The 46,205-nt window shown below is 36.7% G+C and carries 37 protein-coding genes (1 of these 37 cut by a window edge); 16 read left to right on the top strand and 21 right to left on the bottom strand.

From position 1 onward, the window contains the following. Positions 1–282 precede the first annotated feature (282 nt). On the bottom strand, positions 283–1,449 hold the full coding sequence (locus OM074_RS04345; protein WP_301198066.1) for a tetratricopeptide repeat protein: 1,167 nt from the start codon (positions 1,447–1,449) through the stop codon (positions 283–285). Positions 1,450–1,480: 31 nt separating this feature from the next. Next, positions 1,481–4,018: a DNA gyrase subunit A gene (gene gyrA / locus OM074_RS04340; RefSeq protein ID WP_301198065.1), complete on the bottom strand. Its 2,538-nt coding sequence runs from the start codon at positions 4,016–4,018 to the stop codon at positions 1,481–1,483. Between the two features lie 238 nt (positions 4,019–4,256). On the opposite strand from gyrA, the gene OM074_RS04335 reads away from it, so the two are divergent. Beyond that, positions 4,257–6,791, top strand: a complete 2,535-nt coding sequence (locus OM074_RS04335) for an ATP-dependent Clp protease ATP-binding subunit (protein WP_301198064.1) — start codon at positions 4,257–4,259, stop codon at positions 6,789–6,791. 207 nt (positions 6,792–6,998) lie between these two features. Here OM074_RS04335 and OM074_RS04330 read toward each other — a convergent pair whose 3' ends face one another. The 7 genes from OM074_RS04330 to OM074_RS04300 form a co-directional block, all read right to left on the bottom strand. Next, positions 6,999–7,640 carry a tetratricopeptide repeat protein gene (locus tag OM074_RS04330; protein WP_301198063.1) on the bottom strand — a complete coding sequence of 214 codons (642 nt, stop codon included), beginning with the start codon at positions 7,638–7,640 and terminating at the stop codon, positions 6,999–7,001. Positions 7,641–7,763: 123 nt separating this feature from the next. Further along, positions 7,764–9,059: a threonine synthase gene (gene thrC / locus OM074_RS04325; protein ID WP_301198062.1), complete on the bottom strand. Its 1,296-nt coding sequence runs from the start codon at positions 9,057–9,059 to the stop codon at positions 7,764–7,766. 14 nt (positions 9,060–9,073) lie between these two features. Further along, a complete protein-coding gene (locus tag OM074_RS04320; RefSeq protein ID WP_301198061.1) occupies positions 9,074–10,279 on the bottom strand; it encodes a cofactor-independent phosphoglycerate mutase in 1,206 nt (401 codons plus the stop codon). A 38-nt stretch (positions 10,280–10,317) separates the two neighbouring features. Next, entirely contained in the window at positions 10,318–12,750 is a 2,433-nt protein-coding gene (thrA, locus tag OM074_RS04315; RefSeq protein ID WP_301198060.1) for a bifunctional aspartate kinase/homoserine dehydrogenase I, read from the bottom strand. A gap of 634 nt (positions 12,751–13,384) precedes the next feature. After that, on the bottom strand, positions 13,385–14,236 hold the full coding sequence (locus tag OM074_RS04310; protein ID WP_301198059.1) for a hypothetical protein: 852 nt from the start codon (positions 14,234–14,236) through the stop codon (positions 13,385–13,387). An 81-nt stretch (positions 14,237–14,317) separates the two neighbouring features. After that, positions 14,318–15,433 carry a universal stress protein gene (locus OM074_RS04305; RefSeq protein ID WP_301198058.1) on the bottom strand — a complete coding sequence of 372 codons (1,116 nt, stop codon included), beginning with the start codon at positions 15,431–15,433 and terminating at the stop codon, positions 14,318–14,320. 136 nt (positions 15,434–15,569) lie between these two features. Continuing rightward, positions 15,570–16,721: a carboxypeptidase-like regulatory domain-containing protein gene (locus OM074_RS04300; RefSeq protein WP_301198057.1), complete on the bottom strand. Its 1,152-nt coding sequence runs from the start codon at positions 16,719–16,721 to the stop codon at positions 15,570–15,572. 372 nt (positions 16,722–17,093) lie between these two features. On the opposite strand from OM074_RS04300, the gene OM074_RS04295 reads away from it, so the two are divergent. After that, positions 17,094–17,813 carry a hypothetical protein gene (locus tag OM074_RS04295; RefSeq protein ID WP_301198056.1) on the top strand — a complete coding sequence of 240 codons (720 nt, stop codon included), beginning with the start codon at positions 17,094–17,096 and terminating at the stop codon, positions 17,811–17,813. Between the two features lie 120 nt (positions 17,814–17,933). Here the strand turns inward: OM074_RS04295 and OM074_RS04290 are convergent, their stop codons facing one another. Together OM074_RS04290 and OM074_RS04285 are read right to left on the bottom strand one after the other, a co-directional pair. After that, positions 17,934–18,728, bottom strand: a complete 795-nt coding sequence (locus tag OM074_RS04290; protein ID WP_301198055.1) for an FKBP-type peptidyl-prolyl cis-trans isomerase — start codon at positions 18,726–18,728, stop codon at positions 17,934–17,936. Continuing rightward, positions 18,725–19,693, bottom strand: a complete 969-nt coding sequence (locus tag OM074_RS04285) for a PhoH family protein (protein ID WP_301198054.1) — start codon at positions 19,691–19,693, stop codon at positions 18,725–18,727. Before OM074_RS04285 ends, OM074_RS04290 begins: the two co-directional genes overlap by 4 nt. Before the next feature lie 156 nt (positions 19,694–19,849). Between OM074_RS04285 and mazG the strand changes: the two genes are divergently transcribed. Beyond that, complete coding sequence (gene mazG, locus OM074_RS04280; RefSeq protein WP_301198053.1) at positions 19,850–20,626, top strand: nucleoside triphosphate pyrophosphohydrolase; 777 nt, start codon at positions 19,850–19,852, stop codon at positions 20,624–20,626. Positions 20,627–21,070: 444 nt separating this feature from the next. Here the strand turns inward: mazG and OM074_RS04275 are convergent, their stop codons facing one another. Further along, positions 21,071–23,056, bottom strand: a complete 1,986-nt coding sequence (locus OM074_RS04275) for an OmpA family protein (RefSeq protein WP_301198052.1) — start codon at positions 23,054–23,056, stop codon at positions 21,071–21,073. Positions 23,057–23,316: 260 nt separating this feature from the next. Between OM074_RS04275 and OM074_RS04270 the strand changes: the two genes are divergently transcribed. Beyond that, positions 23,317–23,751, top strand: coding sequence for a nuclear transport factor 2 family protein (locus OM074_RS04270; protein WP_301198051.1), 435 nt, complete (start codon positions 23,317–23,319; stop codon positions 23,749–23,751). A gap of 209 nt (positions 23,752–23,960) precedes the next feature. Next, entirely contained in the window at positions 23,961–24,506 is a 546-nt protein-coding gene (locus OM074_RS04265) for a HEAT-like fold family protein (RefSeq protein WP_301198050.1), read from the top strand. A 51-nt stretch (positions 24,507–24,557) separates the two neighbouring features. Here the strand turns inward: OM074_RS04265 and msrA are convergent, their stop codons facing one another. Next, the gene (msrA, locus tag OM074_RS04260) at positions 24,558–25,154 is read right to left on the bottom strand and encodes a peptide-methionine (S)-S-oxide reductase MsrA (protein ID WP_301198049.1); all 597 of its coding nucleotides are present in this window, start codon (positions 25,152–25,154) and stop codon (positions 24,558–24,560) included. Between the two features lie 269 nt (positions 25,155–25,423). On the opposite strand from msrA, the gene OM074_RS04255 reads away from it, so the two are divergent. After that, positions 25,424–26,701 carry a replication-associated recombination protein A gene (locus tag OM074_RS04255; RefSeq protein WP_301198048.1) on the top strand — a complete coding sequence of 426 codons (1,278 nt, stop codon included), beginning with the start codon at positions 25,424–25,426 and terminating at the stop codon, positions 26,699–26,701. 226 nt (positions 26,702–26,927) lie between these two features. On the opposite strand, the gene OM074_RS04250 is transcribed toward OM074_RS04255, so the two are convergent. Next, positions 26,928–27,548 carry an IMPACT family protein gene (locus tag OM074_RS04250; RefSeq protein WP_301198047.1) on the bottom strand — a complete coding sequence of 207 codons (621 nt, stop codon included), beginning with the start codon at positions 27,546–27,548 and terminating at the stop codon, positions 26,928–26,930. Positions 27,549–27,658: 110 nt separating this feature from the next. Here OM074_RS04250 and OM074_RS04245 point away from each other — a divergent pair, with 110 nt between their 5' ends. After that, positions 27,659–28,468 carry an aminotransferase class IV gene (locus OM074_RS04245; RefSeq protein WP_301198046.1) on the top strand — a complete coding sequence of 270 codons (810 nt, stop codon included), beginning with the start codon at positions 27,659–27,661 and terminating at the stop codon, positions 28,466–28,468. A 53-nt stretch (positions 28,469–28,521) separates the two neighbouring features. Here OM074_RS04245 and OM074_RS04240 read toward each other — a convergent pair whose 3' ends face one another. Further along, positions 28,522–30,993: an AMP-binding protein gene (locus OM074_RS04240; RefSeq protein ID WP_301198045.1), complete on the bottom strand. Its 2,472-nt coding sequence runs from the start codon at positions 30,991–30,993 to the stop codon at positions 28,522–28,524. 186 nt (positions 30,994–31,179) lie between these two features. Here OM074_RS04240 and OM074_RS04235 point away from each other — a divergent pair, with 186 nt between their 5' ends. From OM074_RS04235 to mnmA, 8 genes are all read left to right on the top strand, one after another. Next, a complete protein-coding gene (locus OM074_RS04235) occupies positions 31,180–31,728 on the top strand; it encodes a DJ-1 family glyoxalase III (protein WP_301198044.1) in 549 nt (182 codons plus the stop codon). A gap of 38 nt (positions 31,729–31,766) precedes the next feature. Beyond that, positions 31,767–31,961 (top strand): hypothetical protein, encoded by a 195-nt coding sequence (locus tag OM074_RS04230; RefSeq protein ID WP_301198043.1) that lies wholly within the window; start codon positions 31,767–31,769, stop codon positions 31,959–31,961. Between the two features lie 123 nt (positions 31,962–32,084). Further along, complete coding sequence (locus OM074_RS04225; RefSeq protein ID WP_301198042.1) at positions 32,085–33,950, top strand: ABC-F family ATP-binding cassette domain-containing protein; 1,866 nt, start codon at positions 32,085–32,087, stop codon at positions 33,948–33,950. Between the two features lie 342 nt (positions 33,951–34,292). Further along, positions 34,293–35,198 (top strand): prephenate dehydratase, encoded by a 906-nt coding sequence (locus tag OM074_RS04220; RefSeq protein WP_301198041.1) that lies wholly within the window; start codon positions 34,293–34,295, stop codon positions 35,196–35,198. A gap of 1 nt (position 35,199) precedes the next feature. Further along, positions 35,200–36,357, top strand: a complete 1,158-nt coding sequence (locus OM074_RS04215; RefSeq protein WP_301198040.1) for a pyridoxal phosphate-dependent aminotransferase — start codon at positions 35,200–35,202, stop codon at positions 36,355–36,357. Between the two features lie 13 nt (positions 36,358–36,370). After that, on the top strand, positions 36,371–37,450 hold the full coding sequence (locus OM074_RS04210; protein ID WP_301198039.1) for a bifunctional 3-deoxy-7-phosphoheptulonate synthase/chorismate mutase type II: 1,080 nt from the start codon (positions 36,371–36,373) through the stop codon (positions 37,448–37,450). A gap of 109 nt (positions 37,451–37,559) precedes the next feature. Next, a complete protein-coding gene (locus OM074_RS04205; RefSeq protein WP_301198038.1) occupies positions 37,560–38,336 on the top strand; it encodes a prephenate dehydrogenase/arogenate dehydrogenase family protein in 777 nt (258 codons plus the stop codon). A 33-nt stretch (positions 38,337–38,369) separates the two neighbouring features. Continuing rightward, on the top strand, positions 38,370–39,458 hold the full coding sequence (gene mnmA, locus OM074_RS04200) for a tRNA 2-thiouridine(34) synthase MnmA (RefSeq protein ID WP_301198037.1): 1,089 nt from the start codon (positions 38,370–38,372) through the stop codon (positions 39,456–39,458). Between the two features lie 17 nt (positions 39,459–39,475). Here the strand turns inward: mnmA and tilS are convergent, their stop codons facing one another. The 3 genes from tilS to OM074_RS04185 form a co-directional block, all read right to left on the bottom strand. Further along, complete coding sequence (gene tilS, locus OM074_RS04195) at positions 39,476–40,837, bottom strand: tRNA lysidine(34) synthetase TilS (protein ID WP_301198036.1); 1,362 nt, start codon at positions 40,835–40,837, stop codon at positions 39,476–39,478. Between the two features lie 26 nt (positions 40,838–40,863). Beyond that, a complete protein-coding gene (locus OM074_RS04190) occupies positions 40,864–42,180 on the bottom strand; it encodes an anthranilate synthase component I family protein (RefSeq protein WP_301198035.1) in 1,317 nt (438 codons plus the stop codon). A 103-nt stretch (positions 42,181–42,283) separates the two neighbouring features. Next, a complete protein-coding gene (locus OM074_RS04185) occupies positions 42,284–42,919 on the bottom strand; it encodes a peroxiredoxin (protein WP_301198034.1) in 636 nt (211 codons plus the stop codon). 72 nt (positions 42,920–42,991) lie between these two features. Between OM074_RS04185 and OM074_RS04180 the strand changes: the two genes are divergently transcribed. Further along, positions 42,992–43,591 (top strand): LytR/AlgR family response regulator transcription factor, encoded by a 600-nt coding sequence (locus tag OM074_RS04180; RefSeq protein ID WP_301198033.1) that lies wholly within the window; start codon positions 42,992–42,994, stop codon positions 43,589–43,591. A gap of 90 nt (positions 43,592–43,681) precedes the next feature. Here OM074_RS04180 and OM074_RS04175 read toward each other — a convergent pair whose 3' ends face one another. From OM074_RS04175 to OM074_RS04165, 3 genes are all read right to left on the bottom strand, one after another. After that, on the bottom strand, positions 43,682–44,377 hold the full coding sequence (locus OM074_RS04175; protein ID WP_301198032.1) for an ABC transporter ATP-binding protein: 696 nt from the start codon (positions 44,375–44,377) through the stop codon (positions 43,682–43,684). Beyond that, complete coding sequence (locus OM074_RS04170; protein WP_301198031.1) at positions 44,364–45,308, bottom strand: hypothetical protein; 945 nt, start codon at positions 45,306–45,308, stop codon at positions 44,364–44,366. The genes OM074_RS04175 and OM074_RS04170 overlap by 14 nt, the downstream gene beginning before the upstream one ends. Positions 45,309–45,532: 224 nt before the next feature. After that, positions 45,533–46,205: the 3' portion of a Fic family protein gene (locus OM074_RS04165; protein ID WP_301198030.1), read on the bottom strand. 89 nt of this gene lie beyond the right edge of the window; 673 of the gene's 762 nt are visible here — the last part of the coding sequence; its start codon lies beyond the right edge, outside the window — the gene reads right to left on this strand; the stop codon is at positions 45,533–45,535.

The raw sequence follows: 46,205 nt of genomic DNA, 5'->3' as shown, positions 1-46,205 counted from the left end.
GATACGGCTTCGGGAATTGTTCGGGTAGCGCTCGGGTTTGTTCGGGTGCTGTTCGGGTTGTGTTCGGATAGGGTTCGGTTATGGTATCCGAATATAGGCCGAAACCACACTTAAATATATCCCAAGTCTTAACGAAATGGTCTCGGGACAGTAATTAAGTTTATATATGGATACCAATAACCAACAAATCCATATTATCAAATACCTCCCCTATAGCACAAAAAAATCCGGATCACTTCTGACCCGGATTCTTCCTTATATTTTATAGATCTTAATACCCTACTACAAAGCCTTCAATTTAGCCTCTGTCTCATTGTACTTATCCATCATTTCAAATCTATAATAAAGAGTCTTTAAACTTTCCAAAACAGCAGCATCTTCCGGTTTAATAGTATGCGCTCTTTCGAAGAAAGGAAGAGCCTCTTTAAAAGTACCTTCAGCTATTGCTTTTTTGGCCTCATACTTTTTCATATCAGTCTCATCATTGGCAACATTCACCTCTTCAACTCCTTTATTGAAATACATTACTCCCATATTAAATAAGGCATTAAAATATTCCGAATCAAGCTCAAGGCATTTCTTATAATCCGCAATTGCAGCATCAAAGTTTTTGCTATTATCATTCAATACTCCGCGAGCATAGTAAAAAGATGGATTTGATTGATCAGACTCGATAGCCTTATTCAAATAGTCAAGAGCCCTTTCATTTTGCTGTGTTGTTAAATAAAAATTAATCAACTCAGTTAAAATCCTATCATCTTCAGGATAAGTCTCAAAACCTTTAATCAAGTTAGCTCCCATTTTTGTAGAGTCTTTAGCCGACCCAAAAACCTGGTGTAACAACAACACTGCATCTCCACCACCATATTTCAAATCAATAGATTGATTGAAATATTTTTCTGCAGCAGTCCAGTCCTTTGCATTATAAGCAGCTAAAGCGGCATTGAAAATAATAGCCGTATCAACTTTTTCACCCTGAATAGCTACAGCATATTCGTTTGTATTTATTTCCAACAAGTTTTCGAACGCCTTTACTGCATTAGCAAAGTCTTCTTTATTAAATGCCTGTACCCCTGCATTTGTTAACTCATTGCTAAAAAACAACAACTCCTGGCCAATTTCATTTTTATAACGACCAATTTTCTTACCCTTCTCATCACCTTTTTTATCAAACTCAATTGCTTTTGAATAAAATTCAGATGCTTTAATGATACCCTGATCATCCTGTCCATCTTTAGCAAGTTTTGTATATACTTTTGCGGCAACAATATATGTTTTTGGCCAAGTATTACTTTTTTCACTAGCCAAAGCAGCGTCAATAGCCTCCTTGGCTTTTGTCACATCACCCTGATCAAGTAAAGTTGTTGCGGTTGTAACCTTTCCTTTTTGGGCAAAAATCCCGGAAACGGCTATTACACTAATTAATAGTAAAATAATCTTCTTCATCATATAACATTTTATTGTGTGGATTCTTTAATATCTATTCCTGAGTTTCTGTATTTTCATCTGAAACTACATCTTCATTTCCTTGGGTAGTTGACTCATCAACCTCCTCCTTTAGTTCATCCTCTTCCTTATAAGCAGAAACTTTGGCAACCGAGGCAATTTCATCTCCATTCCTAAGGTTTATCACCCTAACCCCCTGGGTTGCCCTTCCCGTTGTCCTTAAATCAGCAAGAGCCAGACGAATTGTAATTCCGGACTTATTAATGATCATCAAATCATTTTCATCATTAACATTTTTAATAGTAATCAATGCTCCGGTTTTATCCGTGATCTTCATTGTTTTTACCCCTTTACCACCTCTGTTGGTAATACGATAATCTTCAATCTTCGACCTCTTTCCAAAACCTTTTTCTGATACTACAAGAACATCTTCCTTTTCAATATCTTTAACACATATCATGCCAACAACCTCGTCAACCTCTGTATCCAAGGCTATACCACGAACTCCGGAACCGGTTCTACCAATACTTCTGACCTTTGTTTCATTAAACCTAATAGCCCTACCTGATCTGGTAGCCATAAGAATTTCATTCTCACCATTAGTCAACCTGGCCTGAATCAACTCATCATTCTCCTTAATTGTTATAGCATTTACACCATTAACCCTCGGACGGGAATAATCAACAAGCAACGACTTTTTGATAATACCCCTTTTGGTACCCATTATAATATAATGGCTGTTTACATAATCCGCATCGTTCAACTTTTTCACCTTAATAAAGGCTTTCACCTGATCATCAGCTTCAATATTCAGAAGGTTTTGAATGGCCCTTCCTTTAGTATTTTTAGCTCCTTCCGGAATTTCATATACTTTCAACCAGAAACACCTACCTTTTTTTGTAAAGAACAACATGGTATTGTGCATTGTGGCCGGATAAAGGTGTTCGATAAAGTCCTCATCCCTGGTAGTACTTCCTTTTGAACCAACCCCTCCTCTGTTTTGTGTTTTAAATTCTGCCAGCGGAGTTCTTTTTATGTATCCCATATGCGAAATAGTTATTACCATTTCATCATCTGCATAAAAATCTTCAGGATTAAATTCTTCTGATGCATAAACAATATCTGTCTTACGCTCATCACCATACTTGTCACGTATTTCAAGAAGCTCATTTACAATAATCTCCATTCTTCGCGACTCGTTGGCTAAGATATCTTTTAAATCAGCTATTTCTTTCAATAATTCATCGTACTCTGCACGCAGTTTATCTTGTTCCAGTCCTGTCAACTGTCTCAATCGCATATCCACAATGGCCCGGGCCTGAATCTCTGTCAGTTCAAATCTCTTAATCAGATTTTCCCTTGCCTCATCCGGGCTTGCTGCAGCACGTATAATCTTAATTACTTCATCAATATTGTCACTGGCAATAATTAACCCTTCCAGAATATGGGCACGCTTCTCTGCTTGCTCTAACTCATATTGAGTTCTTCTTGTAACCACATCATGACGGTGCTCAACAAAATTACTGATCAGTCCTTTTAGGTTTAACAACTGGGGACGACCTTTAACCAATGCAATATTATTTACACTAAATGATGTTTGCAGAGCAGTAAGCTTATACAAGTTGTTTAAAACAACATTTGCTATTGAATCTCTTTTAAGGTCAACAACAATACGCATACCTTGCCTATCCGATTCATCGTTAACATTTGAGATTCCTTCAATTCTTTTTTCGTTAACAAGATCAGCAATCTTCATAATCAACTCTGCCTTGTTAACCATATATGGTATCTCAGAGATAATAATTTTATCCCTGCCATTTTTATCTGTCTCCACTTCGGCTTTGGCTCTCACTACCACTCTTCCACGACCGGTTTCAAAAGCCTCCTTAACACCCTTATAACCATAAATAATACCACCTGTTGGGAAATCCGGAGCCTTTACATATTCCAACAGACCTTCTACTTCAATATCATTATTTTCTATGTAAGCAATCGTGGCATTAATAATCTCTGTCAGGTTATGAGGCGGCATATTAGTTGCCATACCTACAGCAATACCCGAAGCTCCATTAACCAATAAATTTGGTATTCTGGTTGGCAACACCGTAGGTTCTTTGATAGAATCATCAAAGTTTAATTGAAAATCAACTGTACGCTTCTCAATATCCACTAATGTTTCCTCTGCAATTTTATTTAACCTTGCCTCAGTATAACGCATAGCAGCCGGACTGTCACCATCTACCGATCCAAAGTTACCCTGGCCATCAACTAAAGGATAGCGCAACGACCATTCCTGTGCCATCCGCACCATGGCAAAATATACAGAAGAATCCCCGTGCGGGTGATATTTACCAAGAACCTCTCCTACGATCCTTGCTGATTTTTTATATGGCTTTGAGGCAGTAACACCAAGTTCACTCATCCCGTACAATACGCGTCTATGAACAGGTTTAAACCCGTCCCTCACGTCAGGAAGTGCCCTTGATACAATCACCGACATTGAATAATCAATGTAGGCCGATTTCATCTCTTCCTCAATGTTTATTTTAATTATTTTCTCTCCTTCAGCCATTTAATTATTAAATTTTGAATTAGAATTTACAAACGAAAACAGGCCTTTACAAGCCTGTTTTTTGAACGGCCTAATTTAGTTATTTATAAGCTAATTTTAAAGGCTTTTATAACACATTTTATCAACAACCCACAAACTTTCTTTATTGCGCATATTTATTGCTATTTTTAAGGTTTCAAATAGATAAGAAATTAAAATAAATTGTATTTTTAAATTTAGTATTGTAATACGTTATTATATGAATCTAAATTTTTCACAAAGAATTAATGATGTGATAAGTTTTGCCAAGGAAGAAGCAGAAAGATTAGGGAACCCTTTCATCAGTCCGGAACACCTGCTATTGGGAATTTTAAGGGAAGGTGAAGGCACTGCCATCGAGCTTTTGATCCAGCTTAACGTGGACCTTGGGAATATTAAGAGCAGCATTGAATCAAAACTAAAAACAAATGTAACCTTAGAACATACAGACCACATTCCTCTTTTAAAATCCTCCGAAAGAATTTTAAGGTTGATTTATCTGGAGGCCAGGTCAATTAAAAGCAAAGACATAAACACAGGACATTTGTTATTAGCATTATTAAAAGATAACAGAGGTTTTATATCCGAACTTATGGCAGAAGAAAAGATTAATTACGAAAAAGTAAAAGGCATTATTACCAACAACGAACCATTGGCTAAGGCTGATCTACCGGAAGACGACGATCAGGATAGCCCTTTTTCTTCAGGAGGAAGCGGTGGATCTGATGCACCCAGGTCTTCGGGCACTTCAAAAGGCTCTGACACTCCCGTGCTTGACAATTTTGGTATTGATATGACTCAGGCAGCTGAGGAAGGAAAACTTGACCCCATCGTTGGCAGGGAGAATGAGATTGAAAGGCTGGCTCAGATTTTAAGTCGAAGAAAGAAAAACAACCCCATATTAATTGGAGAACCTGGCGTTGGTAAATCTGCCATCGCTGAAGGACTGGCAATACGCATCCATGAAAAAAAGGTTTCCAGAGTTCTTTTCGACAAAAGGGTAGTAACACTGGACCTTGCTTCTATTGTGGCAGGTACTAAATACCGCGGACAATTTGAAGAAAGAATGAAAGCCATTTTAAACGAGCTTTCGAAAAACCCCAATATCATTTTATTTATCGATGAAATCCACACCATAGTTGGAGCAGGGGGAGCAACCGGTTCGCTAGATGCGGCAAACATGTTGAAGCCGGCCTTGGCCAGAGGTGAAATTCAGTGCATTGGTGCTACAACATTGGATGAATACCGTCAGCATATTGAAAAAGACGGAGCTCTGGAAAGACGTTTCCAAAAAGTAATGGTTGAACCAACTTCTATTGAAGAAACGGTAGAAATACTGAACAACATCAAGGAAAAATATGAAGACCACCACAATGTAGAGTTTACTCCCGAGGCTGTTGAAGCCTGTGTTAAACTTACAGAAAGGTACATTACCGATCGCCATCTTCCCGACAAAGCCATTGATGCTTTAGACGAAGCAGGATCGAGGGTACATATTTCAAATATTGTTGTTCCTGAAACCATCCTGAAACTTGAAGAACAGATAGAAGAAACCAAAGAAAATAAAATAAAGGCTGTAAAAGCTCAAAATTTTGAACTGGCAGCCAGCTTCAGAGATAAGGAAAAAACCTACATGGAAGAACTCAATGAAGCAAAAGACAAATGGGAACAGGAATTACAACAACAAAGAGAAACCGTAGACGTTGAAAAGGTTGCTGAAGTTGTTGCTATGATGACCGGCATTCCGGTTCAAAGAGTTGCCCAGGCCGAAGGTTTCAGGTTATTAAAAATGGGCGACCAACTTAAAGGCAGTGTCATTGGCCAGGAAGAAGCCATTCAAAAAATTGTGAAAGCAATACAAAGGAACCGTGCAGGGCTAAAAGATCCTAACCGCCCAATCGGATCTTTCGTGTTTCTTGGCCCTACTGGTGTGGGAAAAACCCACTTGGCAAAGATCCTTGCTAAATACCTGTTTGATTCAACTGATGCATTGATTAGAATTGATATGAGTGAATACATGGAGAAATTCTCCATATCAAGACTTGTTGGTGCACCTCCGGGATATATAGGATACGAAGAAGGTGGACAGCTAACCGAAAAAGTTCGCCGTCGACCATATTCAGTAGTGCTTTTAGATGAAATTGAAAAAGCCCACCCTGATGTATTTAATCTATTACTTCAAGTACTGGACGAAGGAAGGTTAACCGACAGCCTGGGGAGAAAAGTGGACTTTAAGAACACAATTATTATTATGACCTCAAACATCGGGTCTCGTGAACTTAAAGATTTTGGCCGTGGAGTTGGTTTCCAATCCGCAAGCAGGGAATCTGATTCAGACCACGCACGCCATGTAATTCAAAAAGCATTGAAAAAGGCCTTTGCTCCAGAGTTCATCAACCGTATTGACGATGTGATTGTGTTCAACACACTTGAAAAAGAAGATATTCACAAGATTATCGACATTGAACTCAAAGGACTTTACTCAAGGGTGGAAAGCTTAGGCTACAAACTTGAACTTACTGAAAATGCAAAAGACTTTATCGCATCAAAAGGATTTGACTCTCAATTTGGGGCACGACCTTTAAAAAGAGCTATACAAAAATACCTTGAAGATGAAATGGCAGAAGTAATAATCCAGGCATCTGTTTCAGAAGGAGACATGATACAGGTTGATTATGACGAAAAAGAAAGTAAAATTTTCACTTCGATATTAAAAGACAATAAAGCTCTCAACGAGCCTGAAGACAAGGAATAATTTCCATATGGACACAAAAAAAAAGGATGAACAATTGTTCATCCTTTTTTTTTAACAGATCGTTAGATTTTAGATAAGAGATAAGAGACTCATTTGCAAGATACTTAAAATAAGATTTTTACCTAACTTAAGTTGATTTTATTAAATATCTCATAATCTTACACTTATAAAAAACTAACGAACTATTGTTTATATCATTACTATTAATTACTTCAACAACTCTGCTGATTTAGTAACAATTGTTTGAGCTGCCTGATTTGAAGCCTGGTAACCAATAGCCTTATTTGCCAACTCAGTCGCCTTATCCAATTCAGTCTTAGCATTACCTTTGATGGCATCCCACTGGTCTCTATTTGTATCAGTACGGGTATTTAACAAAGAAACCCCTTTAGTAAAAAACTCATTAGCTTGTTTCACATAGTAGGTTGCTAATTCTTTTTTCATATGGGCAACATACTTACTGGAAGCAAATTCTTCAATTCCTGCCAACAAGGTTTTTTCCATCTCCTCTTCTTTTTCCAGGTTCTTATAGGCTTTTGCCTTATAATAAGTTGCAATATCGGCTTTATAACCCAATTCCTTAACCTGGTCAAAGTACTTAATTGAAAGTTCATCCTTTTTTAACTTCCTTGCACATGTTGCAGTATTGTAAATCATAGCTGCATCCATTTCTTCCTCACCCCAGGCTGCAATTGCAGCCTCATAAGAAGCTAATGCGGTTTTATAATCTTTCGTTTTTAATGCCGCATTCCCATCATTCTTCAACTCTGCAGCGCTCTTCTCCTCCTGGGCAAAAGTTGTTGCAACTAAAGCAAACAATAACACCCCTAATGTTAAAATGTTCTTCATAATCTTTGTTTTGAATTATTTCTAATTAATACTTTTCTATATTAAGAATCGTAAAAATAATTATTTTTTGAAAAAATCTTAATAATTGTAAAGTATTTCCTTAAAATGATCCAAAAACCATACCTATTTTAATAAAAAATCCTTTAAATTTTCAAGTGTTGTATCCATTTGCACACTCTTCCTCTCTCCTTTCATAAATGCCTGCAATCTTTCCGGCACCTCAAGACTTCTCCCAATTTCGGGCTCTACTACCTCCGGAAATTTAGTTGGATGGGCTGTTTCCAGAAACACACCAGACTCTCCTTCTTTCAACCCTTCCTCCAATGCCATATATCCAGTTGCACCATGTGGATCCAAAACATAAGCCTCGTCCGAATCAACTCTTTTTAATGTGGCCCTGATTTGCTCATCTGTGTACGAATAACCTTCCATTTTTTCAGTTACCACTTTGTGCTCAGCATCATACAAGTCCAAAATACGCACAAAATTACTCGGATCACCAACATCCATAGCATTGGCAATTGTTGCTTTTGATGGAGCCGGATTGTACTGACCAGACTCTAAATACTTTGGCACTATATCATTGATGTTTGTGGCAGCGATAAACCTTTTAACAGGCAATCCCATCAGCTGAGCAATTAATCCGGCTGTAATGTTACCAAAATTACCACTTGGTACACACATTACCACATCATCCTTAATTCCATTTTTGCGCATCTGGGCATAAGCATGGTGATAATAAATGGATTGAGGCAACAACCTGGCTAAATTGATCGAATTTGCAGAAGTCAACACCATTTTTTCATTCAATTCTTTATCAAGAAAGGCTTGTTTAACCATCCGCTGACAATCATCAAAGGTACCATCTACCTCTATGGCAGTTATATTTTCACCTAATGTAGTAAATTGCTTTTCCTGAACCTCACTTACCAATCCCTTAGGATAAAGTACAAAAACATTAATCCCCGGAACTTTATAAAAACCATTTGCTACCGCACTACCTGTATCACCGGAAGTAGCCACCAAAATATTAATATCCTTTTCCTGTCCGCAAACGAATGAAGAAAGGATACGAGCCATAAACCGTGCTCCCACATCTTTAAATGCCAGGGTTGGCCCATGGAACAACTCCAAAGCATATTTCTTATCACTGACTTTTACTACCGGAATCTCAAAATCAAGGGCATCATCAACCAACTCCTTAAACTTATCCTCTGGTATATCAGGAGTAAAAAAAGGCTTAAGAACTTCATACCCTATTTCCTGAAGCGATTTATTTGCGATATCATTAAAAAAAGACTCTGGTAATACCGGAATCTGCTCCGGCATATACAAACCATTATCCTCTGCCAATCCTTTAAGAACAGCTTCTTTAAGGCCAACTTTTATATTTTGTGAATTTGTACTATAAAACTGCATTTTGTCTGATTTTACTATTTTAATAGTGTTTGCATGAATTCTGTACCATAAATACGACCAAAACCTCCCTTTTGGGCTGCATCTTCATTATACTCTGTAACCTCATCAGGCTTCATACCCGGCTTTACAATAAAAAACGGGACTGCATCACGTGTATGGGTACGCAAGTGACATGGCGTAGGGTGATCCGGCAATAAAGCAATAGTTACCGGCTCGTCCATTTTTGCCACTTCATCAATTATATATTTTACAACACGCTCATCCAGATACTCAATAGTTTTTGTTTTCAACTCATAATCACCTTCATGTCCAGCTTCATCACTGGCTTCAATATGAAGATATACATATTGATTATCTTTTAAAGCCTTTATGGCAGCTTCTGCTTTTCCTTCGTAATTGGTATCATGCAATCCTGTTGAACCATCAACATGCACACCTTTTAACCCGGCATAAGCACCTAACCCATAAATTAAATCTACTGCCGAAATTACAACTCCGGATTCGACGCCATACAACTCTTTTAGTGTTGGCATATCAGGAGTATTACCCGGTGACCATGGCCAAATCATATCAGCTGTTGCTTTCCCGGCTTCTCTTCGTTTAATATTTACAGGATGATCTTTCAGCAACTCTTTTGATTTCATCATCAAATCAGAAATCACCTTAATGGTTTCAAGAGCACTATCTGCTTTAGCGGTAGGCATCACATCCACAACAGGTATACCAGGAACATCATGGGGAGGCGTACAGTTAATCTGGTCACTTCCACCATCAACAACCAACAAATGACGATAACTAACCCCAGCATAAAAGTTCACTTTGTCAGATCCCAGTTTTTCCTGGAGAAATTCAATAATTTCTTTCGCTTCCTCCGTTGTAATGTGTCCTGCCGAGTGGTTCAGGATTTTCTCATCCTGAACTGAAATCAGGTTGCATCGAAAAACAAGATCTGTTAATGATGTTTTTACACCCATGGAAGCCGCTTCTAAAACACCCCTGCCTTTATAGTATTTTTCAGCATCATACCCCATTACCATCATATTGGCAACTTCGCTACCCGGATGTAAAGATGCTGGCACAGTATCAAGCAATCCACTTACTCCCTGCTTGCACAACTGATCAATATAAGGAGTTTTTGCCGCCATCAGGGGAGTCTTCCCCCCCAAGGCCTCAACAGGCTCATCTGAAGCCCCATCTGCTAGTATTACTAAATATTTCATTTCAAATCTTCTTTCTTCAAATTACTAATCCCAAATAATTACTTGTTTGCAACTTTTATAATATCTGCAAACACCCCGGCTGCTGTAACATCTGCTCCAGCACCATACCCTTTAATTTGCATTGGGTGTTCTTTATAGTGTTCCGAATTGATCAGGATAATATTATTACTTCCTTCTAAATCAAAGAACGGGTGTGTTTTGTCAATCTCGATAAAACCAACCGTAGCTTTCCCATTCTCAAGTTTAGCACCATAGCGCAACTTTTTCCCCTGGTTGGCCAGTTCTTTTCTTTTCTCCTCAAATGTACCGTTATATTCCTTAATCTCTTCCATAAATTGATCCAGAGAATCGCAGTCCATATACTTTTGTGGCACAAATGGAACCACCTCAATATCGCTCTGCTCCATTTCATAACCTGCTTCACGGGCCAGGATCAATATTTTCCTAACCACATCGGTTCCGCTCAAATCTATTCTTGGATCCGGCTCACTATAACCTTTTTCTTTAGCTTCCTGAATGACATCAGATAGAGGTTTATTCTCATCAACCGTATTAACTATATAGTTCAATGTACCTGACAGAACAGCCTCCAGACCCAAAATCTTATCTCCACTCATAACCAAATCGTTCAATGGTGCAATAATAGGCAAACCTGCCCCCACATTGGTTTCAAACAAAAATTTAACCCCTTTGTTCAAGGCTGTTTCCTTTAGTTTTTGATATGAGGCATAATCTGATGATGTTGCAATTTTATTGGCCGTAACCACAGAAACATTTGATTCCAGCAAGCCCTGGTATATTTCTGAAATAATCGCATTTGCAGTACAGTCTACCACCACACTATTTGCCAGGTTATACTCTTTAACCTTTTCGGTGTACACACTAAGATTAGCGTTGTCACCTTTCTCCATCAGATCATTCAAAATACCACTTGTATCCAATCCCTGCGGATCTAATAGCATTTTACGGCTATTGGTAATACCGGCAACCCTGATTTTTAGTTTATTTTCTGCAAACAACTTATCTGACTGGCTATTGATTTTTTCAATCAACATTTTACCAACTGTCCCTGTTCCAATAACAAAAAGGTTTACCACATTGAAATGCGACAAGAAAAACGCTTCATGCACTGTATTCAATCCTTTTCTCAGATCCTTTTCTTTAACTACAAAAGAGATGTTCAGTTCTGAAGCTCCCTGAGCAATAGCATATATATTTACGCCATTTCGCCCCATACTATTGAAGAGCTTTCCTGAAATCCCTGTTGTATGTTTCATGTTTTCACCAACAATAGCAATAACTGCCATATCACTTTCTACAGTAATATTATTGACCTGATTTAATGCAATCTCTGTCTTAAACTCCTTTTCTACCAGTTTTACTGCTTTATCAGCTGCTTTTGATTCTATAACAATACTTATAGAATTTTCGGAAGATGCCTGTGAGATTAAAATTACATTGATATTCTTTTGCGCCAATGATTTAAACAACCTCATGGCAATACCGGTTACTCCGATCATACCAATGCCCTGAATCGTTAACAAAGCAACCTCTTTGATTGATGAGATACCCTTAATTTTTTTGTCTTTTAAAGGTTCTCTTTCATCATTTATCAATGTTCCCTGGGCTTCAGGATTAAAAGTATTTTTAATAAGGATTGGAATTTTTTTCTTGTACACAGGTAAGATTGTAGGAGGATAAATTACTTTTGCTCCAAAATGGGATAGCTCCATAGCTTCCTGATAGCTCAGTTTATCTATACAATAAGCCCTGCTGATAATACGCGGATCTGCAGTCATAAAACCATTTACATCCGTCCATATTTCCAATACTGATGCATCAAGAGTTGCTGCGATTATAGCTGCAGTATAGTCAGAACCTCCACGACCTAATGTGGTAATTTCCTCATTTTTATTACATGCAATAAATCCGGGGAAAACATTGATGGCAACCAATTCATCTTTTACCGACAACAAATTTCTTTCTGTTTCTTCAAAATCAACAGTATCCTTGCCAAAAACCTTATCAGTTTTAATATATTTTTGAGACTCAAAAAGTTTTCCACCTTCAAAAAGCTGTGCAATCATAAATGAAGAAACCCTTTCTCCAAAACTTGATATAATAGCTTCACTCTTAACGGTGATCTCTTTAAGCATATATACACCTTTAATTATAGTGCTCACCTCGTCAAACAATTGATCCACCCTAAACTTAATGGTCTGCGCTATATCTAAAGGGAACAACTCGCTGATTATTCCATAGTGTTTTTCCTTAACTTCGCTTAAAATATCAAAACACTCATGGTCTCCCTTTTTTGCGAGGTTAGCAGCCTTTATTAATTGATCTGTTACGCCGCCAACTGCTGAAACTACAACAACAACGTCATCATCCTGACTTTTAACAATATCCCTGACTTTTAAGATGCTATCTGCTGACCCAACCGAAGTTCCGCCAAATTTCAATACTTTCATAAATTTATTTTGAAATGCCAATCTCTATTTATGAGAAAAACAAAGTGATTATAATAACAATGATTTATTATTTTTTAGAAATCTATCGGCATCTTATAAATCCTTTATACGATACCTTTCTTTTAAAGGAATAACAAATTAGACCCCCCAAGGGGTGAATGTTGAAGTTGTTGTGGTAGTAATTGTATGGAATAAGTTATAAACCATTAGTTCTTTTGTGTTTTTCCTTATAAATTGTTATGCAAATGTAATGCTTTTAATCTATTGACCAAAAGAAAAACATGACATTTAACAGGCATTAACAAGAAAACCTTGTTTTTATACTCACCAGACGAGGTCAATGGTGAAACAAGTATGCGAAGCTATAAAAATGGTTAGACACTAAAAGAAAGTCCTACAACCCAAACTAGGCTGGAATTTCAGAAGATAAGCTCTCAGGGAGTGAGCGATTGTGATTTTATTTATTATTGGAGTCTTCTTGCCCATTAGTTCGTTAAAATTTTATAATATACTGATTCTAAATACATTGAATAATTTATGGCAAAGTTATTATCTCATTGATTTTAAGCGAATTGTAAATCAGTCTAATGTCTATTATCTAAAATCTAACGATCTATTGCTTGCCTACACTATATTAATCTTTTGTGGATTTATCGAAGTTATACCTGGAGATGCTCCTGATATAGGTTGGTGATTCTTGAACAAAGAAATAATGCCCTCCCCAGTTATGCTTTACCTCAAAATACACTTTTTGATATTCCTTAATTTTAATGATTACGCGCTTCACCGTTTTTGTTTTCATCTGATAAACTTCAACAGTTTTTCCTTCCTTATATTGAGCTTTTAACGGCGGCAAACCAAAAGGATCTTCATACCTTTTAGCAGGGGGGCTGGGTTTTAAAATAGTTTTTTGTGGCTCTGCCATAGCAAGACTGGAGCTTTCAGCTGTTTTCTGATAATGAACAACCTCCTTTTTTTGGATCCTGTCTATTTCCTTTTTTGTTAAAACCGGAATATTATTCTTTCTTTCCAACCAGCTATAATAATCCTTTTTGGTTTGGTCTATTTTGTACTGAACCTTTAACTGATAATCCAGATCATAATCAAAATCATTTATCTTTTTTGAATAACCGATTTTTGCTACCGGTTTTTTAAAAAAAACAGTATCCACATCTGGAAACTGCGGAAACAACTCCACTAAAATTTCATAGGGATAAATACCTCCTTTCAACACGTTATCCGGAACTATTGTCGAAAATTCCACACATTTGGTAACATAACCCATTTTACCAAAATACAGTTTATAGTTGGTATCCCAATTTAAATAAGTGGTGAAATTTCCGTTTAGGTCAACCGGCACTTTAATCTCTTTTGAATTTGTTTCAATCAGCAATGAAGTTTTTGTTGATTTCCCATCGCGAATATATACAGTTCCTTTTACAAGATATTGCCCGTAGCCATATCCTGTAAAACAAACCAAAAACATAAATGACAAATAAAAAGTTAAAACAAACCGGTTAATCCCCATTAAGGCAAATCATTATATAACAACGCTAAAAATATAAAATTATGCATGAAATACCAACAAAGGGGTTGTTGAATGAAATAGCATTTTTTTAGCAACCGAAGCATTTAGTAACCGGGTGATCAAATTTCGCTTGTATGTAGTAAACGATAATATATCTATATTTTTAGATTGCACAAGGCTTTCAATCCCAACTAAAAAATCTTCATTTGATATAATTTCAAATTCAATATTATCGTCAATTTTCCTTTTGCGGCAATGGTCGCGCAGCCCTTCCATTTTCACAGTATCCTTCTCCAGATCACCATTTGTTGAAATATGGCAACACACTATTTTAACTCCCAAAGGATCCACAATTTGCTTCAACTTTTCTAATGCAGTAAAATCAGCATCGCTAAAAATAGACAAATACCCTATGGTTTTTATATTATCAATTCCTGAATAACTAAAACTCTCAGGTACAGCCAGAACAGGACATTTTGCCAATTCAATAATTTCGGCGGTAACGCTGCCAATCAGGTCTACTGCCTTTTTATCGGCACCCCGGGTACCCATAACTATAACAGAGGGCTCATGAACTTTACTGTATCCCAATATTTCATGCTCAGCTATCCCCCTCCTGATGACCGAATCAACAACCACTCCTTCAATATTCTTTTCTTTCAAACGGTTCTTGAGTTCATCTTCAATCTCTTTGATCCTGCTTTCACTCTCCTCCTTTAGATCATGGCTCAATTCATCCAGGTTAACATCATAAACATAGGAATCACTGAATGGCAAACCTGAACTTACCGGTGAATAAAATGAATTGAAGATTGTCAGCCGCCCTTTCAACCTGCTAACCCAGTCAAAAGCCATCTCTACAGCCTTTTTTGAATATTCTGAGAAATCGACCGGAACCAAAATATTAATATTCTTATCCAACTCAAATTCCTTATGTGTTGATTCAAAATCCATTTCGCGGATAGAATCAAATACAATCATAGCTTGTTCAAAATCAATCTCGCTGATTTTTACTTTTACTCCTGAAGATACAGCTCCCTGGATAAGATTAATATGTTCCAAGAAGCAGTCGATGCCTTCATTCTCCAATAAAGTCTTTACTAAATGGGCCTTTTCGTAGGTTAATGTAGCCAGTGTTATTATCTTATCTTTCATAGCCAAAGAATTTAAATGTTTCCTGACTATAATTTAATAAATAATTTACACAAAATCCAATTTGGAGAATGAACTAAACCAAAAATGATTTTTACAGACAAAACCACTTTCAATCATCACTTTAACTCAATTAGAATTATTGTTTTACCGGCTTTTTAAAGTTTTGCCAAAAAGAGGTATTGTATTTCTCGTTATTAAAATACTGACGCCCCTGAATGGATCCATCAAATGGCAATACATCAACAACTTTTAAAAACAACTTTTGAACACTGCTGTTTACAGAATATCTATAATCAACGGCATCCAACACATAATTACCTCCATCTTTTCTATAAGTTGTTTCAACTTGGTAAGTCACCTCCTTTGCAGGAACATCTGCAGGAACACTAAAATCATTTCCATGTACAAAATTATGCTTCCGCTTTAGTACACTTGTGTTTTTTAGAACCACATTATCTTTAATGGTTATCCAAAGCTTGCCTGAATAATAATATGCATCCGGGTCACCACAATTTTGCATATTTGGCTTTTTACAGTCATAACTTATTACCCAAACGGAATCCTGGTTTATCACTTCTGCCCCCAACACCTCAATCTCAAAATCATTTACACTTTCAACCGACAATACATTTCCTGCACAACGGGCTATATCTGAATTAATTACCTGATCAATCATCGTCAATCCCTGCGAAAAAGATTGAGGCTCTTTATCACTAGAGTTTTCTATAATCTTATAGTTTCTGTTTTGAAAAGCATCAGTAAACGACCTGGTTTTATAACCAGTTTTATCAGTCAACAAAAAAACCTGCGATACCGAAGAACTATTTGTTCCGGCTGTATTGATATAACATTTATAGGTATGCGACTTAACCATATAATTTTCAGCAATGAGGTTTGATGCTGCTTTAACAATTCCATACCCCACCTTTGATTTGGCCTTAATATCAATCTCTGACAAACCATATTTAATTGGAACCAACTGTATCTTTACATAGCTAATATCAGCCCAATCTTTAACAAAAAATGATTTTGCCCTGTATCCTACCGCCGATATTCTAACAATTTTATCTTCAAGCGCATGTGATAATTGAATTTCAAATTTCCCATCAATGTCTGATGCTGTACCCAAATAAGTGTCTTCTATACCAATATTTGCAAATTCAACAGCCTGGTTTGTTTCTGCATTTACCACATCGCCCTTTACTGTGAAATTCTGGGCCGCAATAGAATTTGCAAATACAAATAAAACAGCCAGCAGCAGGTTTATATTTTTTATCAGTGTCATCATACCAAAATATTATTTTGAGTGGCTAATTTATAAATAATATTACAATAAGGAAGAATGATTTATCTGCTTTGCTTCGCACCAAATAGGAACCAACTACTGAAAGTACTTGCAATTTCAACACTATTTCTCCACTATTCCTTCACTATTTCTTCACTACTGCTTCACTGATTGGTATTTTATTGTGGAGAAATAGTGGAGGATATCTGAAGAATGTATGTGCCAATGTTGTATCAGTCCCCTATCAGGTGCATATTTGACCCATACAATTCTATTAAAAAGAGTTTTGTGTGAGAAGAGCTGTACTACAGAAACTATTTTAAAAAACTTTGTTACTTTTGATAACGAATTTCAAACTGAATTAATTCTGTTGCAATGCAAAAAATATTTATCTCTACAATTATTCTATCGTTAACTTTAAGTAGCTGTGTGGTTTCCAAAAAGAAATATGATGCTGCGATGCTCCGCAATTCTAAACTAAGCAAAGAACTTTCAACAACAAAACAGGAAAACCGCTCCTTAAACGACAAGGTGAACTCAATGATTTCAGAGTTTGAAAAAATGAAAAACGAGCTCCATCTGAGCAATGCTGTTAAATCTGATGAAATGAGCAATTTATTGGTAAAGGTTACGCAATTGTCTGATTTAAACGATCAATTAAAAAATGAACTAAAAGAAACTTTAAGTAAATATAAATCACAGAAACAAACCTCATTATCTGTTACTTCCGAATTAGAAGCCTTAAAAGCCGATAAATACAGGTTAGCCAAAGACACGGCCAGTATTCGGTACGCGCTGAAACTATCGAAAGAAAGGTTTTTAAAACTTGAAAATGAGCTTAAAGCCCAAAAAGAAAAGTATGCAAACCTAAGCTCTTCTAATGTATCATTAAGAAAAGAGTACGACACAAATAAACAAAAGCTGATTTCGTTTGAACAACAGCTTGTTGAAAACAAAAATAAAATAGAGTCTATTTCGAAATATTTTATTGAATTAAGAAAAGAATTGCTTTCGGCTAATGCTTCAAATAAAGCCATTGACCCAAACAAAAACAAAAACGTTGATAAAATTGCCAAAGAACTGGGACATTACTAACCAATTTATATATTTCTATTACGGTAATTCGTAAATAAATCAGAACTAGACATATAGATAAAAAAAAGAGGGATAAATCAACTTGACTTATCCCTCTTTTTTTATCTGCCTTAACCGGCATTATTCTTTTAGGGTAAAATCTTCCAGGGTAATTTCAAAAATCCTTTCCTGACCATCGTCATAACCCAATTCTGATGGGATAAACAGCTGCGCTTTACCACCTTTTTTCATGTACGGGATACCTATCTGCCAACCTTCAATTAATTTATCCAATGTAAAAGTCACCGCCGAGGCCGACTGATCAAATACAACCCCATTACTCATAAAACTGCCCACATAAGTAACGGTTACCTGATCTATTGATGCTCCGGCCACTTCTCCGGTTCCTTCTTCTAAATGTTTAATATACACCCCGCTCGGATCAGCTATAGTATCTGTAATATCATTCAACTTAAAATAGTACTGAATTTTATCATCGCTGGTAAGATAATCCTCCGACAAACCAAGTAAATCAACCTCCATCCTTATATTACCTGTATTCATAGCATATTCTGAAGGTATATAAAATTCAGACACCCCTCCTGCTTTCATGTATAAAATGGCTAGCTGTATCCCATATGATATTTCATCCAGGTTATAGTTTACCGGCACATCACTACTTCCCAACAACTCATCCGTGTACAAATCATAAATTTTATACGTAAAAGTGGCGCTTTGAGCAGGTAAATCAAAGCCCGTTTCTCCTTCTCCTTCCTGAATATGTTTATAAAAAATCCCGTAAGGGCTTTCTGTAACTCCACTGATATTACTGGCACTTAAATATTCACGTATTTCATCAAGGCTCGACTTCTCATCATCATTACTACAAGCAAAAAATGTAAGCAGGATACTTACATAAAGCATTAACTTCTTCATATACTTTGTTTTTCGTTATTTTCCTTTTTTTTATCATGCTTATCATATGCATCCACAATCCTCTGAACCAATGGATGGCGAACTATATCATTAACATTAAAGTTGATTACTTTGATCCCCTTTACATTTTTAAGGATTTTCATGGCCTGCACCAATCCTGACATATTTGCTCTGGGCAGATCAATTTGTGTTACATCACCGGTAACCACATATTTTGTACTTTGTCCCATACGGGTAAGGAACATCTTAATCTGATTGGTAGTAGTATTTTGAGCCTCATCCAATATAACAAAGGCCTCATTTAGGGTACGGCCACGCATATAGGCTAAAGGAGCAATCTGAATGGTTCCATTCTCCATATAATCCTTTAACCTGGCTGCAGGTATCATATCCTGAAGGGCATCATATAATGGCTGCAGGTACGGGTCTATTTTCTCTTTCATATCGCCGGGTAAAAAACCAAGCTTCTCCCCTGCTTCCACTGCAGGCCGGCTCAAAATAATACGCCGCACTTCTCGTCGCTTTAACGCTCTGACAGCAAGAGCTATTGCAGTATAGGTTTTACCCGATCCGGCGGGGCCTATGGCCAATATCAAATCATTACGGTCATATTCCTGAACAAATAACTGCTGGTTGGGGGTACGTCCTTTAATGGGCTTTCCATTTACACCATATAAAATAACATCATCTATCTCCCTCTTTCTGCCAGGCATTCCGCTATCTATGATTTCAACAATCGAATGCTCGCTTAATACATTGTATTCATTATAATGATCGAGCAACAAATGCACTTTTTCTTCAAAGTGAGCCACCTCTTCTTCATCGCCCATGGCCTTGAGCCAATCACCCCTTGCTATGATACGAAGTTTAGGAAACTTATTTTTTATAATATCAAGCTTTACATTTTTTACTCCAAGGAATTCTATTAAATCGACCGATTCAAGATAAATTAGTTTTTCAATCATATATTTTGTCCGTATTGGTGCTGCAAATTAAAACAAATTTGCATGATTCCGAGTGAGTTTACCTGTTTATTTTTACTTTTGATTTTCTTTTTAACAGATCATTAGTTTTATAAGGAACAGCCCTTAATCTGATCTATAATAAAAACAAAATTCACCATGCAAAATACACTTGAATCATTTAAAAAATTACTCCATATCATGGATGAACTCAGGGAAAAATGTCCCTGGGACAAAAAGCAAACCAATGAATCATTAAGAACCCTGACTATTGAAGAAACATACGAACTGGCCGATGCCATTATTAAAAATGACCAACAATCTTTAAAAAAGGAACTGGGCGACTTATTGCTCCATATTGTTTTTTATGCAAAAATTGGAGATGAAAAAGGGAATTTTAACATGAAAGATGTTATTGATTCGTTAAACGAAAAGCTAATATACAGACACCCTCATATTTTCAGCGACACAAAAGTCAGCAATTCCAGGGAGGTTGAAGAAAACTGGGAAAAACTAAAACTCAAAGAAAAAGGAGGTAATAAATCTGTTCTGGAGGGTGTTCCGGAGAGTTTACCTGCCCTTGTAAAAGCCAACCGGATTCAGGATAAAGCCAGGGGAGTTGGCTTTGATTGGGAACATAAAGAACAGGTTTGGGAAAAGGTTCAGGAAGAGATTAATGAGGTTAAAGAAGAAATTCAACACGCAGATCAGGATAAAATTGAAGCTGAATTTGGAGATTTATTGTTTTCTATCATCAATACAGCCAGGCTTTATGGGGTAAACCCGGAAAATGCACTGGAACGTACCAACCGGAAATTTATCAGTCGCTTTAATTACCTGGAAAAGCAAACCATTAAGAAAGGCCTTGATTTAAAAAATATGTCGCTTGAAGAAATGGATGCTATTTGGGATGAGGCAAAGAAGTTTGATGAGTAGGGAGAAAGGTGAAAGGGTGAAAGGTGAAAGGTGAGTAGGGAAAAATTTTGCCACTATCAAAAGTATTATGCATAATAATTATGACTTATTGAGTAAGCTAATTAGCACTTGCAAGAAAACTCAATTTTATCCCAACCCGCACAGTGCTAGAGGCTTCCCCTTTAGGGGACGAGGGGTGAGCGATTGGGTTTCACCACAAAACAGATGTTTTCTTACAGATACTACTTACAATAGTTCGTTAGTTTTTTATAAGTGTAAGATTATGAGATATTTAATAAAATCAACTTAAGTTAGGTAAAAATCTGATTTTAAGCATCTTGTAAATGAGTCTCTTATCTCTAATCTAAAATCTAACGATCTGTTAACTTAGAAAAATATTAACTTTTGAAACAGCCCCAACACGCAACAAACAAAGGTGTTGGGGTATTATTTAAATATTCATCTTTACTCCACAATTTTTAGTTCTGTCCTTCGGTTTTTGGCACGCCCTTCTTCTGTATCGTTTGACTCAATCGGATCACTCATACCCTTTCCTTTAAAGGATAAACGGTTTGCTGAGATACCAGCATCAATAAAATATTGATAAACCTGTTGAGCCCTTTTATTACTCAATTCAAGATTATAACCTTCAGAACCTACATTATCCGTATACCCCAATACCTGCACTTTAACCGTACTGTTTTGACTTAAGAATTTAACAATCTTATCAAGTTCTACTTCTGATTGCGAACGGAGCACATAGGAATCTGTTTCGAAAAACACATTGTTCAAAACCACATGCTCTCCAACCTGAATTCGCTTCAGATAAATATCCATCACCAACGGATCATTCACCGAATTCTCGTCCTCCATATCAAAATGACCTGAATAAAACAGATACCCCTCCTTAACCACATTTAAAGCATAGGAATTTCCGGCTGGCAAGCAGATCAGGAATTCTCCGGAAAAATCAGTTGAAGAGGCCTGAACCACCATTTTCTTTGTATCCACATCCTTTAACTCAAAAGCAGCCTGCAAACGCTTTCCTGTTTTTTTATCAAACACTCTTCCTTGTACATACGAAACCGGCTGGGGACGAATATCCTCAGGCATATTAAAACTATATATATCCTTTCCCCCATAGGATTTACCCAGCCTTTCTGAAGAAAAATAAGCCTTAGTCCCATCAGCTGTAACCACCAAGCCAACATCATCACCAGTTGAATTTATCGGATACCCCAGGTTTACAGTCTCAACAAATTGATCTGCCTTATTTTTTCGAGATAAGAAAATATCCTTTTTCCCCATTCCCGACCATCCATTGGATGAAAAATATAAGGTTTGATTATCAGGATGAATAAATGGGGAGTCCTCTTCAAAAGGGGTATTAACCTTTTCGCCAAGGTTTTCTGGTTTACCAAAAAAAGGCGTACCATCTGATTTATATCCTAACAGCTTTGCCCTCCATATATCACTTTTACCTTTTCCTCCTCCCCTGTTGCTGGCAAAAAACAAGGTACGGCCATCTGATGAAAACGAAGGCTGGGATTCCCAATATGGAGTATTTACCGGAGGTCCGATATTTACAGGTGTACTCCAGCCATTCCGGGTTCTTTTACTAAAATATATATCGCATGACCCCCTGGAATCCCTTCTCCCACACGCTGTAAAAAACATCCAGTTACCATCAGAAGACAAGCTCTGAGCGCCCTCATTGCTTATTGTATTGATTGGAGAACCCAGTGCGATTCCTTGCCCCCATTCCCCTGAATTATCTTTAACCGCGCGGTAAAAATCCTCATGAAAATGATTAGCCATTGAAGGCCCCACAACATTTTTAACCAAGGCCGAATCGCGGGGTACCAACACCGTATATACCAGGGTCTGGTCATCAGCAGTTATGCTTGGCCAGTATTCGTTATTTTCGCTATTAACACCTGGCCCAAGATTTACAGCATGTATCTCTCTAGGGTTTTCTTTGGCCAATTTGGCAAAGAGTGTTTTGCTGATCCAATCCTCTGCCTTCTGCTTTGATTTTTCACTCCTGGTTTTTCTATAATAGGTTTCAAACCATTTTACCGCCTCATCAAATTCATCCATATGAAAACAGGCTATACCCAAACTGTAATAGCTATATACATAAAAGGACGAATCCTTGCTCAATACTGTCTTCAGCATCTCTGCCTGATTTTTGTAATCCTCTTGTTCAAAGTAAACTTCCGAAAGCAACAGGTAAGCCTCTAAAAAGTCAGCATCCTTACCAATAGCCTGCTGCAATGGCTCTATGGCCTTATCAAACTGGTCACTTCCAAAATAATCACTGGCTTTTTTATATAATGAGACTGCCTTTTTTGACTTGGTATTTAGTTTTTGAGCCTGTACTTCATTTACAAAAAATAATAGGGCAAATAAACACAACAGACAATTGATTGTTTTAAATGTAGTTTTCACAGAATGATTATGTTTTAAATGTAGCGTAAGACAAATGTAATATTTAAACCAATAATAAAAATCTATTTGTAAAAATATTGACATAGTGTATGAACTATTGTAACTTTAAATAAGACGGTTACATTTTTTAGTTGTTGCAAGAAACTGACACACCCCACAACCCTATATTATTTAAAAGGGAGCAAGTGCAGGTAAACCAACACACTATTTTTTCTTGCTGCCACTATTAACAACCTAATAACCTTTAAAAACCGGAGATCATGGAAAACACAGCAGTTATACCTGATGTAGAAATCAAAGAAACCCATATCTTGTTGCAAAACATGCTCGAAGCTCAAGAATCCGGCGATATTGAATTGTTTGCATCTTGCTTTGTTCATGATAACAAAGCCGTAAACATTGGAACAGATGTGGATGAATTCTGGATTGGATGGAAACCTTTTTTCAATTATATGAAAAAAATGATTCAGCTCAGAAAAGGAATGAAAATAACAGCTAAAAACACCAATATTAGCATCGAAAGCAAGTGCGGATTGGCTTGGTACTCTCAACTTATTGACACTTGTTTGGAAACTAAGGGAGAGCCATTTAGGATTGAAGGCTTTAGGCATACCGGGGTAATGAAGCGAATTGATAATCACTGGAAGATAGTGCAATCCCATATGTCTATTGCCTTTGAACCAGAAGAGACTTAATATTATTTTTAGCGCTCATTAAAAATTAAAGCATGGAATAGCAGGCAAACAGGCCTCCTGTTCCACCTGTAATAAAGAAACAATTTTCAGAACCACATTATTACTACTGACAAGCAAAACTCCTTAAAATCAGCAAAAGCCGGGATTCAATTTATTGGACCCGGTTTTTATTTTATATTTGATGCTGTAAATAAAAATTGCAGGACTCAATGAATTCAAATCCCATTAATAATTTAACCAACCTGAAAGAAGAGCTCAATACGATTCCGGGAAAACAAAGGGCTGTAGAACTGGCTAAGTCCTTTACTCAAAACCCGGATTCAATAGAATCATTATACCACCTCATTTACGATGTAAAACCAAAGCTACAATGGAGAGCTGCCTGGATTTTTGAGCATATTTTTCACGAAGACCCTACCCTTATTAAGCCCTACTTAAAAGACATAATCAACCAACTCCCCTCCATAAAATCAGATGGAGTGAAACGCCATTTTACTAAAATATTATCTTTTTCGGATATTGAAGGGCTGATAACCGGTGAAACGATTAACACCTGTACAGACTGGATAATTTCAGAAAAAATTGCAGTTGCCGTAAAGGCCCACTGCATGCAAATACTATATAATGCCACGCAAACCTATCCGGAATTAAAAACCGAACTAAAACTGATACTTGAAGAACAAATCATAAATAACACAGCCGGCTTTAAAAGCAGGGCAAAAAAGATACTGAAAAAAATGGAAGGTAGAAGATAGAGGTCAGGGGTACACCCATACAACTCACCTCTTCCAACTCCCCACTCCACATTACTTCTTCAATTGATCTTTAAAAAGCTTCTGAAACTTCTCAACCTTGGGCCCCACTACCATCCTGCAATAAGGTTGGTTGGGATTATTACTAAAATACTCCTGGTGATAACCTTCGGCAGGATAAAAAACTGTAAAAGCAGTTATTTCTGTAACAATAGGATCAGGATATAGTTTCTGCTCCGAAATCAGCGCTATTTGCTTTTCAGCAGTTTCTTTTTGCTCCCGGGAATGATAAAACACCACCGAGCGGTACTGGGTTCCAATATCGCCCCCTTGTTGATTAAGCGTTGTTGGGTTGTGTATACTCCAAAATACGGTTAAAATATCACCAAACGATATCACTTCCGGATCAAATGTAATATGGCAAACTTCGGCATGATCTGTTTCTCCGGTACAAACTTCCTTGTAAGTAGGATTCTCTGTTTTTCCACCGGAATATCCTGACTCAACAGAAACAACCCCTTCTAGTTGATCATACACAGCCTCCACACACCAAAAACAACCTGCGCCAAGTGTGGCAACTTCTCTTTTTTGCGATTGGGTATTCATATTTATTATAACTGTTGTAAAAATTAATACTATAAAACTCTTCATCTTGTTTCTGATTGCAATGGTAAGAAAATAATACCTATAACAAATAAACTGTACAATTAGTTTTGCAAACAACTAACCTGGATAAACCAGAAGGATCAATTATAAAGACACAAGTATACGAGATTCAAGATTATTAACAAGCGATTGCAAAAGGCCTGCACAATTTACTTCATGAAATTTCAAAGTATTCCACCTAAGTTTTTACTTTGAATTACGATTGCTATTTGTAATTTTGGGACGCTAAAATTTTCGATTAACAAATTAGATACATGAGCAGTTTTCCCCCACTGGCAGAGCGGCAAAGACCCGCATCCCTTGAAACATACATCGGACAAAAACATTTGGTTGGTAAAGATGCGGTATTACGTAAGATGATTGATTCAGGAGTAATTTCCTCCATTATTTTATGGGGACCTCCGGGAGTGGGCAAAACAACCCTGGCCAAAATTATATCAAAACAGCTCGACAGGCCTTTTTATATACTTTCGGCTATTAATTCGGGAGTTAAAGATGTGCGTGAGGTTATTGAAAAAGCCAAAAAAACACGTTTTTTCAATAGTCCCATACCTATTTTATTTATAGATGAAATCCACCGTTTTAGCAAATCGCAACAAGACTCCTTACTGGGAGCTGTTGAGCAAGGTATTTTCTCGTTAATCGGAGCTACAACTGAGAACCCATCATTCGAGGTTATTTCACCACTATTATCGCGATGCCAGGTTTATGTATTAAAATCGCTTGAAAAGGAAGATCTAAAAGAACTGCTCAACAAGGCACTAACCACAGATCCTGTTTTAAAAGAGAAAAATATTGAGATTGCTGAAGATGAATCATTGTTCCGGTTTTCTGGCGGTGATGCACGTAAGCTGCTTAATATCCTGGAACTGGTTATCAATGCCCAGCCTGAAGGCAACATAAAAATAACCAACGATGAAGTCACCAAATGCCTGCAGGAAAACCCATCGGCCTACGATAAAAACGGTGAGATACATTACGACATTATATCAGCCTTTATTAAATCGATACGAGGAAGCGATCCGGATGGTGCCGTTTATTGGCTGGCCCGGATGGTTGAAGGTGGCGAGGACCCTAAATTCATTGCCCGAAGGTTGGTTATTTCAGCCTCTGAAGATATTGGACTAGCCAACCCCAATGCCTTACTACTGGCCAACCAATGCTTTGATGCTATTAATAAAGTGGGATGGCCTGAAGGCAGGATTATTTTATCACAGACTGCGATTTACCTGGCTACCAGCCCTAAAAGCAACTCAACCTACCTGGCTATTAAAAAGGCACAGACCCTGGTTAGGCAAACCGGTAACCTGCCGGTACCCTTACACCTGCGCAATGCACCAACCAAACTGATGACTGAGTTGGGATATGGAAAAGATTATAAGTATTCGCACGATTACGAAAACAACTTTGTTGAACAGGAATTTCTTCCCAAAGAGATCATAAACCAACAGCTATACACCCCTCAAAAAAACGCTCAGGAACTTAAAATTCTGGAAAGGTTAAAAATGCTCTGGAAAAAGAGGTATAGGTAGATGAGGGCAGAGAGCTGAGGGCAAAGGGGTAAGAGCAGAGGGGTGAGGGATGAGAGAGGTTGGAATGATAGGGAAAAGGCTTTTTAGCATTATGGAGGAAAACACAGCATTTATTCCCAACTATAACACATGGCAATTTGTTTATGACAAAACTATTTCCCCAAGTTTGTAACTTGAAATAGATTGCACTAGATAGAGCGTATTTATCCTAGAAATCAGAACAAAACTACACTGTCCGCAGGTACTCACATTTTGCCGAATCTATTTTTTCCATTCTGGCAACTACTCTTTCTACCTGCGATTGCCTGAGACTAAATTCAATTGTGCATGAAAGATCAAACTGCTGATCGACCAGCTGCAAATCTTCATCCTTTACAATTTTCATGATGTCGTTCATTACCAGATAATCAAAATTTACCTGGTAAATATCATTGACTGTTTTTTCAACTATTTCAGCGTTATTAATAGCATCAATAGTAGCTTCTTTGTATGCATGAATCAATCCAGGAACCCCCAGTTTGGTACCTCCAAAATACCTGACTACAACAACCAATATATTGGTTAACTCATGCGATTTTATTTGCCCGTGGATAGGTTTGCCTGCGGTACCCGAAGGCTCTCCGTCATCATTTGCCCTATATCTATTCCCATCAACACCCAACTGCCAGGCAAAGCAATGATGGCGTGCATCGTAATATTTATCTTTTAAAGCACTTACATGTTCTTTTATATCTTCCTCTGAATACACCGGATAGGCATAGGTTATAAACTTACTCCCCTTTTCTTTATAAATACCCTCCGAAGGCGCTGCTATAGTTTTATACTTGTCTGTAATCTGATCCATCATCTGTTAATCTGAACCACAAATGTAATAAAATCCTGTTTTCTAAATAAAACTCCCCTGCTACTCAAAAAAATCCTTACTTTACATTAATATTAAATCACAAATTTTACAAAATGAAAATCCAGGGCAACTATATCATCCACAACCACATTCTATTTCCGGAGAAGGATATACAAATCAGTGATTCTCCTGATTTTTTTGTTGTATATGAAGTTTTCAGGGTGGAGCAGAACACTCCCCTATTTCTTATGGATCATTTAACCCGCCTTTTTAACAGCCTGCAAAAAGCTGTTGAAAGGGTTTCGTTCAGTAAAAATGAAATTACTCACGATATTCAACAACTAATCAAAAGGGAATCCATTCCCAATGGAAATATCAGGATATCGTGTATTGCTACTAAAAAAGAAGTTGTTGATTGTTATATTTATTACATCCCTGCCTCCTATCCTACTAAAGAGATGTATTCCCAAGGGGTATCCACTACTTTACTATATGCAGAAAGAGAAAATCCTAATTTAAAAATTGACAACACTCAAACCAGAAAAACAGCCATCCAAAAACTTAAAGAGTCCGGACATTTTGAAGCTCTCCTTGTCAACCACAATAACCATATTACAGAAGGAAGCCGTTCCAACGTTTTTTTTATACAGAAGAACTGTATTTACACTGCTGCTGAACATTTTATTTTGCCAGGCATCATGCGATCTAAAGTTATTGAATGCATTTTAAGCGAAAATATTGAGTTAAAGTTTGAAGGCATCCAACCAGATCAGCTCAATACGATGGATGCTGCATTTATTACCGGTACTTCACCTCGTATACTGCCCATCAGCAATGTGGACAGTATAATGTTTGACACAAACACCCCCTTGCTAAGAAGATTAATGCAAAAAATTGAGGAGAAAATAATGGATAGCCTATAGCGAAAAGGAATATTTCTCTACAGACTCATAACACCTTGCGCAAGACTATATTCCTAACTTTTAATAGCCAGTTGAGTCTTTGCAATTTTGTTATATACAGCATCCCTGATATTATCATAGGTATCTGCACCAGGCATAACCGGCTCAAGAAATTCAACCATCACTTTTTTAAACGGCTTAGGAAACTTACTCCCTTTGGGTAAGGCATCGTAGGCGCCTTTTATTGAAACAGGTACAACAGGCACATTCAACTCACGACTTAAAATCGCAAAGGTCTTTTTAAAATCCCCCAGGTTTCCATTTTTGGTTCGGGTACCTTCAGGGAATATAATCAGGTTCTTCTTTTTCCGTAGTGCCTCACCTAATTTTTGAATAGATTCTTTCAGATCCTTATTCAGATCCATTACAATAACATGATTCCTGTTTGCCACAAACTTAAGCCATCGCTTACTCACATGCTTTTCTTTAGCATAGAAATAAGTATTTTTAATCATCTTACTTTTAAGAAAAGAAGCCACAAACAAACCATCAAAATAGCTCTGGTGATTAGGCGCAATGATACAAGGTTCATCAGGAATATTTTTTAATCCCTTACCTTTTAGACCAAAATACAAACTAAAAAAGTACTTTGATATTTTAACCAACAACCTACCGGTAAACCATGTCCTTGGTAATGAAATATGCACTTTCTCTTTTAAGATTTTAGTCCAGTCCACTTTTTCCACCTCCATCTTTTTCCTGTTTTCATGAAGGTATTCACAAAGAGACAGTATATTATTAAACCGGACCAGTTCACCAGGATCAACATCCACCCCAAAAGTAGAGTTTAAGAACACCTGAAAACTAACCTTATCTAACGAATCAAGCCCCAAATCAAGCTCCAGATGATGGTCAGGAAGCACCTTTTTCCTTTTTTCCTCTTCAAGGTACTTGGCTACTATATTAAACTCAGCCATATCAACCGTTACAGGCACTTGTTCTTCTATCTCTTGATGCGACTCCAATCCTGCCAGTTTAAACCTTCTTATTTTGCCTAAGCGGGTACGCGGAAGCTCTCCATTTAAAACTGTAATATCCATTACCTTTTTATATGAAGCACACTGTTTATTGTAATCTTCAATCACTTCCTTCTTAACAATCCGATAAAGCTCATCTGCATCCTTACAATTCAAACTCAATTCATCAGAAGGCACAACAATAGCCTTAAACTGGTCGCCTGATTGATAAACTCCAACCTCTTTTACAAAAGCAGCATAACGCTCCAGTTTATATTCTATTTCAACCGGATTAATATTTTTGCCATTCGACAGGATCAGTATTTCTTTTTTTCTCCCGGTAATATGCAAATAGCCTTCCTCATCAAAATGCCCTAAATCACCAGTATATAACCAGCCATCCTTCAAAACTTCAGCCGTCTCTTGCGGGCGGTTATAGTAGCCCTGCATAATATTTTTCCCTTTAGCTACAATTTCCCCTTCCCTTATTTCAACCTGGCACGAAGGCAGCAAAAATCCCGGAGAACCAATCTTCACCTTCCCTGGCCGGGTAAAGGTAATCATAGGCGCCGCTTCTGTCATGCCATAGCCTTCCAACACTTCAAAACCCAATGTTTCATAATACTCCCCAATTTCCTTATCCAGGGCAGCTCCTCCACTAACCATATGCCGGACATGACCACCAAACTTTTTATGTACAGCACCAAAAACAACCTTTGAAAAAGCTTTGGAATTTGCAGCCCGGGCTACTTTAAACAAGGTACGTGCCACTGCACTCTTGCTGATCTTATCGCTAATCCCCTTATGAATTGCAGCATACAACCTCGGAACACCAATCAGTATAGTCACCTTGCATTGCTGAAGTGTTTTAATTATATCTTCAGAAGCCATGGAAGGAGAAAGTGCAATTTTAGCGCCATTAAAAATAGGCAACACCATAGTACCCAACAATGGCAAAATATGATGCAGGGGTAAAAGCATCAATATAGTATCCGTTGGTTTATAAATCTCCACATCCCTGGATACAGCATGAATATTTGAAAGCAGGTTTTGATACGAAAGCATCACACCTTTAGGATTGCCTGTGGTTCCGGAAGTATATATTATTACTGCTGTTTTTTCAAGATCCGGATCAATGAGCGGAAAATCTTCAAATAACCCCTCACTATCCTCATATTCATCAATTACAAATACATCCGGGCGATATTCTGTTTCTTTCAAAGCCTCCTCTAAATCACCTTTTTTGGCAGACGATACAAAAACGACTTCGGGCTTGCAATCATTTAATATGTAAGCAACCTCACTTACTGTGCTCATAAAGTCAATAGGCACAGCCACTGCACCATTATCCCATGCAGCATAAAAACTATAAATCCACCCTAACCGGTTTTCTGAAAATATACCAACTTTTGAGGTTGTTGTTGTTTTATATAAAGAGGAAAATTTAGATATCTTTCCTCCTAACACATTATACGTTACCGTCTTCCCTTTTGCCCAAACAGCAATATTCTCGCCCTTGTTTATAAACATGTGATATATTTAAAATGCAGCCAAATATAAATAAAATAAATATTCAAATAGTCAAAAATTCATTTATCTGATACGAATTTAACATCAACAAACGATATTATGATTCAACATATACAAAACAGCAATAAAAAACATGATACTAACATTCTATTCGTTAATTTTGTTGCGAAAAAAACAAAATAAGAGATGACTAAAAGAGTTTATATATTTTTGGCTGATGGTTTTGAAGAAATTGAAGCCATTACTCCGATTGATGTATTACGACGGGCTGGCATTGATGTAGTTACAATATCAATAACGGATTCATTAACCGTTACAGGTGCTCACCAAATAATGGTAATGGCTGACAAAACCTTTTGCGGAACCGATTTTTCTGACGCAGACATGCTGGTTCTTCCAGGAGGTCTCCCCGGCACTACCAACCTTAACAACCACAAGGGATTAATCAACCTTTTACTTGATGCTTCAGCTAAAGGGAAGCTAATCGGAGCCATTTGCGCAGCTCCTTCTATCCTTGGGCAACAAAACCTTTTGGCACAAAAAAATGCAACCTGTTATCCAGGCTTTGAAGACAAACTAACAGATGCAAATTATACAGGTAAGGATGTTGAAGTTGCCAACAACCTGATAACTGGAAAGGGAGCCGGGGTATCAATGAAATTTGCACTACAACTTGTGGAGCTATTAAAAGGAAAAGAAACTGCTGCTGAACTGGCAAAAAAAATGATGATTTAATAATATTATCTATTTTTGCGTTTCTTAAAATTTATAAAATGGCAGAAACACCTACCTGCAGTTTTTCCGATAAATGTTTTGTTTGCGGAAAAAAATCAGAAGAAATAAAACAGAAAAATCCGGATACAAACCTTCCTGTATGCGATGATTGCATAGATACAGAAGAGGAAAAGAAGAAAGTAAAGGAGGCTATTGAATCATTAGGAGATGGCTTTATTTGCGGGTGCATTTGATTTGTGGATAGTTGTTAGCTATGAGCAATTAGCTATGAGCTATTGGTTATAAGCTATAAACTATTAACAAACACTTTTTTTTAATAATTGATCATTGTTCATTGATCATTGATAACTGAAAACATGAATTACTTATCTGTTGAAAACCTAACCCATCATTGGGGTGATATACGATTATTTGACAATTTAACTTTTGGTGTTTCTGAAGGAGAAAAAGTTGGTTTGATAGCCCGTAATGGTACAGGAAAAACAACTTTGCTTAATATCTTAGCCCAAAAACTACCTTCAGATGGTGGAACGGTTGTTTACAGAAAGGGAATTAAAATTGGATACTTATCTCAGCTTCCGGAACTAAATGAGGCCAATACTGTTATTGAAGAAATTTTCGCATCCGACAATCCTCAGGTAACTACCATTAAAGCATATGAAAAAGCCTTAGCAGAAGAAAATCATGATGAACTGGGGCGATTGATTGAAGAACTGGATAAACTGAATGCCTGGGATTTTGAGGCCAGGATAAAGCAAATCCTTTCCCAGCTAAAAATCACCAACTTTGAACAGTTAATAGGACAGCTATCCGGGGGACAAAAAAAGAGGGTTGCCCTGGCCAATATTCTTATTAACGAACCTGATTTTTTAATACTGGATGAGCCTACCAACCACCTTGACCTGGAAATGATTGAGTGGCTTGAAGATTACCTGGCCCGGTCAAAGGCCACATTGATGATGGTAACACACGACAGGTATTTCCTTGACAGGGTTTGCAATGAGATATATGAATTAGCGGATCAAACCTTATATTATTACAAAGGTAATTACCAGTATTTTCTTGAAAAAAGAGAAGAGCGTATCCAAACACACAATGCCCAGGTTGAAAAAGCTAAAAACCTGTTAAAAACAGAACAGGACTGGATGAATCGGATGCCTCAGGCAAGGGGTACAAAGGCTAAATACAGGATTGATGCCTTTCATGATTTAAAGAAAAAAGCCCATAGTGGCGTTAAAGAACAAGGTATTAACCTGGATATTAAATCGGCCCGCTTAGGTAAAAAAATTATTGAATGCCATAACCTAAATAAATCCTTTGATGATTTAAAAATACTTGATGATTTTACCTACAAATTTGCACAAGGTGAAAAAGTAGGTATTGTTGGTAAAAACGGAACCGGCAAAACAACCTTCTTAAATACAATTACTGGCAGGATACAACCTGATTCGGGCAAAATTGATACCGGAGAAACAGTTGTAGTGGGATATTACCGTCAGGATGGGATGAAGATTGACGACAGTAAAAAAGTAATTGATGTTATTTCGGATATTTCAGAACACATTACACTTGGTTCTGGAAATTCTATGAGTCCGGCGCAATTCCTTCGTCACTTTTTGTTTCCAAACGAAATGCACCACGTTTTTGTCGAGAAACTAAGTGGTGGAGAGAAAAAGCGGCTGTACCTGATGACCGTACTCATGAGAAACCCTAACTTCCTGATCCTGGATGAGCCGACTAACGATCTGGATATCTTTACGCTCAACCTGTTGGAAGAATACTTGCAAAAATTTAATGGCTGCGTGGTTATTGTTTCGCACGACAGGTATTTTATGGATAAAATAGTTGATCACCTCTTTGTTTTTGAAGGCCAGGGCGCCATTAAAGATTTCCCGGGCAACTACACTATTTATCACGACTTTAAAATAGAAGAAGAAAAAGAACAACGTAAAATTGAAAGAGAGAAAAAGGAACCTGTTCAAAAAGAGAAACCTAAGAATAAACCTAAAAAGCTTTCTTTCAAAGAGAAAAAAGAAATGGAACAACTGGAGGTTGACATGGAAAGCATGAACGCCGAGAAAGAAACCATTGAAAACGAATTAAACTCGGGTACATTAAGTCCGGAAGAAATTGGGGACAAAGCCAAACGCCTGAATGAAATCTCCGAATTACTAGATGAAAAAGAGATGAGGTGGCTGGAGCTTAGCGAGATAGAATCATAAAAAGCAAAACCCTAACCGTTATGGTTAGGGTTTTGTGCTTTTTATTAATTCACTTACAATTTATAATACATAGCAGCCTATTTTCTACTAATTTTAAGTCACAAGTATATATTTAAATTAATTTTTCACTAAAAATTTTTATTCCCAATTTTTTATGCTACATTTGTCAGCGTTAAAACAGAGAGAAATGACCCATTTTGCATTTTTTTACAGCTTTTATTTTTACTTTTTTGGATTTAGCAGTCAAAAAGAGGTGGGTTTGTAGTATATAAAAATTACTAAGAAAAAATTTAAAGTCCCACCTCAATGAGGTGGGACTTTTTTATTATCTGAAAAATTACAATGACAACGATTAAACGAGTAGCGATTCAGGGAGGTGGTGGTTCGAACCACGAAATAGCAGCAAAAGCATTTTTCAATAGCGAGGATATCGAAATGGTACCTTGCCAAACCTTTGAGGAGCTATTTGAAACATTGCGAAAAGACAACTCCATATATGGCATCATGGCCATCGAGAACACATTAGTAGGCAGCATACTTCAAAATTACACCCTGCTTAAAGATTCCGGACTTGTTGTTATCGGGGAATACAAATTACGTATAAAGCACCAATTATTAGCACTGCCGGGACAAAAGATAGAGGATATTAAAGAAGTGCACTCACACCCTATGGCCCTGGCACAATGTGGCGATTTTTTAAAACAATATCCGCATATTAAAAAAATTGCCTCCGATGACACAGCTTTAAGTGCCAAGTGGATTCAGGACGAGAAACTGGAAGGCATGGCAGCCATAGCTCCAGAATTGGCTGCAAAAAAGTATAGTCTTGAAATATTGGCCAGAGATATTGAAACCAACAAACGCAATTTCACACGTTTCCTTATCATATCTGACAAAGCCAAAACAGAGGTTGAAGATTTATTGATTAGCAACAAAGTAAATAAGGCTTCGTTGGTTTTTGCCCTTCCCCATTCAGAAGGTAGCTTATCCAAAGTATTATCCATACTGGCATTTTATAACATTAACTTAACAAAAATCCAAAGTTTACCTGTTGTTGGTCAGGAATGGGAATATTTATTTTATATCGATTTGGTTTTTGAAGATTACAATCGCTATTTGCAGTCGCTGGATGCCATCAGGCCGTTAACAAAAGGATTAAAAAACCTGGGCGAATACCATGTTGGCAAAAGATCGTATGATACAGTGAGTAATGACAACAAATCACTTGAAGAACAAAAAACATTTTAACATGACCATAAAGCCAGCAAATCGCATTAGCGAAGTTAAGGAATACTATTTCTCAAAAAAACTAAGGGAAATTGATGAGATGCGCCAACAGGGTATCGATATAATAAACCTGGGCATCGGTAATCCGGACAGGTCGCCTTCTGATGCTGTTTTGGAAGAACTAACTTTTTCTGCCGCCAACAAAGGTAATCATGGTTATCAGAGTTACGTTGGTATACCCGAACTCAGAAATGCATTTTCGGAGTGGTATAAAAAATATTTCCAGATAGAATTAAATCCTGCTAATGAAATCCTTCCTTTAATGGGATCCAAGGAAGGGATCATGCATATTTCGATGGCCTTTTTAAATAAAGGCGATCAGGTTTTAGTCCCCAATCCGGGCTACCCAACCTATGCTTCTGTTTCAAATCTTGTTGAAGCCGATATGGTTACATATGATTTAAAGGAGGATCTAAACTGGCAACCGGATTTTGAAGAACTAGAAAAACTGGATTTATCAAAGGTAAAATTAATGTGGGTAAACTACCCCAATATGCCTACCGGTGCCAATGCAACACTGGAGTTATTTGAAAAGCTGGTAGCCTTTGGTAAAAAACATGAAATATTAATTTGTAACGACAACCCATATAGTTTTATATTAAATGATAATCCATTAAGTATTTTTAGGGTTGACGGAGCAAAAGATATAGCCATTGAGTTAAACTCTTTAAGCAAGTCGCATAATATGGCAGGTTGGCGTGTTGGAATGGTAGGTGCAAACCCTACTTTTACCCAATATATTTTAAGGGTAAAGAGCAACATGGACAGCGGCATGTTCAAACCCCTTCAACTGGCAGCTGTTAAAGCACTCGCCCTTGAAAAAGACTGGTACGAAGAAGTAAACAAAGAGTACCTGGAAAGAAGGGAACTGGTATGGGAAATAATGGATACACTAAAGTGTAAATATGATAAAAACCAAAGCGGTATGTTTATCTGGGCAAAAATTCCTGACTCCATTGACTCTGCTATTGATTTATCAGATAAGATCCTGAATAAGGCACATGTTTTTATTACGCCGGGAACCATATTTGGTAAACAAGGCGACAGATATATCAGAATATCTCTTTGCTCAAAACAAGAAGTTTTAAAAGAATCAATTAATAGAATAAATAACGCATAAACAATATATTACAATGGTAAATTTAGACCTAGAAAAGATTAGCCTTCCTGGATTAGATTTAGAACGTCCTTGGGTTATTGCCGGACCATGTAGTGCGGAAACAGAAGAACAAGTATTAGAAACAGCAAAAAAATTAGCTGCTGAAGGATTCAAAATTTTCCGTGCCGGAATATGGAAACCAAGGACCCGTCCGGGTGCATTTGAAGGTGTTGGTACATTAGGTTTACCTTGGTTACAGAGGGTAAAAAAAGAAACCGGGATGTTTGTTGGTACAGAAGTTGCCAATGCAAACCATGTTTTTGAAGCCATCAAACACGGTATCGATATCCTTTGGGTAGGTGCACGTACTACTGCAAACCCATTTGCTGTACAAGAAATAGCTGACGCCCTTAAAGGGACGAATATTCCTGTATTGGTAAAAAACCCTGTTAATCCCGATTTGGAACTTTGGATTGGAGCTTTGGAAAGAATCAACCAGGCAGGAATTAAAAAATTAGCTGCTATTCACAGGGGGTTCTCAACATACGATAAAACAAAATACCGTAATCACCCTCAATGGCAAATTCCAATTGAGCTAAAAAGAAGATGTCCGGAGATTCCAATTATCTGTGATCCTTCTCACATCAGTGGTAAGAGTGAGTTGATTTACGAAATTTCGCAGGAAGCCATGGACTTAGGCTTTGATGGTTTATTGGTTGAAGCTCACCGTTGTCCTGAAAAAGCATGGAGTGATGCCAGCCAGCAGGTTACCCCTGAAAACCTTAAAGAAATTACTGACAAAATTGTTCTTCGCGAACCTAAAATTGGTGAAAAGCCAAGGGTTACTTTAGATGAATTACGTCAGCAAATTGACAAACTGGATACCACTGTTTTGGAAACACTAAAAGAAAGGATGAAAATTTCTGAAGCCATTGGTAAATACAAAAAAGATAACAACATTACCATTTTACAGACACGTCGTTACGATGAGATCATGAACAACCGTAAAGCTAAAGGTGCTGAAATGGGGTTATCTGATGAATTCTTAACAAAACTTTTCGAAAGCATACACGAAGAGTCTGTTACTCGCCAGAATAAGATTATGAACCAATAATAAGACATGAGAATTGAGATAAGAGATAAGAGATGATTTACACTCTTTCTCTTACCTCAAAATACTAATCTCTATTATCTAATGTCTATTATCTCTTATCTAATAAAAAATGAAAATCTGTATTTTGGGCGCCGGAAAAATGGGAACATGGTTAACCGACGCATTATGTTTGGATCATGAAGTGGCCATTTACGACCCCAATCTTGAGAAACTCAAATATATATTTAACACCCAACGTTTAACAAAGCTAGAGGAAATTACTGCATTTGAGCCTGAGCTGCTTATTAATGCAGTAACATTAAAATATACTATTGAGGCCTTTAAAGAGGTTATTCCATACCTTCCAAAAACCTGTATCATTTCCGATATTTCTTCGGTAAAAACAGGATTTCAGGAATTTTACAAAAAAGTTGGGATGCGTTACGTATCTACACACCCCATGTTTGGCCCTACATTTGGTAACTTAAAGGCACTACGTGAACACCATGCCATCATTATTTCTGAGGGCGACCATTTGGGCAAGGCTTTCTTTAAGGATTTCTTTGGCACTTTGGGATTGAATATTCATGAATATACCTTTATAGAGCATGATGAAACCATTGCCTATTCACTTTCAATCCCTTTCTCATCAACCCTTGTTTTTGCCTCGGTAATGAAAAAGCAGGAGGCTCCGGGAACCACGTTTAAAAAGCACTTTGATATTGCAAAGGGACTATTGAGTGAAGACGATTATCTGTTGTCCGAGATTTTATTCAACCCTTTCACTTCAAGCCAGGTTGAGAAAATCAGACTCAAGCTGAAAGAATTACTAGCCATTATTGAAACTAAAGATACTGATAAAATGAAAGTATTTTTAGAAGAGGTTAGAGATAATATAAAAGAGTAGGCATTTTGCTTACTCTTTTTTTATTTTTGCACCATGGCAAAAAAAAGAGTTTTACTTGGGATGAGCGGAGGTATCGACAGCTCCATGTCGGCATGGTATTTATTACAAAAGGGTTATGAAGTTGTTGGGATTACCTTCAACACAGTATCGCCTCTCTCCTCCCCTGAATCCTCACACTTTATATCGGAAGCAAAAAATCTTGCCTGCAAACTACAATTTGATCATCATGTTATGGATGTATATGATGATTTCAAAAAAGAAGTAATCGACTATTTTGTTGCTGAATATTTAAAAGGAAGAACTCCAAACCCTTGTATCCGATGCAATGAAACCATAAAATGGAAACTGCTTTATGAAGAGGCTCAAAAACTGCAATGTGATTATATTGCAACGGGTCACTATGTCAGGCTTATAAAAAAGGATGGCATTGCATATATCCAAAAAGGTGTTGACCCTTTAAAAGATCAATCTTATTTTTTATGGAACCTTCCCCAGCGAATTTTAAACAAATGCATTTTCCCCTTGGGTGAATTATTAAAATCGAAAATAAAAATACAGGCAGACGAACTAGGTTTTAAATCCATAACAGAAAAGAAAGAAAGCATGGGAGTATGCTTTTTACATGGTAGCGACTACCGTGATTTTATCAATGAAATAAAACCCGGGATAAAATCAAAGCTTGCCAATGGGAATATTATAAATCAGGAAGGCGAAATCATTGGTTCACATGAAGGGTTTCCTTATTACACCATTGGACAAAAAAGAGGTTTAGCCTTAAAGAAAAACCATGGCGAATGTGTAGCTAAGATTGATGCTGAAAACAATATTTTAATAACAGCTCCTAAAAACACACTCTTTTCAACCCATTTAAAGGTTTCAGAATTCCTTAGCTGTAACCCTAATTTTTTACAGCAAGTACAAAATGTAAATATCAGAATCAGGGGACTGGATTATACAACACCCACCCCCGGTTCAATTGAACTCATAGCAGATAAATTGCATATTAATTTTAACAAACCGGTTTGGGCACTTACTCCTGGCCAATCTATTGTATTTTACCAGGATGATATGGTGGTTGGAGGCGCCATTGTGGATGATATGGTGTTTGATACCACCGTGTAATAATCAATAATTTACGTTTACCAGGGTACTGCCTTTGAGCGTAATGTAAACTTAATAACCCGTTTTGTTTTTTCCGTTATCTTATACCTGTCATCCGTTCTATGACCCATAATCCAAATAATATCATTACCGGAAAGCAATAACCACACATCTTCCTTGTCCTTTAATGAAAACTTCTGGTCAATAAAAAAATCACTTAGTTTTTTAAAGTTTTTCATACCCAAAGGCCTGAAAGTATCACCCTGCTCCCATTTTCGAATGGTTAACGGATATTCTATCAATTCTTCGTCAAACTGCCCTACAAACCTCGATTTCTCTATGACATAATTATCCTTTTCTAAATTTTTCTCAATAACTAATGCTACCGGGGCAGTAACTTCTGCTTCTTCCCTTGATATATAAAAGCATTTTTCCTCTTCCTCATCCTTTACTGGTAATAATATCAGGTTATGCCGGTCTTTAATTAACCTGTATTCGTTTGCAAAAAACTGCTTTCCCGAAACATCCTGCTCTACAGCTTCTACAACTTCAGAAACGGTACTACTGTTAAAACCATAAGGATGTAAAATTTCAAACAACACCAATTTCTTATCCTTAAACTCATTAACATGACGCAGAGAAATCAACAAACTATCATCCTGTTCCACAACCAGATTCTGCTTAATATCTTCAACTGTATTTGAAAGAAACTCATTAACCTGACCGACATGAGCCATATTCATTAACATGGTTTCTTTAAATGAAGGATTTATCTGCTCAAACAAGGGGATAATTTCATTCCTGATTTTATTGCGCGTGTAAACCGATTCTAAATTAGAAGAGTCGGTTCGGTAATTAAGATGATTCAACTGACAATAATCCTCAATCATATCTCTGCTAAATCCAAGTAAAGGCCGGATCACCTTTCCTGTTAAAGGCTTAATACCCGACAATCCCCGAACTCCTGTACCTCGTAACAAATTCAAAAAGAATGTTTCAATGCTATCATCTTTATGGTGTCCGGTAGCAACCCAATCAATTTCGTGTTGTTCCAGTAAATCATCAAACCAGGCATATCTTAAATCGCGGGCTGCCATTTCAATCGATATCCCTTTTTCGCTACTGTATCCTACCGTATCAAAAGATTTCACAAAGAGCTCAATATCCCAACTCTTGCAAAAATCCCTTACATAATCCTCATCACCATCCGACTCATCCCCCCTTAAATTAAAATTACAGTGCGCAGCAAAAATCTCAATACCATTTACTTTAAAAAGATGCAATAGAGCTATTGAATCAGCCCCACCACTTAATGCTACCAACACTTTTTCTCCACGTTTAAAACCACAGTGGCTATTCAGATATTTTACAAACTGGTCTTCCATCACAAACTTATCCAATTCTTTTTTATCTTAAAATATTTAATTCAGGATAACTTTCTATCTTCTTGTTTAAACAACTTAAAAATGGCACTTGCCTTAACCAAACATTCTTCATACTCCTTTTCGGGGATGCTTTTTTCGGTTATGGCGCTACCTACCATAAAAGACAGGTATTTGGCAGCTGAATTATATAACAAACTCCTGATAATCACATTAAAATCAAAATCTCCATTGGGAGCAAAATAACCAACTGCCCCTGAATACACACCCCTTTTTGTCTCCTCATATTTTTCAATAAGCTTCATGGCACGAACTTTCGGCGCTCCCGTCATAGAACCCATGGGAAATGAATTGACAATAGCATCAAGCACAGGCCTTCCCTCTTCCAATTCCGCTGTCACCGTGGTTATCATCTGAAAAACCTGTGGAAACTTATAAATACCACACAATTCTTCAACATGAACACTCCCTCGTGCTGCTACCCTGGAGAGATCATTACGAACCAAGTCGGCAATCATGATATTCTCAGATCGCTCCTTTTCGCATTGCTGTAAACTACTTGAATACGCCTCATCCTCAACCCAGCTACCTCCTCTTGGAGCCGTTCCTTTAATGGGCTGACTAATGAGTTTATTTCCCTCTTTTTTAAGATAACGCTCTGGCGATGCTGAAATCACATATTTATCATTAAGCTTTAAAAAACAGGCAAAAGGAGTTGGTGAGATGTTTTTCAACCTTTCAAAGGCAATATACGCATCAATGCTTACATCAGAGGCAAAGAACTCCTGACAATAATTAAGCTCATAAATGTCTCCTTTATGAATATGATCCAATACCGAATTTACAGATTGAATATATTTTTCCTTGGTAATTCTGGGTTCGAATAAAACTGACTTTGGTAGTTTAACATCAGCCTGCAACAGACTAATGGCATCAACCAAACCAACAACTGAATCCTCAGTGTCATATTTTTCCTGGTATTCAATAATCCATTTGCTTTCTTTATTATAAACTACATACCTGGGTTGAAAAAATAATGAAGACGGGAAATGCAATCCATCATGATTTACCGAATACAGATTCTCAAATTCATTTTTTAAATCATAACTAAAGTAGCCAAATTGCCAGTCGGCAGGCGAACCTAAATAGTTGCTTACTGTGGCATAAGTTCCTTCTCCAACACCAATACTCCCAATACCTGCCAAATAATCATATGAGTGATAATGCACTGGGGAAGATGAGTTTAAATAATGATCACAACTATCATAAATGGCACAAAATTGCACCCCCCTTGTATATTCCAACAGTTGCGCTTTAAACAACTTGCTATTATCAACTTCAAAAACCAATTTCCTACGCATTCGGCAAATTTAGTTCAAAATTTACTAGGAAAACACGCCTGGAAACAAAAAAAGCACCTACAATCTTGCAGGTGCCATTGACATCTAAAACGAAATAAAAAATCTAGTCTCTCTTTCCTAAGTATTCTGATATTCCTTCCTGTGAAGCTGTTAACCCTTCATCCCCTTTGTGCCAGTCTGCCGGACAAACCTCTCCATTTTCTTCAAAAAACTGAAGGGCATCTACAATACGTAATGCTTCTTCCACACTCCGTCCCAAAGGCATATCATTAACCACCTGGTGACGTACATTTCCTTCTTTATCAATTAAGAAAAGGCCACGGTATGCCATAGGAGTACCTTCAAATACCAACTGTCCTTCATCATTGTAATCGTACTCTCCGGCCAACACATCAAAATTCTCTGAAATTGTCATTGAATTATCAGCAACCAACGGGAATTTCACTCCCTTGATTCCACCGTCTTTCTTTTCTGTTTGTAACCATTTCCAGTGCGAAAAGGCTGAATCAACCGATACACCAACCACTTCCACATTTCTCTTTTCAAACTCTGCAATCTTATCCTGAAATGCTATGATCTCGGTTGGACAAACAAACGTAAAGTCTGCAGGATAAAAGAATAACACTACATACTTTTTGCCAATAAATTGGTCTAACGAATAATTATTTACTATTTCACCACCGTTTACAACTGCTTCTGCGCTAAATACCGGTGCTTTTTTTCCTACTAAAACTGCCATAATTTTTGATTTGTTTATTTATGATCTTGTTAATTTACTAAATACATCAACCAAACAAAACAAAGTGTAAAATTGTTTTCTGAAAAAATTAAAAAATACAATCATTGTCACAAAAAAACACCCACAAACCTCATTTACAACACATTCAAAACAGTTCAGAATAAAATATTTTTCACTATACGTATAGCCATTCGCTTTTGTGCCTTCGATTACCTACTTAAACCAGTAGACATACTTGAGTTACAACAATCAGCAGGAAGAATATTGGATAAAATCAAAAACAAGAAAAACGATTTGAAACAACAATGGGAAACTCTGGAAAATAATAAAAAGACTGAATACAAAACGATCGCCCTGCCATCCCTTGAAAGAATTTTGTTTGTAAAGACTTGCGATATAATCAGATGCAAGGGCGAGAACAATTACACCAACGTTTACCTTCAAAATGGACAAACAGCACTTATTTCCCGAACCTTAAAAGATTTTGAGGAATTGCTTTCAGAAGAAGGTTTTATCAGGGTGCACCAATCCCATCTGGTAAATAAAAAGATGGTTTGCTCTTTCGAAAAGCGCGATGGAGGCTACCTCCTATTGAGAGACAATGCTTCTGTACCTATTTCACGAATGAGAAAAGACAATGTTATGAAAGAGCTGGGCATGGGTAATCATTAATCTGAATACGACCAGAGTCAAAACAGCAGAAAATTCTAAAAATATCACAATCTATCAAACCGAGTGGCTACCATGGCTTTATGCCGTGTTTTATGTGCTATATTCTATTAGTTCATTAATGAGTTCAATATTTTCGTGTTCAATTTTTTCAAATACCTCTCTTTCAAATTCCGAGAATCCTTCTTTGTCTTTGCTGTATTTTATTTTTCCTTTATCCAGATAATGAATATAATCACATAGGTTGGTTAGGGTTTCAATTATATGAGAAGTGATAATTATTGTTTTGTTCTTTTCTTTTAATCGCAGCAAAACCATTCTAATAATCCTACAAGTCTCAATATCCAATCCATTAAATGGTTCATCCAGTATCATTAAAGGTTTGTCTTGTTTTAAAATACCCAACAATGCTAATTTCTTTTTCATGCCTGTTGAATATCCATCGACCACAGAATCCAAAGGCAAAGAGAATAGCTTATTCCATTTTTCTGTTTCGAATGCTTTATTTTTAAAAAGGCTCAAATATTCTCTACCTGTAATGTTTGAATAAAAAAAATTTTCTGTTACCAAATAAGAGACTTCCTTTTTATTAATTTTTTTGTTATCAACTTGTATAATTCCTTCATTTGGTTTCTTTAATCCGTACAATGAATTTAGTAATGTTGTTTTGCCTGCACCATTTAATCCTACTATGCCATGTATTAATGATGTATCCAATGAAAGGTTCAGTGAATTAATAACATCCTGGTCTTTTTTATATGATATTGTTAGGTTACTAATTGTAATCATTTAAGTAAAAATTCAAGTTGTTAATTGATTTTATATAAAACCAAACAGTTAAAATCCAAACTACTGGTAGAAATACAGGAATAATGCCTCCAAATACACCTATGCCACCCATCGTCTGTGCTGCTGCCGATTTTTTATTTGGTTCAAAAAAAGCATATTTAGTCATAATCACATAAATATGAATAAAGCAAAAAATTAAAAATTCGGATAGTGGAATATACCATCTGTCGAAATTAAATATCAAAAAAAGTCCAATCAAAGGAATTGTTATAATTGAAAAGAGTTGAAACTGACGTTTTACTTTTAAGAATAAGAATTTTTTTGCCTTTAATTCATAAGATAATATCATTTGATACGTCTCTCCTTTTTCATAAAAACTGAATATTGAAATTCCAAGTATAAAAATTGCTATCGGAACACTTCCTATAAAAAATGAAGTAACTGCAGAAATAATCCAAACAGGCACGATTATAAAAAATTGCTTTCTTACTCCTGCTTTCCATTCGAACGAATCAGAAGGGATTAACGACTGTAGCTTTGTATTTAAACTTGAATATTTAGGTTTTAAATCAAGATGCACAATTAGTATCAAGCTTAAAAAATAAATTAGTGAACCCCATTGTCTATGAACAACTAGTAGTAAGAGAATTGGAGAAGAAATAACTGCATACTCTGAAAATAAAAACAATTTATAATTTGAGAAATGGCTTTTAAGAAACAATTTATCACCTCGTCGAGAATGGAGTATAGAAATCAGAAATAAAAGTCCAATACTCACTAATTGAGAAGTTGTTTTATCCGAGGTATTTGTATAAAGGAATAATCCCAAAAAACCGATTAGAGCAATCAAAAAAACCAGTCTTATAAGACCAATTCCAATTAATTCTCGATAAATTTGTTTTAATCTTATAATCAATAATGCTTTTACCATGTAATGCGTTTTATGCTCATAAAGTTTCCTCGTATGCCATAGTATTGATACCACCAGCGTAGTAATGATTTTAAACGCTTAATTTGTTGTTTTAACTTTTCGTATTTATGTATTTTGCAGGTATCTTTTATGTTTTGTGTTTAGTTCAACAAACCCTCCAATGTGTAAGGTATGCAAGCAACCCTACTTTAGAGGCTAAGCGTTAGTTTTTCGTGCTTTTTTTTCTATTTGAGACACATCGGCAACATCTCCAAAAATCCTAAACACCTATCATAGTTTAATTCATAAAAATTCACCCCTAAATTTATTGTCTCGTAATACTTTGCCTGATTTACTTTATAATTCTCCTCAGATGGAATCTTCCAGAAATCACGCCCTAATTTTTCTGTAATGAACCACTTCTCCAATAATCTCGCTGCACGACCATTACCATCACGAAATGGATGAATATGTGCAAATCTCAAATGAATTAATGATGCAAAATAAAAAACCTCTTCTTTTGATAGTTCTTGTGATATTAATTCTTCAATACCTGCAAAAAACACCTTCATCTCTTTCTCAACAAAATCTGGTTCTACAGCCATATATGCTAATCCTGTCTTTCCGAAAACACCGACTTGCTCAATACGGTATTTACCTCTTTTACTTTTTATTAATAAGGTCTCTGAAAATATCTTGTGACATTGAAGTAAATTAGATTCTGTTAAACTATTATTTTGTGCAAATTCATAAGCTTCAATCAAATCTTCAATTTCCACTATCTCCTTGCCAACTTTGAATTTATCTTTATTCAACTCATAATTCATATATGAATTCAAGTCAATACTATTTCCCTCAATATTAGACGAATAAACAGCTGATGATTTGGTTAAATATTCAAATCCTCCTTTATCTTCT

Source organism: Plebeiibacterium marinum, from assembly GCF_026013615.1.
Taxonomy (GTDB): Bacteria; Bacteroidota; Bacteroidia; order Bacteroidales; family Marinilabiliaceae; genus Saccharicrinis; species Saccharicrinis marinus_A.
Note: the sequence above shows the minus strand (reverse complement) of the source record. Positions and strands in the feature narration are given on the sequence as shown.

Bases quoted from the DNA above. Each gene is read 5' to 3' on its own strand.
- thrC (WP_301198062.1), bottom strand. From the start codon at position 9,059: ATGCAGTTTTATAGTACAAATTCACAAAATATAAAAGTTGGCCTTAAA.
- OM074_RS04300 (WP_301198057.1), bottom strand. From the start codon at position 16,721: ATGATGACACTGATAAAAAATATAAACCTGCTGCTGGCTGTTTTATTT.
- OM074_RS04295 (WP_301198056.1), top strand. From the start codon at position 17,094: ATGCAAAAAATATTTATCTCTACAATTATTCTATCGTTAACTTTAAGT.
- OM074_RS04235 (WP_301198044.1), top strand. From the start codon at position 31,180: ATGACTAAAAGAGTTTATATATTTTTGGCTGATGGTTTTGAAGAAATT.
- mazG (WP_301198053.1), top strand. From the start codon at position 19,850: ATGCAAAATACACTTGAATCATTTAAAAAATTACTCCATATCATGGAT.
- OM074_RS04305 (WP_301198058.1), bottom strand. From the start codon at position 15,433: ATGAAAGATAAGATAATAACACTGGCTACATTAACCTACGAAAAGGCC.
- OM074_RS04330 (WP_301198063.1), bottom strand. From the start codon at position 7,640: ATGAAGAACATTTTAACATTAGGGGTGTTATTGTTTGCTTTAGTTGCA.
- OM074_RS04175 (WP_301198032.1), bottom strand. From the start codon at position 44,377: ATGATTACAATTAGTAACCTAACAATATCATATAAAAAAGACCAGGAT.
- OM074_RS04345 (WP_301198066.1), bottom strand. From the start codon at position 1,449: ATGATGAAGAAGATTATTTTACTATTAATTAGTGTAATAGCCGTTTCC.
- gyrA (WP_301198065.1), bottom strand. From the start codon at position 4,018: ATGGCTGAAGGAGAGAAAATAATTAAAATAAACATTGAGGAAGAGATG.
- OM074_RS04255 (WP_301198048.1), top strand. From the start codon at position 25,424: ATGAGCAGTTTTCCCCCACTGGCAGAGCGGCAAAGACCCGCATCCCTT.
- OM074_RS04215 (WP_301198040.1), top strand. From the start codon at position 35,200: ATGACCATAAAGCCAGCAAATCGCATTAGCGAAGTTAAGGAATACTAT.
- OM074_RS04335 (WP_301198064.1), top strand. From the start codon at position 4,257: ATGAATCTAAATTTTTCACAAAGAATTAATGATGTGATAAGTTTTGCC.
- OM074_RS04220 (WP_301198041.1), top strand. From the start codon at position 34,293: ATGACAACGATTAAACGAGTAGCGATTCAGGGAGGTGGTGGTTCGAAC.
- msrA (WP_301198049.1), bottom strand. From the start codon at position 25,154: ATGAAGAGTTTTATAGTATTAATTTTTACAACAGTTATAATAAATATG.
- OM074_RS04245 (WP_301198046.1), top strand. From the start codon at position 27,659: ATGAAAATCCAGGGCAACTATATCATCCACAACCACATTCTATTTCCG.
- OM074_RS04285 (WP_301198054.1), bottom strand. From the start codon at position 19,693: ATGATTGAAAAACTAATTTATCTTGAATCGGTCGATTTAATAGAATTC.
- mnmA (WP_301198037.1), top strand. From the start codon at position 38,370: ATGGCAAAAAAAAGAGTTTTACTTGGGATGAGCGGAGGTATCGACAGC.
- OM074_RS04270 (WP_301198051.1), top strand. From the start codon at position 23,317: ATGGAAAACACAGCAGTTATACCTGATGTAGAAATCAAAGAAACCCAT.
- OM074_RS04310 (WP_301198059.1), bottom strand. From the start codon at position 14,236: ATGTTTTTGGTTTGTTTTACAGGATATGGCTACGGGCAATATCTTGTA.
- OM074_RS04170 (WP_301198031.1), bottom strand. From the start codon at position 45,308: ATGGTAAAAGCATTATTGATTATAAGATTAAAACAAATTTATCGAGAA.
- OM074_RS04250 (WP_301198047.1), bottom strand. From the start codon at position 27,548: ATGATGGATCAGATTACAGACAAGTATAAAACTATAGCAGCGCCTTCG.
- OM074_RS04225 (WP_301198042.1), top strand. From the start codon at position 32,085: ATGAATTACTTATCTGTTGAAAACCTAACCCATCATTGGGGTGATATA.
- OM074_RS04290 (WP_301198055.1), bottom strand. From the start codon at position 18,728: ATGAAGAAGTTAATGCTTTATGTAAGTATCCTGCTTACATTTTTTGCT.
- OM074_RS04265 (WP_301198050.1), top strand. From the start codon at position 23,961: ATGAATTCAAATCCCATTAATAATTTAACCAACCTGAAAGAAGAGCTC.
- OM074_RS04205 (WP_301198038.1), top strand. From the start codon at position 37,560: ATGAAAATCTGTATTTTGGGCGCCGGAAAAATGGGAACATGGTTAACC.
- OM074_RS04230 (WP_301198043.1), top strand. From the start codon at position 31,767: ATGGCAGAAACACCTACCTGCAGTTTTTCCGATAAATGTTTTGTTTGC.
- OM074_RS04320 (WP_301198061.1), bottom strand. From the start codon at position 10,279: ATGAAATATTTAGTAATACTAGCAGATGGGGCTTCAGATGAGCCTGTT.
- OM074_RS04185 (WP_301198034.1), bottom strand. From the start codon at position 42,919: ATGGCAGTTTTAGTAGGAAAAAAAGCACCGGTATTTAGCGCAGAAGCA.
- thrA (WP_301198060.1), bottom strand. From the start codon at position 12,750: ATGAAAGTATTGAAATTTGGCGGAACTTCGGTTGGGTCAGCAGATAGC.
- OM074_RS04210 (WP_301198039.1), top strand. From the start codon at position 36,371: ATGGTAAATTTAGACCTAGAAAAGATTAGCCTTCCTGGATTAGATTTA.
- OM074_RS04190 (WP_301198035.1), bottom strand. From the start codon at position 42,180: ATGCGTAGGAAATTGGTTTTTGAAGTTGATAATAGCAAGTTGTTTAAA.
- OM074_RS04240 (WP_301198045.1), bottom strand. From the start codon at position 30,993: ATGTTTATAAACAAGGGCGAGAATATTGCTGTTTGGGCAAAAGGGAAG.